Raw genomic sequence first — 57,671 nt, 5'->3', positions numbered from 1 at the left:
TATCGGGCCGCGTGGCCGCGAGCAGCTGGATTTGCTGATGCCGCGGTTGCTGGCGCAGGTCTGCACCTATAAAAATGCCGACGTCACGTTGCAGCGTCTGATGCAGTTGCTGCTGAATATCGTCACGCGCACCACCTATATCGAGCTGCTGGTGGAATATCCCGGCGCGCTCAAACAGCTCATTCGCCTCTGTGCGGCCTCGCCGATGGTCGCCAGTCAGCTTGCCCGGCATCCTTTATTGCTGGATGAATTACTGGATCCGCGCACGCTTTATCAGCCGGTTGAACTGACCGCCTACCGCGACGAACTGCGTCAGTATCTGATGCGGGTGCCGACGGAAGACGAAGAGCAGCAGCTGGAGGCCGTGCGTCAGTTCAAACAGGCGCAGCATCTGCGTATCGCCGCCGGGGATATTTCCGGGGCGCTGCCGGTGATGAAAGTCAGCGACCATTTAACCTATCTCGCGGAGGCCATTCTTGACGTGGTGGTACAGCAGGCGTGGGAACAGATGGTCGCGAAATACGGCCAGCCGACGCATCTTCAGCAGCGTGAAGGGCGGGGTTTTGCGGTGATTGGTTACGGCAAGCTCGGTGGCTGGGAACTGGGTTACAGTTCCGATCTGGATCTGGTGTTCCTGCTCGACTGTGCGCCGGAAGTCATGACCGACGGCGAGCGTGTCATCGACGGGCGTCAGTTCTACCTGCGGCTGGCGCAGCGCATTATGCATTTATTCAGCACCCGAACCGCGTCAGGCATCCTTTATGAAGTCGATCCGCGTCTGCGGCCTTCCGGTGCTTCCGGCATGCTGGTCAGCACCATCGAAGCCTTTGCCGATTATCAGGCCAATGAAGCCTGGACCTGGGAACATCAGGCGCTGGTGCGCGCGCGCGTGGTCTACGGCGATCCGCAACTGACGCAGCAATTTAACGCCACGCGGCGGGATATTCTCTGCCGCCAGCGCGACGGTGACGGGCTGCGTAAGGAAGTCCGCGAAATGCGCGAAAAAATGTATGCGCATCTGGGCAGTAAAAAAGCCGACGAGTTTGACCTGAAAGCCGATCCCGGTGGCATCACCGATATTGAATTCATTGCACAATATCTGGTCTTACGCTTCGCGCACGACGAGCCTAAGCTGACACGCTGGTCGGATAACGTGCGGATTTTCGAGCTGATGGCGCAATACGATATTATGCCGGAAGAGGAAGCACGCCATCTGACGCAGGCTTATGTGACGCTGCGCGATGAGATCCATCATCTGGCGTTGCAGGAACACAGCGGCAAAGTGGCCGCCGACAGTTTTGCCACCGAGCGTGCGCAAATCCGCGCCAGCTGGGCCAACTGGCTGGGCTGAGGGTTTTTATTCGGGTAACAGGCGCTTGTGATATCATCCGGCGCAATGTATTTACCCGATTTGATTGATCTGTTTTGGAGTCTTGGGATGAAAGTGACTTTGCCTGATTTTCACCGCGCCGGTGTGCTGGTGGTGGGTGACGTAATGTTAGACCGCTACTGGTATGGCCCGACCAACCGCATTTCGCCGGAAGCGCCGGTGCCAGTCGTGAAGGTCAACACCATCGAGGAACGTCCTGGCGGTGCCGCTAACGTGGCGATGAACATTTCGTCTCTCGGTGCTTCTTCGCGTCTGATTGGTCTGACCGGTGTGGACGATGCCGCCCGCGCCCTGAGCGAGCGTCTGGCGGAAGTGAAAGTAAACTGCGATTTCGTGGCCTTATCCACGCATCCGACCATCACCAAACTGCGTATTTTGTCCCGCAACCAGCAACTGATCCGCCTCGACTTTGAAGAAGGTTTTGAAGGCGTCGATCTCCAGCCGATGCTGACTAAAATCGAGCAGGCGTTGCCGCAAAGTGGCGCGCTGGTGCTGTCTGACTACGCCAAAGGCGCGCTGACAGAAGTACAGAAAATGATCCAGCTGGCGAGAAAAGCCGGTGTGCCGGTGCTGGTCGATCCGAAAGGCTCGGATTTCGAACGTTATCGTGGTGCGACCTTACTGACGCCGAACCTGTCCGAATTTGAAGCCGTTGTGGGCCGTTGCAAAAACGAAGAAGAAATCGTGACGCGCGGTATGCAGCTGATTGCTGATTTTGAGCTTTCCGCCTTGCTGGTGACCCGTTCCGAACACGGTATGACCTTGTTGCAGCCGGGCAAAGCGCCATTCCATATGCCGACGCAGGCGCAGGAAGTGTATGACGTCACCGGGGCCGGTGACACCGTGATCGGTACGCTGGCCGCCGCGCTGGCTGCCGGTAATACGCTGGAAGAGTCTTGTTTCCTGGCCAACGCCGCCGCCGGTGTGGTGGTCGGTAAACTCGGGACTTCTACCGTTTCTCCGGTTGAACTGGAAAATGCCATCGGCGGGCGTTCAGACGTCGGTTTTGGCGTGATGAATGAAGAACAGTTGAAAGCCGCTGTGGCGATGGCACGTCAGCGCGGCGAGAAAGTCGTGATGACCAACGGCATCTTCGACATTTTGCATGCGGGACACGTCTCGTATCTGGCGAATGCGCGCAAACTCGGCGACCGTCTGATCGTGGCCGTTAACAGTGATGCGTCAACCAAACGTCTGAAAGGCGAAACCCGCCCGGTGAATGCGCTGCAAAACCGCATGATCGTGCTGGGCGCGCTGGGCGCGGTCGACTGGGTGGTCTCCTTTGAAGAAGATACCCCGCAGCGTCTGATCGCCGGGATCTTGCCGGATCTGCTGGTGAAAGGCGGCGACTACAAGCCTGAACAGATTGCCGGTTGTCAGGAAGTCTGGGCGAATGGCGGCGAAGTGCGTGTGCTGAATTTTGAAGATGGCTTATCCACCACCAAAATCATCAATCAGATTAAATCGCAGGACTGATTTCCTCCGGGTGAATCATGTCATTTGTACCGAAGGGCTTATCTGATAAGCCCTTTTCTTTTTGATTTTTCTAACATTAACGCTAAATGGACATGACGCCCTCGTGAGCGGATTAAAACAGGAACTGAGTCTGGCGCAGGGCGTCGGGCTGCTTTCAACCTCATTACTGGGGACCGGTGTTTTCGCGGTGCCTGCACTGGCGGCGCAACTGGCGCAAAACGACAGTCTGTGGGCGTGGCCGGTGCTGATCCTGCTGGTGTTTCCTATCGCCATCGGTTTTGCCGCGCTTGGACGGCACTTCCCGAGTGCGGGCGGTGCGGCGCATTTCGTGGGTAAAGCGTTCGGGCCGCATATGGCGCGGGTCACCGGCTGGTTATTTCTGTCGGTGATCCCGGTCGGCTTGCCCGCCGCGTTGCATATCGCTGCCGGTTTCTGGCAGGCGGCTTTCGGCTGGAGCAGTGAAAACCTGCTGCTGGTGCAACTCGGTACGTTGTTTGTCATCTGGTTCCTTGGCACGCGCAGTGCCGGTTCCAGCGCCAATATTCAGACAGTCATTGCCTTGCTGGTGGTCGCGCTGGTGGTGGCGATCTGGTGGAAAGGCGATATTTCTCTGCCGGAAATTCCGCTGCCTGCCGTGCGTGACGTTTCGCCCTCGAACCTGTTTGACGCACTGGCGGTGATGTTCTGGTGTTTTGTCGGGCTGGAAGCCTTTGCGCATCTGGCGACAGAATTCCGTAATCCGGAACGTGATTTTCCGCGTGCCTTGCTGATCGGCATGCTGGTGGCGGGGGCGGTGTACTGGGGCTGTACCGTGGCGGTGCTGAAATTCCACGCGTGGGGAGAAGGGCGCGAAGCCGGGGCGTCACTGCCGGGGATCGTCGTGCAGCTTTTCGGGCAAAAAGCACTGTGGGTTGCCTGCATCATTGGTTATCTGGCGTGTTTTGCCAGCGTCAATATTTACACCCAGAGTTTCGCCCGCCTGGTGTGGTCGCAGGCTCAGTTGAAACCAAAAAGTAAACTGGCGCAACTTTCGGCCCAGCAGGTGCCGGTGGCGGCGCTGAATCTGGTGGTGGGGTGCTGTGCCTTGTTTACGTTGCTGATTTACTGGCTGCATTTACCGCTCGGTGCATTGATCACTTATGCCAACGGCATTTTCATTCTGATCTACCTGCTGTGCATGCTGGCAGGGACGAGGATCCTGACGGGACGGGCTAAATGGATGGCGATGCTGGGCGCAGTATTGTGCTGTGGATTGCTGGCCATGGTCGGCTGGAAGGCTCTGTACGCGGTGCTGGTGTTTGCCGGATTGTGGCTGTTACTGCCGCGCACCAGAACGGTACTGCGCGCGCAATAACGCGGGCCGTATACAGGATCACAGACAGCAAAAAGGCCTGCTCAGCAGGCCTTTTCTGTATCCGCTGCCAGGAGAACTCAGGCCGGATCTTGCGGTTTTTCCGCGTCAGCCGGTTTGGCTTCCAGCGCGGCCAGACGTTGTTCCAGCACAGCCAGTTTTTCACGGGTACGCAGTAAAACCTGGGTCTGAACGTCAAACTCTTCGCGATTGACTAAATCCATACGGCTGAACTGCGCCTGCAATACCTGACGGATTTTCTTTTCGGCATCTTCACCAAACTCACGGATCCCTTTAGGCATAGACTCGTGAACCTGGCGGGCAATTTGTTCAATTTTTTTCGGGTCAATCATGTTATTTCCTTTTCTCGAAGGAGGTGCTTTTCCTTAGTGTAATCGCTGACGCGCTTTCTATAAACCTTCAGGGGCACTAATTGGCCAAACCACAGGATTGCTCTGCTCATTTATTGGCGCTATAGTTGCTTTGCTTATTCTCAGGGCGGGGTGAAAGTCCCCACCGGCGGTAAACCACGGAATATCGGAAGGATCACAATCCCTTCTATGTGGAAGCCCGCGAGCGCTCAATCCTTCGGGGTTAGAGGTCAGCAGATCCGGTGTAATTCCGGGGCCGACGGTTAAAGTCCGGATGGGAGAGAGTAACGATTCAAGCCGGGCATAGATTGCCCGCTGCGTTATTTTTTATAACTGTAGCACGCCGTCTGGCTGCCGCAGCTAGCCTCCTCAAGACGCCCTGATTCTGGTAATCCACATACAGAACATGAGGTTATTTTTACCATGAATCAGACCCTACTTTCCGAATTCGGTACATCTGCTGAACGTGTTGAGCGTGCGCTTGACGCCATGCGTAACGGCGTGGGTGTGTTGGTGCTGGATGACGAAGATCGTGAAAACGAAGGCGATTTAATCTTTGCCGCAGAAAACATGACCGTTGAGCAAATGGCGCTGACCATTCGCCACGGCAGCGGCATTGTGTGCCTGACCATGAACGAAGACAGCCGTAAACAGCTGGATCTGCCGATGATGGTAGAGAACAACTCCAGCCCGTTCCAGACACCATTCACCGTGACCATTGAAGCGGTAGAAGGCGTGACCACCGGCGTATCTGCCGCTGATCGTATCACCACCATCCGCGCGGCAATCAAAGAGGGTGCAAAACCTTCCGATCTGAACCGTCCGGGGCATATTTTCCCGCTGCGTGCGCAGGCTGGTGGCGTGCTGACCCGTGGCGGTCACACAGAAGCTTCCGTTGATCTGGCAACACTGGCGGGCCTGCGGCCTTTCGGTGTGCTGTGCGAACTGACCAATGACGATGGCACCATGGCACATGCGCCGGAAGTGGTCGTTTTTGCCCGTGAGCATAAGATGCCGGTCGTGACCATCGCCGATCTGGTGGCATACCGTCAGGCGCAAACCCGTCAGGCTAGCTGAATGACCGGTTGGGCATAACAGAAAGGTCGCTGATGCGGCCTTTTTGCTTTTTATCGCCTGTTATTGCCGGAATTTGTCTTTGCAAAAAAAACCTCTCCCGCCTTCATTGATTTGCTTCATCAAATTTACTGAACATCTCCTTCACGGTTATCCGGCTGTCACCGCCCGTCAAAAAGAGTACCGTAATCACATCACGCGGCCGGTGGTTAACCGGCACGCTCATTTTTATTTTGCGGTAAGGAATTCATGATGACGACTCAACGTATGCCCGCACTTTTCTTAGGCCACGGCAGCCCGATGAACGTGCTGGAAGACAATATTTACACCCGTGCCTGGCATACGCTGGGCGAAACATTGCCACGGCCAAAAGCGATTCTGGCAGTATCCGCGCACTGGTTTACCCGCGGTACGGCGGTCACGGCGATGGAAAATCCGCGCACCATTCATGACTTTGGTGGCTTCCCGCAGGCGCTGTTTGATAAACGTTATCCGGCACCGGGTTCCCCGGCTCTGGCCAAACGGGTTCAGGAATTGCTCAGCCCGGTGAATGTGATGGCTGACACCGGCGAGTGGGGTTTTGATCACGGGACCTGGGGTGTGTTGATCAAGATGTATCCGGATGCCGATATTCCGGTGATCCAGCTGAGTATTGATGGCACACAGCCGCCGGAATACCACTATGAATTAGGCCGGAAACTCGCGGCCCTGCGTGACGAAGGCGTGATGATTGTCGCCAGCGGTAACGTGGTGCATAACCTGCGTATGGTGAAATGGGGCGGCGACGCGGATGCTTATCCGTGGGCGACATCTTTCGAGACATTTGTGAAAGAGAATCTGACCTGGAAGGGTGAGGCGAAAGACCATCCGCTGGTGAAATTCATGGAACATGACGGCGGCGCGTTATCGAATCCGTCGCCGGATCACTATCTGCCCTTGTTGTATGTTTTAGGTGCGTGGGATGGTGCCGAGCCGGTCATACAGCCAACGGACGGGATCGTGATGGGATCGCTGTCGATGCTGTCGGTTCAGGTAGGGTAATCCGGAAATAAAAAGGATAATGAAAGCTCTCATTATCCTTTTTTAGTTTTTTTATCCGACAATAGTATGCGGATAGAAACGTGACAGATCCTGCGTGATCAGCGCCTTATCTTCACGGATGCCGATGCCGCAAGGCTGATCGTTGACCAGCCAGCTGCCGATCAGGGTGTAACTGCCTTCAAACACCGGCAGCGGGTGGAACTGCTGCACGATCATGCCTTCCGCGCCATACGGGCCATCCACACGGGCCACTTCCTGACCTTTTTCGATGACCTTAATGTTCGCGCCTTCGCGTGAGAACAACGGCTTCACGACGTAGTGATCCAGCTCCGGATGCGGATCTTCGGCGAAATATGCCGGTAACAGATTCGGATGATCCGGGAACATTTCCCACAACAGCGGCAGCAAGGCTTTGTTCGACAGAATGGCTTTCCAGGCTGGTTCCAGCCAGCGAACACCGGCATCTTCCAGCTTGGTGGCGAACACTTCGCGGAACATGAATTCCCACGGATAGAGTTTGAACAGATTCGAAATCACCTGATCCTGCGTATCGGTGAATTGTCCGCGCTCGCCCAGCCCGATTTCCTCGATAAACAGGAATTCGCTGGCCAGTTCCGCTTCCAGGGCGCAGTCCTGCAAATATTGCACGGTACCGCGATCTTCTTCGGTGTCCTGACAGCAGGCGATATGCAGTAACGAGAAACCGTGCTGATTTTTCAGTTCAGCAAAACGCTCGATCAGTTTTTCCTGCAGACTGTTGTACTGATCCGCATCCTGAGGCAAATTGCCCGCCGCGATTTGATCTTCCAGCCACAGCCACTGGAAGAAAGCGGCTTCGTACAAGGACGTCGGCGTATCGGCGTTATTTTCCAGCAACTTAGGCGGGTTAACCCCGTCATAGGCCAGATCCAGACGCGAATACAGGGAAGGCTGTTGCGTGCGCCATGAACTGCGGACAAATTCCCAGACGTGTTTCGGGATCTGGAATTTCGCCATCAGTTTGTCGTCATTCACCACACGTTCCACGACCTTCAGGCACATCTGATGAATATCCGCTGTCGCGTCTTCAATCTCTTCAATCTGCGCCAGCGTGAACTGGTAATGCGCATCTTCACACCAGTAAGGTTCGCCATACATGGTGTGAAAATTGAAGCCAAACTCCGTGGCTTTTTCGCGCCAGTCCGGGCGCTCATTAATGGCTAAACGTTTCATCGGTGTCTCTTAGCCACCCATGCTGCGGCCAGGGCTGCGGGTAGCCGCTGACGAGGTGCGTTGCATTGAGGTTTGTTTTGCCACGCTGTCGCCAAAGCCGCCACGGGTGATGGTGTTGGTCACAGCCGGTTTCGGGGCCATCGCGGTTTTCGGCACGTTCATGGTGCGGCCGCCCGCGGTTGCCGGACCGTAGTTTTTACCGGTCGCATCGACAAATTTACCGTTCGCCGGGCTGGCTGGATTTTTTGAGCTGAACAACGGCTGTTGCGCGTAAGCACCGCCGCTCATCATACGGCCCATCATGTAACCTGCCATCAGCGGCATCCACATGCTGCCACCGCTGCTCTGGTTTTCGGCCGTCGCAACGCCTGACTGAGCAGGAGCCTGCGTACACTGACCTTCGCCGAATTCTGCGACACAGTCTTCGCGGCTGGCATATTTAGGCGCGGTTTTCGCCGCTTCCTGTTTCGCTGCATCATAGGCGGCGACACATTGTGCGCTGCCGGAAGGGTTGGCTTTTGAGCAATCATCCGCATTCTGATACAGAGAAACGGTTTCGTCGGTTTTCTCGCAGCCCGCCAGCATAAAGACGGCGCTGACGGCCAGAGCGACAGGAGTAATTCGAGAGCTACGCCATGATTTACGGAAGGTAGCTAAGTTAACGTGTTGTGTCCGTTTCATCGTTCTTATCCCATGTGTAGGGCTTTTTTGCCCTTTCCCAGTAGGGCCTAAGAATAGGGGAAAGTGGGTGATTGTTAAAGCAGCGACGGGCAATTGTTACGAGACTTTACAGTGGGGCGTGACGGAGGCAAAAAAAAGCAGCCTTTGCAGGCTGCCTTCGTGGAAATTCGGGGACTTTTCAGGATCAGTTCTGGAAAGGATTGCCGTTTTTCTTGGTGGTTGTGGTCGTTGCACTGGCTTGTTGCGCGCGTGGTGCTGGCGCTGCTGCCGTTTTGTTGCCGTAACCGTCTGCTGCTGCATCCTGATCAGGCGTTTCTGGCGCGACCTGATCCGGTGCGGTTGGCACAGGTTTACCCAGTGCGCCATTCAGAGCCAGCAGATCACTTTCGTTCAGTGTCCCCAGCGCTGATTTGATGTTCAGCTGGTTAATCAGATAGGTGTAACGTGCGCTGGAAAGCTGTTGTTTGGCGTTATACAGCGTGGTAGTCGCATCCAGCACATCAACGATGGTACGGGTACCCACCTGATAACCGGCTTCCATGGCATCTAAAGAACTCTGAGCAGAAACAACGGCTTGTTTGTAAGCGTTGATGCTGCTGATAGAGGCAGAGATGTTATTGAAGGAAGAACGCACGGTTTGCACGACGCTGCGGTGCGCGCTTTCAAGCTGTTCGCTGGAACCGACAAAGTTGTACTGCGCCTGTTTCACCTGTGAGGTGACAGAACCGCCGCTGTACAGTGGCAGTGAGAAGCTCAGCCCCACTTTGTTCTGACCGGCGTCAGCATCCTGATAGCTTGACGCACCGCCGGTTTTGTCGCCGTGGTATTTGGTGTTGCTGATGCCGGTAGAGGCGGTCAGATCCACGGTTGGCATATGGCCGGTTTCCGCATAACGGATTTGCTCACGGGCCAGATCCTGTGACAGGCGGGCAGACAGCAAGCTCAGGTTGCGGCTTTCAGCTTCTTTCAGCAAGGTCGCCACAGGCTGCGGACGCGTGGTGTTGAAGTTATCAACGTTCAGGGAAGAGAGCTGCGGATAATAAACACCGGTCACCTGACGCAGGGATTCCAGCGCGTTATCCAGATTGTTACGGGCAGTCACTTCGTTAGCCAATACGGTGTCGTATTGTGAACGGGCGTTCTGCACATCGGTAATGGCAACCAGACCGACATTAAAACGCTGAGTGGTTTGATCTAACTGACGGTAAATGGCCTGTTTTTGCGCTTCGGTATAAGAGAGTGAATCGATCGCACTCAAAACGTTGAAATAAGCCGTCGCGGAATTCAGGATTAACGCCTGCTGATCGGTCTGATAAGACACATCCTGAATACCGGCAGTTTTTTCCTGCAGTGTCAGGGCGCGCCATTTTGACATATCAAAGATGGTCTGCGTTAATTGCAGGCTGGCGCTGCCAACATCGCTGTTAACGCCGTTCGCATCACGGTAGCCATTGGTATAATTGTAGTCCGCACCCAATCCGAGTTGCGGTAATAAAGGACTGCGGCTTTCGTTGATTTTTTCGAATGCGGCATCCCGGTCAGCAGCAGATTTGCGCAGGTCCGGGTTACTTGTCCTGGCTTGCTGATAGACCTGCATCAGGTTTTCGGCCTGGCTTATCGTACTAAAGCCGCCCAGGCTGAGTCCGATGAGAAGGGGGAGCAGTTTCTTCATTTGCATTCCTTGTTGTGCAGCAATGTTGTTATGTATGGTGGCGCAGTCAAATTAACCAATAGACGCGGATTCTAGCAGAGTCAGGCTAACGGGGCGGTTGGCTTAACGTGCCTTACCGATGGAATGAGCCTAAATCTATCACAAACAACCTTGATTATTATTAACGCATTTTCATCAAATTGACCTCAAAGGGCGATAAATTACCTTTATGAGGGATAAGGAAACATTCCATGTCTTCATTTAAACGGTCACCGGTTACTTTCGGCAAAGATGATGTAGAAATTATTGCACGTGAGACACGATATAAAGGTTTTTTTTCTATTATTGCATATCGGTTTCGCCATCGGCTGTTTAATGGAGAAATGAGCGCAGAAGTGGTGCGTGAGGTTTTTGAGCGCGGCCATGCTGCCGTCCTGCTACCTTATGATCCGTTACGGGATGAAGTGGTGCTGATCGAACAGATCCGCATCCCGGCATTGGATTCCAGTGATACCCCTTGGCTTCTGGAGATGGTCGCCGGTATCATTGAAGAGGGCGAAACGGTCGAAGAGGTCGCCCGCCGCGAAGCACTCGAAGAAGCGAACATTGTGGTGAAACGCTGCAAACCGGTGGTGAATTATCTGGCCAGTCCGGGTGGCACCAGCGAGCGTCTTTCTATTATGGTCGGTGAAGTCGATGCCACGACGGCAGAAGGAATTCACGGTCTGGAAGCAGAGAATGAAGACATCCGGGTACATGTGGTCAGCCGCGAACAGGCTTACCGCTGGGTGGAAGAAGGAGCGATAGACAATGCGGCGTCAGTGATTGCCTTGCAATGGCTGCAGCTGCACCATGAATCCCTGAGAAAAGAGTGGGCTAACTAATGATTAAGCGCTATACCCCTGATTTCCCCGAAATGATGAGATTGTGCGAAACCAATTTCGCCCAATTGCGCCGTTTGATGCCACGCACCGATGAGCCTGGTGAAACCGTGACATATCAGGTGAGTAGCGCGACGTATTGCCTGACAATTCTCGAATCAACGCGTTATACCTCCCTGGTAGAAATCAAACAGACCGCACCGGCCGTCAGTTACTGGAGTCTGCCTTCACTCACCGTCCGCCTGTATCACGACGCGATGGTGGCTGAAGTGTGTGCGAGTCAGCAGATCTTTCGTTTCAAAGCACGCTATGATTACCCGAATAAAAAGTTGCATCAGCGTGATGAAAAGCATCAAATTAACCAGTTCCTTGCGGATTGGCTGCGTTATTGCCTTGCGCACGGAGCGATGGCAATTCCGGTTTGTTAGACAGACTTCAACAACAAAGGAAACGATTTGGAAAGCCTGTTTACACTGCCTTTGGTGAATGGGGCCAAAGTCAGGATTCTACAGATAACTGATACCCATCTTTTTGCCGGTGAAGATGAAACGTTGTTAGGCGTGAATACGTTTAGCAGCTATCGCGCAGTGCTGGACGCCATAAAAGCGCAGCAGCGCGACGTCGATATTATCGCGGCAACAGGTGATCTGGCTCAGGATCAGTCGGTGGAAGCCTACCACCAGTTTGCCCGCGGCATCGGCGAACTGACTGCGCCTTGTGTCTGGCTGCCCGGTAATCATGATTTCCAGCCTGCGATGGTCAATGCCTTGCAGGACGCGGGTATCAGCCCTTCCAAGCACGTTCTTCTCGGTGATCACTGGCAGATTATTCTGCTGGATACGCAGGTGTTTGGCGTGCCGCACGGTGAATTGAGCGAGTATCAGCTGGAATGGATGGAACGCTGCCTGAATGCGTACCCCGATCGTTTCACCTTGCTGATGCTGCATCACCATCCGCTGCCTTCCGGTTGTACCTGGCTCGATCAGCACAGCCTGCGCAACGCCCATATGCTGGCGAACACCTTGGTGAATTACCCGAAAGTGAACACGCTGTTGTGCGGGCATATTCATCAGGAACTGGATCTGGACTGGTATGGCCGTCGTCTTTACGCCACGCCATCGACCTGCGTGCAGTTCAAACCCCATTGCACCAATTTCACCATTGATACCGTTGCGCCGGGCTGGCGCTACCTCGATTTGTATCCGGATGGCCGCGTGGAGACGGAAGTCTTCCGTCTGGAAACCAGCGAGTTTCATCCTGACACGGAGTCGGACGGGTACGAATGAACACCTTACTTTACCTGCATGGATTCAACAGTTCGCCGAATTCAGCAAAAGCCACCTTGTTAAAAAACTGGCTGGCCGTGAATCATCCGCATATTGATATGGTTGTCCCCCAGTTGCCACCTTACCCGGCCGATGCGGCGGAAGAACTCGAAAGTCTGGTGATCAGTCATGCAGGTAAAAAACTGGGCATTGTCGGATCCTCTCTCGGCGGCTATTACGCCACCTGGCTGTCGCAATGTTTCTCGGTCCCGGCTGTGGTGGTGAATCCCGCCGTGAAGCCTTACGAGCTGCTGATTGACTTCCTCGGGCAAAACGAGAACCCCTACACCGGCCAGCAATATGTGTTAGAGTCACGCCACGTTTACGATCTGAAAGTCATGCAGGTCGAACCGCTGGAGTCGCCGGATTTACTCTGGTTACTGCAGCAAACGGGCGATGAAATTCTCGATTACCGTCAGGCTGTGGCGTATTACACCACCTGTCGCCAGACGGTCGAACCCGAGGGGAATCATGCATTTGTCGGCTTTGAACGCTATTTTTCGCCGATTGTCGATTTCCTGGAACTGGCCGCAGACTAACATCGTCAGGGTGACGTTTTCCCCCGGATTTATAACGTCTGCTTGCTGCCAGTGCTTCCACCCGCCCACATACTGTATCGTTAGCCCACAAACCTATGAGCCACGAATAATCAACGATGAGCCAATCAACTTATAACGCGGATTCCATAGAGGTCCTCAGCGGACTCGAACCGGTGCGCCGCCGTCCGGGCATGTACACCGATACCACCCGTCCAAACCATCTCGGTCAGGAAGTCATTGATAACAGCGTGGATGAGGCATTAGCCGGTCACGCCAAACGTATCGAAGTGATCCTGCACGAAGACCAGTCCCTCGAAGTCATCGATGACGGTCGCGGCATGCCGGTGGATATCCACGCGGAAGAAGGCGTTCCGGCAGTTGAACTGATCTTTTGCCGTCTGCATGCGGGCGGTAAATTCTCCAACAAAAACTACCAGTTCTCCGGCGGCCTGCACGGCGTGGGGATTTCAGTAGTGAACGCCTTATCCAAACGTGTCGAAGTGGCGGTAAAACGCGGCGGCGAAGTGTATGAAATGGCGTTTGAAAACGGCGATAAAGTGCAGGATTTGCACGTGACCGGAACGTGCGGCAAACGCAACACCGGGACCAGCGTGCATTTCTGGCCCGATGGCAGCTTCTTCGACAGCCCGCGTTTTTCAGTCAGCCGCCTCAGCCATTTGCTGAAAGCCAAAGCGGTACTCTGTCCGGGCGTGGAAATCCTGTTCAAAGATAAAGTGAATAACACCGAGCAACGCTGGTGTTATGAAGACGGCCTGACCGATTACCTGATGGAAGCGGTTAACGGCCTGATCACCTTGCCGGAAAAAGCCTTTGTCGGCGCCTTCGCCGGGGATACCGAAGCGGTAGACTGGGCGCTGTTGTGGCTGCCGGAAGGTGGCGAACTGCTGACTGAAAGCTACGTCAACCTGATCCCGACCATGCAGGGCGGTACGCACGTTAACGGCCTGCGTCAGGGTCTGCTCGATGCCATGCGTGAGTTCTGTGAATTCCGCAATATCCTGCCGCGCGGCGTGAAGCTGTCTGCGGAAGATATCTGGGAACGCTGCGCCTATGTGCTGTCAGTGAAAATGCAGGATCCGCAATTCGCCGGTCAGACGAAAGAACGTCTGTCTTCGCGTCAGTGCGCGGCATTTGTTTCCGGCGTGGTGAAAGATGCCTTCAGCCTGTGGCTGAACCAGAACGTTCAGGCGGCAGAACAGCTGGCTGAACTGTGCATTTCCAGCGCCCAGCGTCGTCTGCGCGCGGCCAAAAAAGTCGTCCGTAAGAAACTGACCAGCGGACCTGCGCTGCCGGGCAAACTGGCGGATTGTACGTCTCAGGATCTGAACATGACGGAACTGTTCCTGGTGGAAGGGGATTCCGCAGGCGGTTCTGCCAAACAGGCGCGCGATCGTGAATATCAGGCGATCATGCCGCTCAAAGGTAAGATCCTCAATACCTGGGAAGTCTCTTCCGACGAAGTGCTGGCCTCGCAGGAAGTGCATGACATTTCCGTGGCGATCGGTATCGATCCGGACAGCGAAGATCTGACCCAGCTGCGTTACGGCAAAATCTGTATCCTCGCGGATGCGGACTCCGACGGCTTACACATTGCCACGTTGTTATGCGCGTTGTTTGTCCGTCATTTCCGGTCGCTGGTGCGGGGCGGTCATGTGTATGTGGCGATGCCGCCGTTATACCGTATCGACCTGGGCAAGGAAGTGTTCTATGCGCTGGACGAGCAGGAAAAAGAAGGCGTGCTGGAGCAGCTGAAACGCAAGAAAGGCAAACCGAACGTACAGCGCTTTAAAGGGCTGGGTGAAATGAACCCGCTGCAACTGCGCGAAACCACGCTGGATCCGAATACCCGTCGTCTGGTGCAGCTGACCATCGACGAAGACGATATCGATCAGACATTGCGTATGATGGATATGTTGCTGGCGAAGAAACGTTCTGAAGATCGCCGTAACTGGTTGCAGGAAAAAGGCGACACTGCCGAACTGGACGTCTGATCCTTTCGCCGTCGCCATAAAAAATGCCGGACGCTTTGCAGCGCCGGCATTTTTGTTTTCTGATCCGCGCAGACCTTACGGTTACGCTTTCTCAATAATATGGATCACCACATCCAGCACGTCGGCTTTGATGTTTTCGCGGTGCTTATCCATATGTTCCGCCTGCTGATGCGCTTCGAGATGCGCGAGGCTTTCCCAGTCTTCCAGCATGAAAATGGAATCAGGCACCGTTTTGCGCCACGGGATCTGACCGTTGAAATCCACGTATGGCTCATAACGGTGACAGCCTTTCTCAGCGAGAACGCTCGGCAGCAGTGCTGTAATTTTTTCCATGACCGAATCGCGACGGCCTGGTTTTACTTTGATTTCAGCAATAACAGTGATCATAAAAACCTCTTTCCCGGGTGACCTTCAACCTTAGGCCTGACCGAATACATTTTCAAGGTGAGCGCGGTAGCGGGCGAAATCCCCTTCCACATCAGGCTGTTTGATCACGTCGTTACACATAAAGGTTGGCAGCGTATCAAGGCCGATAAACTGGTTGGCTTTGTGCTGTGCCATATAAACGCCGTCGACGCCGACGCCGTGGAAGAACTGTTCTTTATCTTCGAACGCTTCTAAAGGCGCGTTCCAGGTGACGGACAACATGTAGCATTTACCCTGCAACAGGCCGCCGGAACCGTATTTTTTCGTGTCATCGGAACGGGTACGGCCATCGCTGGCGTACAGTTTGCCGTGGCCTTCGGTGAACACTTCATCGATGTATTTTTTCAGCGTCCATGGCATACCCATCCACCAGCCCGGTTGCTGATAAATGATGGCATCGGCCCACAGATAGCTTTCGATCTCGGTCTGCACGTCATAACCGTCTTCCAGCACGGTCACGCGCACGTCGTGGCCTTTGTCGCGCAGGAAACTGGTCGCGACCTCGGTCAGGCTGTTATTCAGCGCGCCTTTGGAATGGGCAAAGGTCTTACCGGCATTGATAATCAGGATGTTACTCATGGTTTTTTTCCTTATCGGGAATTCTTAAATTCTGGGGGTCAGGCTGTTATCACGTAGTGTACTCAACTCTGCTGCACAGAAAAATGTGAGTTTGCGCACAAGACTATTGACTCAGATGCAATAATTGCAGAAACAGAGCGGCAAATTAACCATTCAGACGATGAATAACTGTTTAAAAATAAGGCAGAAACACAGCAACTGTGACAGTCATACGGCAGATGATGTACTATCGCGAACATCATTGCCTCGTGTAAGCCGCCTTAATGCGCCAGCGGGTGCAAGCTTCCTAAATTTCCAAAACGATAACGCCACGGGTCTGAGGATTAAACATCAATGAGCGAAATGACTCATGACGGAACAGAGCGTTTAGCTCTGCACACGTTTACTGAGAACGCCTATCTCAACTATTCCATGTACGTCATCATGGACCGCGCGCTGCCGTTTATCGGTGACGGGCTCAAACCGGTGCAGCGCCGTATTATTTATGCGATGTCCGAGCTGGGCCTGAGTAATAACGCCAAATTCAAAAAATCCGCGCGTACCGTCGGTGACGTGCTGGGTAAATACCATCCGCACGGCGACAGCGCCTGCTACGAAGCCATGGTGCTGATGGCACAGCCATTCTCATACCGTTATCCGCTGGTTGACGGGCAGGGGAACTGGGGTGCGCCGGATGATCCGAAATCCTTCGCCGCGATGCGTTATACCGAATCGCGTCTGTCAAAATATGCCGAAGTGCTGTTACGCGAATTAGGTCAGGGAACGGTGGATTACGTGCCGAACTTTGACGGCACCATGCAGGAGCCGAAAATGCTGCCTGCGCGTCTGCCGAATATTCTGCTCAACGGCACCACCGGTATCGCCGTCGGTATGGCGACGGATATTCCGCCGCATAACGTCCGCGAAGTGGCTGCTGCTGCGGTCGCCTTGCTGGAGAAGCCAAACAGCTCGCTCGAAGATTTGCTGGAATTCGTTCAGGGGCCGGATTTCCCGACGGAAGCCGAGATCATCACGCCGCGCCACGAAATCCGCAAAATGTACGAATCGGGCAAAGGCTCGGTGCGCATGCGTGCGGTGTGGCATAAAGAAGACGGCAGCGCGGTGATCACCGCCTTACCGCATCAGGTGTCCGGTGCGAAAGTGCTGGAGCAAATCGCCAGCCAGATGCGTGCCAAAAAGCTGCCGATGGTCGAAGATCTGCGCGACGAATCCGATCACGAAAACCCGACCCGTCTGGTGGTGGTGCCGCGATCTAACCGTATCGATCTGGATCAGGTGATGAACCACCTGTTCGCGACCACCGATCTGGAACGCAGCTACCGCATCAACATGAACATGATCGGGCTCGATCACCGTCCGCAGGTTAAAGGACTGGTGGAGATCCTGAAAGAATGGCTGGATTACCGTCGCGAAACGGTACGCCGCCGTCTGAACTACCGTCTCGATAAAGTCCTGAAACGCCTGCATATCCTCGAAGGTTTGCTGACCGCGTTCCTCAATATCGACGAAGTTATCCACATCATCCGTACCGAAGATGAGCCGAAGCCGGTGCTGATGCAGCGTTTCGAACTGTCGGACACGCAGGCGGAAGCGATCCTCGAGTTGAAATTACGTCATTTGGCGAAACTCGAAGAAACCAAAATCCGCGGTGAGCAGGATGAACTGGCAAAAGAGCGCGATCAGTTGCAGGCGCTGCTGGCGTCAGAACGCAAACTGGGCACGCTGATCCGCAAAGAAATTCAGGCTGACGCGGAAGCCTTTGGTGACGATCGCCGTTCGCCGATCACTGAACGCGAAGAAGCCAAAGCGATGAGCGAGCACGACTTCATTCCGTCCGAGCCGGTCACGATTGTGCTGTCAGAATCCGGCTGGGTGCGCAGCGCCAAAGGCCACGACATTGATGCCTCCGGCCTGAGCTACAAAGCGGGCGACAGCTTCCGTGCGGCGGCGAAAGGCAAGAGCAATCAGCCTGTGGTGTTTATGGACTCCACCGGCCGCAGCTATGCGCTTGATCCGACCACGTTGCCGTCGGCGCGCGGTCAGGGTGAACCGCTGACCGGTAAGCTGACACCGCCGCCGGGCGCGACCATTGAACATGTGCTGATGGCGGCAGACGACCAGAAACTGCTGATGGCCTCCGATGCGGGTTATGGCTTTGTTTGTACCTTCAATGATTTAGTGGCGCGTAACCGTGCCGGTAAAGCGATGATCACCTTGCCGGAGAATGCGAAAGCCTTCCCGCCAATGGAGCTGCATGGCGATGATGACATGCTGCTGTCGATCACTGCCGCAGGCCGTATGCTGATGTTCCCGGTCGCCGATCTGCCGCAGTTGTCGAAAGGCAAAGGTAATAAAATTGTTTCAATTCCGTCTGCACAGGCGGCCAGCGGCGAAGATAAACTGCAATGGCTGCTGGTGCTGCCACCGCAAACGTCGATCACTTTGCATGTCGGTAAACGTAAACTGGTTCTCCGTCCGGAAGACCTGCAGAAATTCCGCGCCGAACGTGGCCGTAAAGGAACCCTTCTGCCACGCGGTCTGCAACGTATCGATCGTGTTGAAGTCGATGCGCCTGTCCGCACCGGTGGCGGTGACAGCGAAGAATAAGACCGCTGTTAACCGGTAAAAGTCAGGGCACATTTGTGCCCTGAACTCTTTTCAGGGAATTCAGTGGCCTGAGACTGTTGTGCAGTGCAAAGATTTTACATTTGTAGTAATAAAACCGTTGTGCCGTGTTGAATGAGGCTTGAGAATAGTTCACCGCACAGGGAGCGAAACTGCACAGGTTTCTTACCGGCTTCGGCTGTAGTTTTAAGAGGATGTTATGTTATTTATTTTGCGTCTGATTATCGTGGTGGTTTACTCGATTCTGGTCAGTGTTTTTGGTTGCATCTATTGTCTTTTCAGTCCGCGAAACCCGAAACATGTGTCGACTTTCGGTAAGCTGTTTGGTCGTCTGGCACCGGTATTTGGCCTTCGCGTCGAAAAACGTATTCCGGCAGAAGCCGTGAATAACGGCAACTGTATTTATATTGCCAACCATCAGAACAATTACGACATGGTGACGGCCTCTTCCGTCGTCATGCCCGGAACAGTGACGGTGGGCAAAAAAAGCCTGGCCTGGATCCCATTTTTTGGTCAGCTGTACTGGTTAACCGGTAACCTGCTGATTGACCGTGATAACCGCGCCAAAGCGCACGGTACTATCGCGCAAGTGGTCAGCCAGATTAAGAAAAAGAATCTGTCGATCTGGATGTTCCCGGAAGGCACCCGCAGCCGTGGCCGCGGTCTGATGCCGTTCAAAACCGGGGCGTTCCATGCGGCGATTGCCGCCGGCGTGCCGATCGTGCCGATTTGCGTGTCGAACACCAGCAATAAGGTGAAGCTGAACCGCTGGTCAAACGGGCTGGTGATTGTCGAAATGCTGCCCCCGATCGACACCAGCGGATACACCAAAGAGCGCCTGCGTGAATTGTCGGAGCATTGTCGTCAGATCATGGCGGATAAAATCGCTGAGCTGGATGCCGAAGTCGCACAACGCGAAGCTGCCGCAAAAAAATAAAAGTTATCACACGTCATTTAATGCCCGTTGCCATTGATGGCGACGGGTCATCACTTTTGTTTTCATGGAGAAGATATGTCACTCAGTCGTCGCTCGTTCCTGCAAGCCTCCGGCGTGGCTCTTGCCGCAGGTGCTCTGCCTTTAAAAGCAGAAGCGAGTGGTTCGCAACCGGCATTACCTGTTCCCCCGCTGCTGGAATCCCGTCGCGGGCAACCGCTGTTTCTGACGTTGCAGGCCGCGCACTGGTCATTCCTCGGCGGCGCGAAAGCACCGGTCTGGGGCATCAACGGCATGTACCTCGGCCCGACCGTCAAAGTACACAGCGGTGATGACGTAAAACTGATCTACAGCAACCGTCTGGCTGAACCGGTTTCCATGACCGTCAGTGGTTTGCTCGAGCCGGGCACCCTGACCGGCGGCGGCGCGCGCATGATGCAGCCGGGTGTCGACTGGTCGCCGGTATTACCTATCCGTCAGGCTGCCGCCACCTGCTGGTACCACGCGAATACGCCGAACCGCATGGCACCGCACGTCTATAACGGGCTGGCGGGCATGTGGATCGTGGAAGATGAAGTCAGCAAGAATCTGCCGTTACCGAATCACTACGGCGTGGATGACTTCCCGATCATCATTCAGGACAAGCGTCTGGACGGTTTCGGTGTACCGCAATATGACACGCCCGCGTCCGGCGGTTTCTTTGGCGACACCATGCTGGTCAACGGCGTACAAAGCCCGTTCGTCGAGGTTTCACGCGGCTGGGTGCGCCTGCGTTTACTGAATGCGTCGAATGCCCGTCGTTACGAACTGAGCATGACCGACAACCGCGCGTTCCACGTCGTGGCCTCTGATCTCGGTTTCCTGCCTGCGCCAATGACGGTAAAACGTCTGTCGCTCGGGCCGGGTGAACGCCGTGAAGTGCTGGTGGATATGTCGCAGGGCGAAGAAGTGTCGATTACGGCCGGTGAAGCCGCAGGCGTGATGGACAGACTGCGCGGCCTGTTTGAACCGTCGAGTATTCTGGTGTCGACCATTGTGCTGACCCTGAAACCGACCGGCCTGTTGCCGCTGGTGACCGACAATCTGCCGATGCGTTTGCTGGCCGATCAGATCCTCTCCGGCAATGTTGTCCGCACCCGTGACATCCGTTTAGGCGACAGTGATCCGGGGATTAACGGCGCGCTGTGGGACATCAACCGCATTGACCTGACTGCGCAGCAAGGCACCTGGGAACGCTGGACGATCCACGCGGATATGCCGCAGACCTTCCATGCCGAAGGCGTGTCCTTCCTGGTGAAAAGCGTCAACGGCGCCGCGCCACTGGTGGAAGATGCCGGATTCAAAGACACGGTCTGGGTCGATGGTGATGTCGAACTGCTGGTGTATTTCAATCAGCCGTCGTACGACCATTTCCCGTTTGTCTATCGCAGCGGCGCGCTGGAACTGGCTGACCGCGGTTCTGCGGCGAACATGCTGGTTCAGCCGTCGATGTAAGCCCAAAGTCCCCATAAAAAACCCGCTCCGGCGGGTTTTTGTTTTATGGCTTACCGTGCGTAAAAGCCTACAGGCCTTTTTCCGGATCCGGCCCCAGACGGTGTTCTTTGTCCAGTTTGGTGACTTCCGCCAGTTCTTCCTTCTCCAGTTTAAAATCAAACACGTCGAAGTTTTCACGGATGCGTTTTGGCGTCACCGATTTCGGGATCACGATCAGCCCGTTATCTAAATGCCAGCGGATGACAATCTGTGCAGGCGTTTTGTCGTATTTCTCCGCCAGCTTCTGGATCAGCGGCTGATCAAATACGCCTTCGCCACCCTGTGCCAGCGGGCTCCAGGATTCGGTGGCGATGGTGTGTGTGGCATTCCAGGCATGAAGCTGGCGCTGCTGCATCAGCGGGTGTAACTCAATCTGATTCACGACAGGGAAAATGCCGGTCTCATCTTTCAGCTTCTGCAAATGCTGCAGCGGGAAATTACACACGCCGACACTCTTCGCCAGACCTTGCTCTTTCAGCTTCAGCAGGGCTTTCCAGGCCTCGACATAATGGCCCTGCGCCGGTTGTGGCCAGTGGATCAGGTACAGATCGACATAATCGGTCCGCAGCTTTTTCAGGCTGGTTTCCAGCGCCTGTGGGGCATTCAGCTGATCGTCATTCCACAGTTTGGTGGTGATAAACAGCTCTTCGCGTGGCACGAGGTTAGCGGCAATGGCTTCGCCGACGCCTTCCTCATTTTTGTAGATGGCGGCGGTATCAATATGGCGATAACCGGTTTCAATCGCCGTTTTTACCGCGCTGGTGGCTTCCTGATTACTGGCTTTCCATACGCCAAGTCCTAACTGAGGCATCAGATTGCCATCGTGAAGTTTAATGATGGGTTGCGTTGCCATGAGTTTCTCCTTTCAGGGCAGAGTGCCCGCCGGAATGCACGGGCGCTATGTTGGGATTGACGTTAAGTCTAGTTAACGAAACGGCATCTTGCTGAGCAGGCTACCTATTTATAGACCCGGAAGATCCTTATGCGTTCATATCGAGTATCACGCGGTAGCGCGCTTTGCCGTCGTGCAGGTGTTCTACCGCCTCGTTGATTTTGCTCAGCGGGAAGTGCTCCACCTGCGGCGCAATCTGATGACGGGCGCAGAACGCCAGCATGTCGGCCAGACGTGAAGGGGAACCGGTAGGTGAACCGGACACCTGAGCCTGTTTGCTGATCAGCGCCATCACATGCAGCGGCACGGCTTCCGGCACCACGCCGACAAAGTGCAGGCGGCCTTTCGGTGCCAGCGTGGCGATGAAGGCGTCCCAGTCCAGCGATGCATTGGCGGTGACCATGATGAAATCCAGCTCACCAGCAATGTCCTTCAGCGCCTCACTGTCACGGGTGGCGACCACGCGGTGCGCGCCCAGAGACAAGGCTTCATCACGTTTCGCCAGTGAGGAGGTAAACGCGGTGACCTCGCAGCCCCACGCATTCAGAAAGCGCAGCGCCATGTGGCCTAAACCGCCGATACCGACCACGCCGACGCGGTGCGTGGGCAGTACGCCGAATTGCAGCAGCGGGTTGAAGACGGTGATGCCGCCACAGAACAGCGGACCGGCGCTGGTGATATCCACGCCTTCCGGCAGCGGGATCGCCCACGCCCAGTGGCTGCGGATGCGGTCAGCGAAACCGCCGTGATGACCGATAATGGTGGCTTCCACATCGTGGCACAGATGCTGATCGCCGGACATACAAGGGTGACAGTGCATACAACTGCCACGGTTCCAGCCCACGCCGACAATCTGGCCGACCTTCAGCCCTTTGTTTTGCGCGTGATGACCGATTTTGACGATTTTACCCACCACTTCATGGCCCGGTACAAACGGATATTGCGTGATGCCCCAGTCGTTATTGAGCATCGACAGATCCGAATGGCAGACGCCGCAGTAATCAATGGCCACTTCGATTTCTTCATCACCGATCGGACCGGCATCAAACGGGAAAGCTTCCAGCGGCTGTTTCGGGCCAGCAGCGGCCCAGGCATTAAACGTATTTTCAGCAGCAACGGGTGCGGACATACAATCCTCCAGATTGGGATGTGAGGCGAAACATGAATTGAAATAAGGCGTTATCAGGAAATTGAATCGTTGACCGAAGCACGGTCAGGATCTGCGAATGAAAAGTGCGTTCATACAGACTAGCAGTTCATCGCATTTATGCAGGTGTGTCCCCCTGCGGAAGGCAACACCACTGTAAGAGAAAACGGACAGCAGGATGATGCACAATTCTGCCTGAGTCTTGCCTGATTCTGCTTGTCTCTGTAGGAAAGTACGGGGTTATGGCAGAATCAGTGCCAGTTTATTGAATGTGTGGAGCGGAATGATGGAAAACGTGAACAGCCTGTGCGCCCGCATGGCAAACCGGGTCGCGCAACTCAGCGGTGATAAAAACCTCACGCCGTCGGCGGTGCCGCAGGTCACGCTGATGTACACCACGCGCTATCATCCTCGTCAGCCGGTTTTGTACAATCCCGGCGTGGTCATCCTCTTTCAGGGGCGCAAAGTGGGTTATCTGGGCAAGAAAACCTTCTCCTATGATCCGCATAATTATCTGATGCTGACCGTGCCGCTGCCGTTTGAATGTGAGACGTTCAGCAGCCCGGAAGAGCCGCTGGCCGGTATCCAGATCAGCATTGATAACCTGATGTTGCAGGATCTGCTGATGGATATGGGGGATGAAAGTGTGGTGCGTCAGAAAGAGCCGTCAACCGGCATCAACTCCGGCGTGCTGGACGGCGATATTCTCTGTGCCACCGAGCGCCTGCTGGATGTGATGGATAAGCCGCTGCATGCCCGCATTCTGGGGCCGAAAATTATCCGCGAGATCCTGTTCTTTATTCTGACCAGTGAGAACGGCGGGGCGTTGCAGGCGCTGGTAAACCGTCATACCCATTTCAGCCAGATTGCCAAATCCCTGCGCCGCATTGAAGCGCAGTACGCCGACAACCTCAGCGTGGAAGCGCTGGCCAGCGAAGTGAACATGAGCATTTCGGCGTTTCACCATAACTTCAAAGCAGTGACCAGCACCTCGCCGTTGCAGTACCTGAAAACTTACCGTCTGCACCGGGCGCGGACGCTGATGATTTTTGACGGCGTGAAAGCCAGCGTGGCGGCATTACAGGTCGGCTACGAAAGCGCGTCACAATTCAGCCGTGAATTTAAACGCTATTTTGGCGTGACGCCGAGTGATGAGATGGCGCGTCTGCGCGAAGGGAGTTCCGGTGTGCTGGCGCTGGCGGATGTGGCGTTTAAAGCCTGAGTCCGCGGCTCAGAAGCGGCATTTGCGTTTCTTCCAGATCACCACCAACCCGCCAGCCAGACCGATGACCAGCAGCAGAACCGGTAAAATCATCAGCCCCGCCATGACCTGATCTTCATGGCGTTTGACCAGCGGAATGTGGCTCAGCGCGAAACCGATGGAGATCACCACGCCAACCCACAGGATGGCGCTCAGCCAGTTAAAGAACTGGAAGCGGGCGTTGTTCAACCCGGAGATGCCTGCCATGGTCGGCAACAGGGTGCGGATAAAGGCCAGAAAACGGCCAACCAGCAGCGCCATCAGTCCGTGTTGGGTAAACATATGATGCGCCCGCTGATGATAATGCGCCGGTAGCTGTAACAGCCAGCCTTTGACCAGACGGGTATGGCCGAGCCATCGCCCCTGAATATAACTCAGCCAGCAGCCGAGGCTGGCGGCGGTAACCAGAATAATCAGGGTGGGGACGAAGCTCATCACGCCTTTGGCGATAAGCGCGCCGGTCAGCAGCAGCAGGCTGTCACCGGGCAGGAAAGAGGCGGGAAGCAACCCGTTTTCGAGAAACAGCGTGGCAAACAGGACGGCGTAAATCACCCAGAGAAGTTTCGGGTCGGCGAGCATACTGAAATCATGCTGCCAGAGCGCATGAAAAATGTCGCAAATAACTGCCATATTCTGTCCTGTTTCTGTTCATGAAAAACTGTCACTGAGCAGTGTACCGCGATTTGCGTCTGAAGACGTTGATCTGAGGCTACTGCGAAAAAGACAGAGTGCCCCGGCAACATTCACCGGAGCTAAAGATAGCTTACAGATTATTCTCATTCTGCGGATGAAAATCCGACAGATACCTTACCGATCTGCGCGGCGTGTCGCAATCTCAGCGGTCAGGAGGCGGCAATCCGTTCAAATGCCGTTGAAAGATCGGCAATCAGGTCGTCACAGTTTTCCAGCCCGATGTGTAACCGCACCAGCGTGCCGGTGAAATCGACGGTTTCTGCCGGGCGTATGGCCTGGATCTCTTCCGGCTGATTGGCCAGAACCAGTGATTCAAAGCCGCCCCAGGAATAGGCCATGCTGAAATGTTCAAAATGGTCGAGGTAGTCGGAAAGCTGTTGTTTGTTCAGACGCTGTTTCAGAACGAAAGAGAACAGACCGCAGCTGCCGGTGAAATCGCGTTTCCAGAATTCATGGCCCTTGCTGCCGGGTAATGCCGGATGATTGACCACTGCGACTTCCGGGCGCTCTGCCAGCCACTGTGCGATGCGGATACTGCTTTCTGCATGCTGTTTCAGCCGTACGCCCATGGTGCGTAATCCCCGGCTTGCCACGTAAGCGGTGTCGGCGTCGACCATTTGCCCCATCAGATACGAGTGTTCCCGCAGTTGCGGCCAGCAACGGGCGTTAGAGACGGCGGTGCCAATCATGGCGTCCGAATGGCCGACGATATATTTGGTGCCCGCCTGAATCGAAATATCGATATCGAATTCCAGCGCTTTGAACAAAATGCCCGCTGCCCAGGTGTTGTCGATCATGATAACGACATCAGGATTGACCGCACGCACGGCGCTCACCATCGCCGGAATATCCGGGACTTCCATGGTGATGGAACCCGGTGATTCGAGGAACACCACTTTGGTATTGGGCTGCATCAGCGCACCCAGTTCCGCGCCGAGGTGGGCCGGGAAATAGGTGGTGGATACACCGAGTTTTTTCAGCACTTTTTCGCAGAAATCCTGCGTCGGTTCGTAGGCTGAACCGGCCACCAGAATATGATCGCCGCTGCTGACAAACGACAGCACCGCATTACTGACCGCCGCCGCGCCGCAAGGGTACAGCGCGCAACCCGCGCCGCCTTCCAGCTCGACCATCGCTTCCTGCAAAGAGAAGTGCGTCAACGTGCCGCGACGTCCGTAAAATAACTCGCCGTTGGCGCGGTTGGCGGTGGCGTGTTTTTTATCTGCCACGGTTTCAAACACCAGCGATGAGGCGCGCTGGATCACGGCATTCACTGAACCCTGGGTGAATTTCTTATTCCGCCCGGCGCTGACCAGCGCGGTCTCAATTTTCTTCGACGACATAATCCGTATTTCATCCTGTTATGTGGCGCGGCACGCTCTGGCATCCGCTGATATGTCATTAACTTAACATGATGAATTTCAGGGATCAGGCTTTTGGCCGGTGGATGAGAAAATTTCAGCAGCCCGGCCAAAAAAAAGCCCGTCCTGACGACGGGCAAGGGAGAAATGCTTTACCGGTGTCAGCCGGTGTAGACGCCGAACAGTTTGGGCAGGAACAGTGAAATCGTCGGGATATACGTCACCAGCATCAGCACCACGAACAGCACGCAGTAAAACGGCATCATGGATTTGACGACGTTTTCGATGCTCTGTTTACTCACCGCACTGGCGACAAACAGCACCGAGCCGACCGGCGGCGTGATCAGGCCGATCCCCAGATTCACCAGCATGATCATGCCGAAATGCACCGGATCGATGCCCAGCGACAACACCACCGGCAGCAGCACCGGCGTCAGGATCAGAATGATCGGCGCCATGTCCATCAGCGTGCCGATCATCAGCAACATGATGTTGATCCACATGAGGATCACGTACTTGTTGTCCGAGATTGAGGTGAAGAATTCCGTGATGCGCATCGGCAACTGCATGTAGGTCATCACCGCGCCAAAGCTGGCGGCAAAGCCGATCAGAATCATCACGATACTGACGGTTTTCACCGTGCGGTACATCAGTTTCGGCAGTTCATTCCATTTGTAATCGCGGTAGATAAACATGGTGACGAAGAATGACCACAGACAGGCAATCGCCGCCGATTCCGTGGCGGTAAATATCCCGCTGAGAATACCGCCCATGATGATGACGACGGTCATCAGCCCCCACAGCGTGTCGATGAAAATCTTCAGCGCCTGGCGGAACGGCACGCGTTCACCTTTCGGGTATCCGCGTTTGTGCGCGAACATCACACACATCACCATCAGCGTCAGGCTGAGCAGCAGGCCGGGCAGAATACCGGCGATGAACAGCGCGGCGATCGACACCGTGCCGCCGGTTGCCAGCGAATAAATGACCGAGTTATGGCTGGGCGGTGTGAGGATCGCCTGTACCGAGCCGCTGGCGGTGACCGCCGCAGCAAAGTCTCGCGGGTAACCTTTTTTCTCCATTTCCGGGATCATCACCGAACCGATCGACGCCGTGTCGGCCACCGAGGATCCCGAAATCGCGCCAAAAAAGGTGGAGGCCACGATATTCACCAGTGACAGGCCGCCGCGGATAAACCCGACAAAGATGTAGGCAAAACTGACCAGCCGGCGGGCGATCCCTCCTTCGGCCATGATGGCGCCCGCCAGAATAAAGAACGGGATCGCCAGCAGTGAAAATTTGTTCACGCCGTTGGTCAGCTGGATCATCAGCGCTTCAAACGGCAAATCAATCCACCAGGCTCCTGCCAGCGCACTCAGCCCGACGGCATAGGCGACCGGCACGCCAATCGCCAGCATCACCGCCAGCGTTAACAACAAGATTAATGCATCCATAACAGGCTCCGGTCAGGCGTCAGAATTGCCCAGTATCACCACAGGCCGCTGATGTTGCGGGCCGGCAATGATCTGCTCGATGATGAATAACAGCGTCAGCGCAGAACCTACAGGCAGCGGCAGATAGGTTTGTCCGGCGGTCAGCAGCGGGAATTCCGCCACCGGCTGTTGCCAGAGCTCGCTGCACAATTGCAGGCTGTACCAGAAAATAAACACGCTGATCGCCAGCATCATCAGGTCAGCCAGCAGGGCGGAGAATTTTTTCAGCGCAGGCGGCAGACGGTCGGTAACCATGGCGACGACAATGTGCGACCCGGCGCGGTAACTGACGGCAGCGCCGGTAAAGGTGAACGTCACCATACACATGATCGCGATCGGTTCCGGCCACGACAGGGCGCTGTTCATGACGTAGCGGGCAAAAATGCCGATCGGGATCACCGCCACCATCAGCAGCAGAGCGATCCCGGCCAGCCACATCGCGCAGCGGTAAAGAATGTCCATCAGGGTGTGATAACTCGAAACCATAAATCCCCCGGCGAAAGATCAAAAAGAGGCAGCCCGCAGGCTGCCGGTATCAGGCGTTATTTGACGTCAGCGATTTGCTGCATCAGTTCCTGATGGTCTTTGCCGAATTCATCGCGCACGGATTGCGTGGCTTTGACGTAAGTCGCCGGGTCGATTTCATAGAATTTCACGCCGCCCGCTTTCATGGTGGCGAGGGCTTTCTCGTTATAGGCTTTCCACAGTTCGCGCTGCTCGTCCTGCGCTTCTTTTGCCAGTTTGAGGATCAGTTGCTGGTCTTCCGGTTTCAGCTTGTCCCATTTCACTTTTGAGTACAGGAACAGCTCAGGAATGATGAAGTGACGGCTGTAGGTGTAGTTTTTCACCACCGGCAGATAGTTATGGGCGACGAAGGTTGGCGGATTGTTTTCGGTGCCGTCGATAACCCCGGTCTGCATGCCGCTGAACACTTCACTGACGCCCATCGCCACCGGGTTTGCGCCCATGGCTTTCAGCGTCGCCAGGGCGATCGGGCTGCCCTGCACACGGATTTTCATGCCGTGCAGATCTTCCGGTTTCACCACCGGCTGTTTGGTGATCAGGTTACGCGTGCCGCCATCCATCCAGCCGAGGAACACCAGACGGGAATTCGGGTTGTTAGTAATTTTGTCGCCGATTTCTTTACCGATCTGACCGTCCAACACTTTGTGCATGTGGTCTTCATCGCGGAAAATATAGGGCAGGGTGAAGACGTTAATTTCCGGCAAAATCGACGCCACTGGCGTCATCGAGACACGGATGATGTCCAGCGCACCGAGCTGCGCCTGTTCAATTTCCTGTTTTTCATCACCCAGCACGCCGCCGGGGAAGGTTTTGATTTCCAGTCTTCCGTCAGTTTGTTTTTGCAGTTTTTCGCCCATGTGCTGAACGGCGACCACATTCGGATAACCTTGCGGATGGACATCCGCGGCTTTCAGTGTCTGCGCTGACAGGCCATGGGTGAATAAAAGGGTCGCGGAACTCAGGCAAAGGCTGAGAAGTGCTTTTTGCATTTTCATCAGTTTGTCTCCAGGGTACTCGGTAAGGGAACGGAAAAATGACACCAAAAAATGAACCGTGCTGATGCGCAGGGCATCGGGTGCATGTAGTTATATCGGGCGAATTAACCTTTTAAATGAAATGGATAACAGACATGCCTTTGTAGGGTCTCCGCCTGTGAACTGCACTTTATCCTATTTATATCTGCGCGGTATTTGAGCATTATCACAAACTTATAACAGATGTAAAATGGTGTTACTTTTTATTTAAAATGTTGTTTTAACTTTAGTAATTGGGATTAGCTGATTGATTTACCGCCATATTTTTTAGAAAAGTGTGACGGGGATTAAATTGTTCACGCCGTGTTCAATCAGGAAAAACCTTGTCATCCGTCAACGACACACCGGCCTTCAGGTTGCACAATGTAAATAATAATGAGAACGACTATCAATTAGGGCTTTTTCTTTGATATCATTCGGCGTTATTCATTCCTTCTACACACTGATTCTGGCTGGAGGCGACGCGTGAAAACGGCTCGCAATAAGATGAAAGAGGCGACCTCATTACTGATGTCGTTAATGTTGGTTGCTGGCTTAAGCGGCAACGCGATGGCGGCACCTGCGACGCCGGCAGCACAAGCGGTCACGTCTGCGGCAACGCAACCGGCCCCGGCGGCAGAGACTCCGGCTCCGGCGACAGCCGATGCCACCCCAGCCCCGGTGATGCAACCTGCTCCAACGGAAGCGACCCCAGTGATCCCTACCGATTTGTCTGTGTTGGGCATGTACCATCACGCTGATGTGGTGGTGAAAACGGTGATGATCGGTTTGCTGCTGGCCTCTGTCGTCACTTGGGCATTGTTGTTCAGTAAAGGTGCTGAAGTGTTCACCGGCAAACGCCGCATGCGCCGCGAGTTTGATGCGCTGTCTTCCGTCCGCACGCTGGACGAAGCCGCTGAGCAGGCTGAAAGCTTCGCCGCCAGCAGCATCAGCGCCCAGATGATCCGCGATGCGCAGAACGAACTTGAATTGTCTGCCGGTTCGACCGACAACAACGGCATTAAAGAACGTACCGGTTTCCGCCTTGAGCGTCGCGTCAGCGCCGCAGGCCGTTACATGGGACGTGGCAACGGTATTCTGGCGACCATCGGGGCCATCTCGCCATTCGTCGGTCTGTTCGGTACGGTGTGGGGCATCATGAACAGCTTCATCGGTATCGCCCAGACACAAACCACTAACCTGGCGGTTGTGGCACCGGGTATCGCCGAAGCCTTGCTGGCGACGGCAGTAGGTCTGGTGGCAGCCATCCCTGCGGTGGTGATCTACAACATTTTCGCCCGTACCATTACTTCTTACCGTCATCAGGTAGGCGATGTGGCGGCGCAGATTATCCTGTTACAGGGCCGTGATTTGGATCTGGCTGCCAGCGAAGGCGATGCGCCACGCGGTCAGACAGGTCAGTTACGCGTAGGGTAAGAACAGATTATGGCTATTCGGTTAAACGACGATATCGACGAAAGCGGTGAAATGCATGACATCAACGTCACGCCTTTTATCGACGTCATGCTGGTGTTGCTGATCATCTTCATGGTGGCGGCACCGCTGGCTACTGTGGATGTGCGGGTGGATTTACCGGCTTCGACGGCGAAACAGCAGCCGCGTCCGGAGAAACCGATCTTCCTGTCGGTGAAAGCGGACAAGCAACTGTTCCTCGGCGATACGCCGGTCAACAGCAGCAACCTGACCGCCATGCTGGATCAGCGTACTCAGGGCAATAAACAGAGTACGATTTTCTTCCGCGCGGATAAGAGTGTCGACTACGAAACGCTGATGAGCGTGATGGATAACCTGCGGAAAGCCGGTTACCTGAAAGTCGGGCTGGTTGGTGCAGAACAAACCGGTGCCGCTGCGGCGCAGTAAGTTCTCGCTCAAATCCGAAATACCAAAAAGGCCAGCAATGCTGGCCTTTCGTTTATCGGTAAAACGGTCACTCAGGTCACCGGTGCCGGGTTAAATACCGCCAGCGCATTGTGGATGCCCCATGTGTCTGACCAGGTTTTCTTGCGGCCGCTGGCGATGTCCAGAATGAAGTGGAACAACTCCCAGCCCACATCCTCGATGGTCGCATCCCCGGTTGCAATCGTCCCGGCGTTGATGTCCATCAGATCGTGCCAGCGGTTTGCCAGCGTGGTGCGGGTCGCCATTTTAATCACCGGTACTGCCAGCAGGCCGTACGGCGTGCCGCGACCGGTGGTGAATACCTGCACGGTGATCCCGGAAGCCAGTTGCTGGGTTCCGCAGACAAAATCGCTGGCAGGCGTGGCGGCGTAAATCAGCCCTTTTTTCGTCGGGCGCTGGCCCGGAGACAACACTTCGGAAATCGCGCTGGTGCCGGATTTGGCAATCGAACCCAGTGCCTTTTCAACCACGTTAGCCAGACCGCCTTTTTTGTTGCCCGGCGACGGATTGGCGCTGCGGTCGGTTTGTCCCATCGACAGATAATCATCGTACCAGGCCATTTCTTCCAGCAGACGTTTGCCCACTTCGACATCCGCGGCGCGCGGGGTCAGCAGATGGATGGCATCGCGGACTTCCGTCACTTCAGAGAACATCACGGTGGCACCGCAGCGCACCAGCAAATCAGAGGCATAACCGACTGCCGGATTGGCCGTGACGCCGGAGAAGGCATCGCTGCCGCCACACTGCGTACCGACCACCAGATCGGAAGCCGGGCAGGTTTCGCGCTGGCGACGGTTCAGGCGCTCAAGATGGAATTGTGCGACGGTCAGGATATCGTCCACCATCGACTGGAAGCCGACATGCTGCTCATCCTGCAAACGCACAATGTGCGTGTCATCGAGCGAAATCGCCTGCACATCCGGCGTGCCTTCCAGCAGGCGCTCCGGTTGTAATTTCTCACAACCCAGGCCGACCACCATCACCTCGCCGCCAAAGTTCGGGTTCAGCGCCAGATTGTGGATGGTGCGGATCGGCACGATCGCCGCCGGGGCGTTAATCGCCACACCGCAGCCGTACAGGTGATTCAGCGCCACGACGCCATCGACATTGGGGAATTTGGGCAGTAAATCACGTTCAATGATTTTCACCACGTAATCCACCACGCCTGCCACACAGTGCACGCTGGTGGTGATCCCCAGCAGATTTTTAGTGCCAACGCTGCCGTCGGCATTGCGGTAACCTTCGAAGGTATAACCTTCCAGCGGGGGTAATTCTGGCGGTACGCGGGTCGCCAGCGGCAGGCTGTTCAGCTCAGGCGCAACCGGTAATTCCACCAGCGATTCGTCAATCCAGCCGCCCTGCGCGATATCCCTTACGGCATAACCAATCACTTCACCATAACGAATAATATCGCCGCCTTTGGCAATTGGATCTAAAGCGACTTTATGGCCTTGCGGAATATGCTCAATTAATTCCAGACCATTGGCAAATCGGGTGCCGGCTTTTAAGCCGTTGTCATTCACAATAATGGCCACGTTATCGCTTTCATGCACTTTAATAAAAAGAGCTTCGGTGGCGTGTTCTTTATCTTTATTACGTGACATAACTGTCTCCGCGTTTATTAAACATCCCGGAAAAAATTCCGGTTAATTCTCTGAAGTTGACGCTCAATAATGCTCTTGTCAAACATGCTCTGGTGATACAGGGTATGGCGTCCATTATAAGGCAGTCTTCCGGGAACCTCATTGTGCAACTGACCAGCTTTTTGCCTGATGAACGTCATTCTGTGTGGCAGGTGACAGAATAAATGTGATGCAAATCACCCTTTGATTTGCGCGGTTATCGCCACCGCACAATCTGTGATTCTCCTCCCACAGCGATGTGTGGATGCAAAAGAATAGTCATCATCCGTGGGACGATTCTTGGGCGAATGCACAGTGTTATTTCGGGACCTCTTTTTTATACTGTATTGGCCCTCTGAAGGTGACGTTAAAAGTAATACAGGTAAATTTCAGGCAATCATAAACAGAGTGTTAATTGCCTGCTTCGTATAAAGGAACTGAACGGTGAATAACCACAGGTGAATAAAACAACGTTATTTCGCCAGCGGTAAGTTCCCTGAAAAAGTTTCGTATTATGACAATGAGGGTCACCATGAACATTCAATCCGAGTCACGGGCAATCGCGCAAAGTAAGGTGCGGACCCATATCCGTTACTATATTTTGCTGATTATCTTTCTCATCACGGCGGTGAATTACGCCGACCGTGCAACGCTTTCTATCGCTGGTACCGAGGTCGCGCGTGAGCTGGGCCTGGATGCTGCCGACATGGGACAAATTTTTGCCGCGTTCGGCTGGGCTTATCTGATTATGCAGCTGCCCGGCGGCTGGTTACTGGACCGGTTTGGTTCCAAAAAAGTGTACACCTACAGTCTGTTCTTCTGGTCGCTGTTCACCCTGTTACAGGGCTTTGTCGGCTGGTTCCCGCTGGCATACGGCGCTTTGACGCTGTTTATGCTGCGCTTTATGCTCGGCTTCTCTGAAGCGCCTTCTTTCCCGGCCAACGCCCGTATCGTGGCGGCCTGGTTTCCGACCACGGAGCGCGGCACGGCTTCGGCAATATTTAACTCCGCGCAGTATTTCTCGCTGGCGCTGTTCTCACCGTTGCTCGGCTGGCTGACCTACGCCTGGGGCTGGGAACATGTCTTTATCGTCATGGGCGTGATTGGCTTTGTGCTGACGCTGGTGTGGATCAAATTCATCCATAACCCGCCGGAGCATCCGAATATCTCCAAAAGCGAACTGGAATTCCTGAAAGACGGCGGCGCGGTGGTTGATATCGACCACAAGAAAACGGACACGGCGAAAAGTGGCCCGAAATGGAGTTACGTTCGCCAGATGTTGAGCAGCCGCATGATGCTGGGGATCTTCTTCGGGCAGTATTTCATCAACAGTATTACGTGGTTCTTCCTGACCTGGTTCCCGATTTATCTGGTTCAGGAAAAAGGCATGTCTATTCTTAAAGTCGGGATGATTGCGGCTATCCCGGCACTGTGTGGTTTTGCCGGTGGCGTACTGGGCGGCGTGTTCTCAGATTACCTGATCCGACGCGGTTACTCGCTGACCGTGGCACGTAAAATTCCTATCGTGCTGGGCATGTTGTTAGCCACCAGCATCATCTTGTGTAACTACACCGACAACAACGCCCTGGTGGTGACCCTGATGGCGCTGGCGTTCTTCGGTAAAGGCTTCGGGGCGCTGGGCTGGCCGGTGATTGCCGATACCGCGCCGAAAGAAGTCATCGGCCTGTGCGGCGGCATTTTCAACGTATTCGGCAACGTGGCTTCTATCGTCACGCCACTGGTGATCGGCTACATGGTGAAAGGCCTGCATTCATTCAACATGGCATTAATTTTTGTGGGCTGTTCAGCACTGATGGCGATGCTTTGCTATCTGCTGGTGGTCGGCGATATCAAACGTCTGGAACTTAAGAAACAGTAAATTGTGATGCGGGGCATTCCGGGCTTCCGGCTCTGCCCCCTTTAATGAGGTCAGATATCAGATATGAGTAATCAAATGATTCCCAACCGTTTTCGCCAGGATTTGTTGCAAGGGAAAACCCTGATTGGTTGCTGGTCAGCATTGTGCAGCCCGATTACCACTGAAGTGCTGGGCGTGGCGGGTTTTGACTGGCTGCTGCTCGATGGCGAACATGCGCCGAATGATGTCACGACGTTTGTGCCGCAACTGATGGCGCTGAAAGGCAGCCGCAGTGCGCCGGTCGTTCGTCCGCAGTTCAATGATCCGGTGGTGATTAAGCGCCTGCTGGATATCGGTTTCTACAATTTCCTGATCCCGTTTGTCGAAACGCAGCAACAGGCTGAACTGGCCGTGGCATCAACGCGCTATCCGCCAGCAGGCATCCGTGGTGTCTCCGTTTCGCATCGCAGCAACATGTTCGGCACCGTGCCGGATTACTTCAACAGCATTAACGACAACATCGCGGTGATGGTGCAAATCGAAAGCCAGCAGGGCGTCGATAATCTGGATGCAATTGCTGCCGTTGACGGCATCGACGGCATTTTTGTTGGCCCGAGCGATCTGGCTGCGGGCATGGGGCATCTCGGCAACGCCGGGCACTCTGACGTGCAGGCCGCCATCCGTCACATCTTCGCGCGTGCAAAAGCACACGGCAAAGCCAGCGGCATTCTGGCACCGGTGGAAGCCGATGCGCGCCGTTATCTGGAATGGGGCGCGACCTTCGTGGCGGTCGGCAGTGATTTAGGCGTTTTCCGCGCCGGGACTCAGGCGCTGTGCGATCGCTTCACCCAGTGATCCGCTCTCAAACATCAATATAAAGAGGATACCCGAATGAAAATTGGCTTTATTGGTTTAGGCATCATGGGCAAGCCTATGAGCAAAAACCTGCTGAAAGCAGGTTACGAGCTGGTGGTGATGGACCGCAATCTGGATACCGTGGGCGAAATTGTAAAACTCGGCGCGACCGCCGCAGACACGCCAAAAGCGGTAGCCGCCGTCTCTGACGTGATCATCACTATGTTGCCGAACTCGCCGCAGGTGAAAGAGGTGGCGCTGGGCGAAAACGGCCTGATCGAAGGTGCGCGTCCGGGCACCATTTTCATCGACATGAGTTCCATTGCCCCGCTGGCAAGCCGTGAAATCAGCGAAGCGCTGGCCGCTAAACAAATCGCCATGCTCGATGCGCCGGTTTCCGGCGGCGAACCGAAAGCCATCGACGGCACCATGTCAGTGATGGTCGGCGGCGATAAAGCGGTGTTCGATAAATGCTATGAAATCATGAAGTCCATGGCGGGTTCGGTGGTGCATACCGGTGATATCGGCGCAGGCAACGTCACCAAACTGGCGAATCAGGTCATTGTGGCGCTGAACATTGCCGCGATGTCAGAAGCGCTGGTGCTGGCGACCAAAGCGGGCGTCGATCCTGATTTAGTTTTCCAGGCCATTCGCGGCGGTCTGGCGGGCAGCACCGTACTGGAAGCGAAAGCGCCAATGGTGATGGATCGCAATTTCAAACCGGGCTTCCGTATTGATCTGCACATCAAAGATTTAGCGAACGCGCTGGACACCTCACACGGCGTCGGTGCACAACTGCCTCTGACCTCGCTGGTCATGGAAATGATGCAGGCTCTGAAAGCGGATGGTCACGGGCAATCTGACCATAGCGCCATTGCACGCTATTATGAAACCTTAGCGAAGGTTGAAGTTACCCGTTAGTCTGCGGCGGCAACGTGGCCCTGAGTTGAGACTCGTTTCGCGTTGCCCTTCAGGCAGGATGCAAAACTGACAGGACGCTTTTCCACATCGGCGCGTGCAGTTTATGAAGGTAATGACTTTATGAAAATAGTGATCGCACCGGATTCATACAAAGAAAGTTTGTCTGCTTTGGATGTGGCAAAAGCCATCGAAAGTGGTTTCCGTGAGATTTTCCCCGAGGCGGAATACGTCAAGCTGCCGGTTGCCGATGGCGGCGAAGGCACGGTCGAAGCGATGGTGGCGGCGACCGGCGGACGTGTGGTGAAGGTGAACGTCACCGGCCCGCTGGGCACGCCGCTGGAGGCTTTCTTCGGGCTTTCCGGCGATGAGAAAATCGCGTTCATCGAGATGGCGGCGGCCAGCGGACTGGAAAGCGTCCCGGTGGCGCAACGTAATCCGCTGAAAACCACGTCCTACGGCACGGGTGAGCTGATCCATTCGGCCCTCGATCATGGCGTGAAACACTGCATCATCGGGATTGGCGGCAGCGCCACCAACGATGGCGGCGCAGGCATGATGCAGGCACTGGGCGCGAAGCTGCTGACCAAACAAGGCGAGTCGATTGGTCAGGGCGGCGGCGAACTGGAAAAACTGCATCACATTGATATCAGCGGGCTGGATCCGAGGATCAAAAAATGCCGTTTTGAAGTGGCCTGTGACGTGACAAATCCGCTGACCGGCAAGGACGGCGCGTCTGCCATCTTCGGCCCGCAAAAAGGCGCAACGCCGGAGATGATCGAACAGCTCGACGGGTATCTGCATCATTACGCCCGGGTGATCAAACAGGATCTGGGCATTGACGTGGAGAATGTTCCCGGTGCCGGTGCGGCCGGTGGCATGGGCGCGGCGCTTTACGGCTTCTGCCATGCCGAACTGCGTCAGGGGATTGAGATTGTCACCGACGCGCTGGGGCTGGATGCACTGGTGAAAGATGCGACGCTGGTGATCACCGGTGAAGGGCGGATTGACAGCCAGAGCATCAACGGCAAAGTGCCGATTGGTGTGGCGCGGGTGGCCAAGCGTTACAACAAGCCGGTGATTGGCATTGCAGGCAGTCTGACAAAAGATGTTGATGTCGTTTACGACCACGGTCTGGACGCCGTTTTCAGTGTGCTTTACAGCATTTGTACGCTGGACGATGCCCTGAAAAACGCTGCGGACAACCTGCGTAAATCAGCACGAAATATTGCCGCGACCATTAAGTTATCGCAAAAACTTTAACCACAGCAGTCAGGATAAAAAACCGGTGTTCAGGCCCAGCCTGCGCCGGTTTTTGTATTTTATTTGTGGCGGTTTTACGTTAGGTTTTAAAGACCTTCGCCAATGAGAATCCCCGTATGTCAGAGACAGATTTTTCACAGCAACCGGTTAACACACACACCAAAGGGCTGGGGCCGCTGAGCGCCGGTGCGCGCATGGGCGATATCCGTGAACAGGGCTGGAATATTCTGCGTGAAGACGTGAGCCTGCCGGTTGCCGTGCTGCTCGAAGAGCGAATCGAACACAATCTTTCCTGGATGCGTGAGTTTATCCAGCGGTATCAGCTGAAACTGGCCCCGCACGGCAAAACCACCATGAGCCCCGAGCTGTATCAGATGCAGCTGGAATTCGGTGCATGGGGCATTACGCTGGCTACCGCGCCGCAGGTCAATGCCGCGTTTGCGCATGGCGTGCGTAAAGTGATCATGGCGAATCAGCTGATCGGCAAAGGCAATATGGCGATCATTGCCTGGCTGCTGCGCGAAGACCCGACGTTTGATTTCACCTGTATCGTGGATTCCGCTGAGAACGCCGATGCGCTCGGCCATTACTTCGCCAGCCAGCAACTGAAACTGCGCGTGATGTTTGAGTATGGCATGGCGGGCGGGCGTACCGGCATTCGTACGGACCAGCAGGAAGCCGATGTGCTGGCCGCAGTGAAACGCTGGCCGCAGTCACTGGCGCTGGTCGGCGTCGAGCTGTATGAAGGCGTGAGTAACGATGAAGCGGTGATCCGCCGTTTCCTGCGTCATGTGATGGCGCGCACCGAAGCGCTGGCGCAGGCACGGGAGTTTGCCGAGCCACGGGTGATATTAACCGGTGCCGGTTCCGCCTGGTTTGATGTGGTGGCCGAGGAACTGACGCGGGAAGAAACCCATCTCGACCCGGAAAAACGCTACGTGCTGGATATCATTTTGCGCTCAGGGTGTTACGTCACGCATGACGTGGGTGCGTATCAGGCGGCGCTGGAGCGGATGCAAACCTGCAATCCGGTGGCACGGGAAATGAACAGCAGCTTACAGCCGGCGTTGCAGGTGTGGGCGGCGGTGCAGTCGTTGCCGGAGCCGGGCAGGGCGATCATTGCCTTCGGCAAACGCGATGCCGGTTATGACGCCGGATACCCGAAAGCCGCCGGACATTTTCGTCCGCGCAGCGCGACACAGGCGGGTTACACCACCGTGGTGCCCGCGCCGGAAGACTGGAAAGTGTTCTCGATGATGGATCAGCATGCGTTTATGTCGATCCCGGAAGAGGCGGATCTGCAAGTCGGCGACATGCTGGTGTTTGATATTTGCCATCCGTGCCTGACGTTCGACAAATGGCGGCAGTTGTTGCTGGTGAATGAACAGTGGGATGTGACCGGTGCGGTGACGACCTGGTTCTGACAGAAACAAAACGCCCGGCGGATACCGGGCGTTACTCTTTTGGTATGACCCCGTCAGGGATCACCTTGGTAAATAAGCCACCGCCGCCCGTTTCACGTTGTCGATTTCATCCAGTAACTCAAACCATTCCGGTTCCAGCGTGTCGGCGTTGACACCCTGACGCAACTGCTGCTCGATGTAGAAACACAGCTGTTTCAGGCGCGGCACGCCACTGTAGCTGCAACTGCCATGAAGTTTGTGGATCAGCGCCAGAATATCGTCATCCGGCTCGCCGCGCGTGACCGCTTCCACCCGCTCCGCCACCTGCGGCAGGAATTCCACCAGCATTTGCAGTAAATCCTGCGCCAGCGCGACTTTATTGGCCGACTGGCTCAGCGCCAGTTGCCAGTCGAGCGTGCTGATTGGCGCGAGCGCCTCGCTGCCCTGTAACGGCGAATCTAGCTGCGTCTGGTGCTGATGATGTCGTGACAGCACATTTTTCAGCATGCTTTCATCAATCGGTTTTGACAGATAATCATCCATGCCCAGTTTCAGTAACTGTTCGCGCTCGCCGCTCAGTGAGTGAGCGGTGACCGCCACCACCGGCGTTTTGGCATGACGCGCCATCTGATGAATGATTTCGCTGGCGCGGATGCCGTCGATATCCGGCATCTGAATATCCATCAGAATAATGTCGAGATCGGTATGACGGGCGACCTCGATGGCTTCCTCGCCGCTGTGACACAGCACGGTGGTTTCCACCAGCTCTTCCAGCAAGGCGCCGATCAGTTTGAGGTTCGCCGGGTTGTCATCCACCGCCATGGCGGTCAGCGGCAGGCGCGAGGTTTTGTCGTCGTTATTGCCGATCACCCGGACGGATGCCTGTTGTTCCTGTAATAACAACGGCAGCAGACGGATGCTCGACATCGGTTTAATCAGACAGGCCTGCACGCCGCGTTTTTTCAGCTCTTCGGCATCCACCTGGAACTGACTCGGCAGCGCCAGCAGCAGGTGCCGCGTCATGCCCAGCACTTTCTGTAATTTACCGTCGTACTCGGAGAGGATCTGATCCGGTTTTACCGGAATGCTGCACAGCATGATGTCGTACCACGTGTCTGGCAGCGCGGCCAGCGTGGTGCGGTGAGTGACATCCAGCGGGGTGGCCTGCAGGATTTCCATCGTGGCTTTCGCCGCCGCCGGGTTCGCTTCGACATACGCCAGTCGTTTGCCTTCCAGATGGCTCATGGACACCGGCGTGACGTGGCGGTTTTCATTCAGCTCCAGCGTGACGTGGAACCAGAAGGTGGAGCCGCGGTTAATCTGGCTGTAGAAGCTGATGTCGCCGCCCATTTCCTTCACCAGACGCTGGGTGATCACCAGTCCCAGACCGGTGCCGCCATGACGGCGTGAAATGCTGGCGTCTGCCTGACGGAACGCCTGGAACAACTGCGACTGCTGGCGCTCAGAAATACCGATGCCGGTATCGTGGATCTGCACTTCCAGTTCGACCTGCAAGTTGTTCTGCGAACGCAGTTCGACATTGATATCGATATTGCCCGCTTCGGTGAACTTAATCGCATTTCCCAGCAAGTTAGTGACAACTTGCTGCATACGCATCGGATCGCCTAACACGTTTTCCGGCACGTTGTTGTGGACGTTCAGCGTCAGTTCCAGACCCTTGTCATGCGCGGTATGCGCCAGCAGGATCACCACTTCATCGAGCATTTCACGCAGCGAGAACGGAATATGTTCCAGCACCAGTTTGCCCGCTTCCAGCTTGGAGAAGTCCAGCACGTCGTTAATGATGGTTAGCAGATGATTGGCGGAACGTTCAATGGTTTGCAGATAGTCGGCCTGCGTCGGCGACAGCGGGGTTTTCAGCGTCTGGCGGGTAAAGCCAATCACGCCATTGAGCGGCGTACGCAGCTCGTGGGACATGTTCGCCAGGAATTCAGACTTGATACGTGCTGCTTCCTGCGCGCGCTTTTTCGCCAGATCCAGTTCAACGTTCTGGATTTCCATCTGCTCCAGCGTTTCGCGCAGGTCTGAGGTGGCCTGATCGATATTCTGCTGCACTTCTTCGTGATAGGCCGTCAGCGACATCGCCATTGAGTTGATGCCGTTTTTCAGCATGCTCAGTTCGCCCGGCATATTGCCTTCCACACGGCTGTCGAGCTGCCCGCGACGGATGCGGTCAACGGTATTGACCATATTGCGGATTGGCCCCGTCACGTCGCGCATCAGGCGGTAAGCGAACAAGGTGGCAATCCCCAGACACAGCAACAACAGCATGGTGGAAACAAAGGCTTCCTGATATTGCGCCAGTTTGACCGAGCGTAAATCCAGCTCGATGGCGATATACCCCAGCCTGTTGTCCGGCGATGCACTGAACGTTTCGTCATCCGCTTCTGTATGGTTTTCGGCCTGGATCGGCGTGCGCAGGATTAACACATCACCGGAACGGATTTTGGTCAGCTCACGGGGAATGTCTTCGACACGTTTGACCTGCAACGGACTGCCGTCATGCTGGCTGGTGGAACTGGCGAACAGTTTATTGTCGCCATCAAAAACACTGATGCTGCGCACAATGTCAGAGTGATTGCGGTGCAGGCGGCTGATCAGCCGTTTCACCGGTTCGCGTTCACGGAACGTCATGCCATATTCGCTCGCGACCGCCAGAGGCTCGATAATACTGGCTCCGGCTTCTGTCAACTGATTCTGCAACTCGTTGTAGCGGTGCACCACAAAGAAGGTGCTGAGCAGCAAACCGATCATTAATGTCGGTGCCAGAATCAGGATCATCATCCGTGCGCGAAGGCTATATTTGGTCATGAGGTTCCAATGTGGGAGAATTGACTAAAGTAAGCTTAATAAACCAGCGTGTAATCGACAATAATGGCTCAATTCTACTCTCCGAACCGTCGCGTGACGACCCGGCAAACGATAACTGTGACCGCCACCGACCTGGATGCTTTCGGGCAGGGCGTGGCGCGCCATAACGGCAAAGCCGTATTTGTCAGTGGCTTACTGCCCGGCGAACAGGCAGACGTCACTTTAACAGAAGATAAAAGCAAGTACGCCAAAGGCCGTCTGAAACGTTTGCTGACCACCAGCGACGATCGCGTCAAACCGGCGTGTCCGCATTATTCCACCTGCGGCGGATGTCAGCAGCAACACGCCAGCGAGGCTCTGCAACAGCGCAGTAAATCGGCGGCATTATTACGGCTGATTTCGCGTGAAACCGGCGTGCAGGCGGATCCTCAGCCGGTGATTGCCGGGCCGCAATATGGCTATCGCCGTCGCGCGCGTCTGGGGCTGCAAATCGCGGGCGTTAAACCGGGGCGTAAAACCGGGACGGCGAACGGTCCGCTGGTGATGGGATTCCGTCAGGAAGGCTCGAACGATCTGGTGGCGATTACCCGCTGTCCGGTACTGCGACCTGAGCTGGAGCAACTGCTGGTGCCTGTGCAGGAATGCCTGTCCTCCCTGTCTGCGGTGAAGCGCCTCGGGCATCTGGAACTGGTGCTGGCGGATAACGGTCCGCTGCTGGTGCTGCGCCATCTGGATCCGCTCAGCGAGGCCGACCGGGCGCGTCTGACGGCGTTTGCTGCGCAACATCAGTTAACGATGTACCTGGCACCTGACAGCGAGACGCTGGAGCCTTTGTGCGGCGAAACCCCTTATTATCAGATTGAGGGACTGAATCTGAAATTTGGTCCGCGCGACTTTATTCAGGTCAACGACGCCGTTAACCAGCAAATGGTGGCGCAGGCACTGGAATGGCTGGAACTGACGCCGGAAGATCGCGTGCTGGATCTGTTCTGCGGAATGGGGAATTTCACCCTGCCGCTGGCAAAAAGAGCTAAGCAGGTTGTCGGCGTCGAAGGTGTTGCTACACTGGTGGCGAATGGGCAAGATAATGCCCGCAATAATGGATTAGATAATGTGTCCTTCTACCATGAGAATCTGGAGGACGACGTCAGTAAACAACCCTGGGCGGCGCAAGGTTTCAATAAAATCTTGCTGGATCCGGCCCGGGGCGGCGCTGCTGGCGTGATGGCGCATATCGTTAAACTTGCCCCGGCGCGTGTGGTGTATGTCTCATGCAACCCCACAACCTTAGCGCGGGACAGTAAAATTTTGTTGGAGGCGGGTTATCGTTTGGCTCAGGTACGTATGCTGGATATGTTCCCGCACACCGGGCACCTTGAATCGATGGCTCTGTTTATCAACCCGTCTGACACAGGCGTTGTGTCAGAAACGTAGGGAGAGGGTATGGTTGCGGTAAGAAGTGCACATCTGAACACGGCTGGCGAGTTCGCGCTCGACGACTGGATCAACAGCTTAGGACTGTCCAGCCAGCAATCATGTGAGCGTTTAGCCGAAACCTGGCGCTACTGCGAGCAACAAACGCAGGGCCATCCTGACGCCTCGCTGCTTCTGTGGCGCGGTCTGGAGATGGTTGAAATCCTCTCGACCCTCAGCATGGATAACGACAGTATGCGCGCCGCGCTGCTGTTCCCGCTGGTTGATGACGGCATTATCGACGAAGACACGCTGACGCAGCAGTTCGGTAAAGGCATTACCGATCTGGTGCATGGCGTGCGTGATATGGATGCCATCCGCCAGCTGAAAGCCACGCAAAACGATTCCATGGCTTCCGAGCAGGTGGACAACGTCCGCCGTATGCTGCTGGCGATGGTGGAAGATTTCCGCTGCGTGGTGCTGAAACTGGCCGAACGTATCGCGCACCTGCGCGAAGTAAAAGATGCGCCGGAAGAAGAACGCGTTCTGGCGGCGAAAGAATGTACCAACATCTACGCACCGCTGGCCAACCGTCTGGGTATCGGCCAGCTGAAATGGGAGCTGGAAGATTTCTGCTTCCGTTATCTGCATCCTGACGAATACAAACGCATCGCCAAACTGCTGCACGAACGTCGTATCGACCGTGAGCAGTACATCGACGATTTTGTCTCGACGGTTAAAAATGCGATGGCGGAAGAGGGCATCAAAGTTGATGTCTATGGCCGCCCGAAACATATCTACAGCATCTGGCGCAAGATGCAGAAAAAATCCCTGTCCTTTGACGAACTCTTCGACGTGCGCGCCGTGCGTATCGTGGTGGAGCGTTTACAGGATTGCTACGCCGCGTTAGGGATTGTACACACCCATTTCCGCCATCTGCCGGACGAATTCGACGATTACGTCGCCAACCCGAAACCAAACGGTTATCAGTCGATTCACACCGTGGTGTTAGGGCCGCGCGGTAAAACGCTGGAAGTGCAGATCCGTACCCGCCAGATGCACGAAGATGCCGAGCTGGGCGTGGCCGCGCACTGGAAATACAAAGAAGGCACGGCAGTGGTCGGTGGCCGCAGCGGTGGCTACGAAGGGCGTATCGCCTGGCTGCGTAAACTTATCGCGTGGCAGGAAGAGATGGCCGATTCGGGCGAAATGCTCGACGAAGTGCGCAGCCAGGTCTTCGACGATCGCGTCTACGTGTTTACGCCAAAAGGCGATGTGATCGACCTGCCGATGGGCTCCACGCCGCTCGACTTTGCGTATCACATCCACAGCGATGTCGGTCACCGCTGTATCGGCGCGAAAATCGGCGGGCGCATCGTGCCGTTTACCTATCAGCTGCAAATGGGCGATCAGATTGAAATCATCACCCAGAAGCATGCGAACCCAAGCCGCGACTGGCTGAACCCAAGCCTCGGTTACGTCACAACCAGCCGTGGCCGCTCGAAAATTCAAAACTGGTTCCGTAAACAGGATCGCGATAAGAACATTATTGCCGGTAAGCAAATCCTCGATGACGAGCTGGACAGACTGGATATCAGCATCAAAGATGCCGAAAAACTGCTGCTGCCACGCTATAACGTCAACTCGCTGGATGAAGTGCTCGCCGCCATCGGTAACGGCGATATCCGTCTGAATCAGATGGTGAACTTCCTGCAATCGCAGCTGAAAAAGCCGAGTGCGGAAGAGCTGGATAAAGAAGCGCTGCGCCAGCTGACGCAGAAAACCACGCCGCCACCGACCCGCACCAAAGACAATGGTCGCGTCGTCGTCGAAGGCGTCGGTAATCTGATGCACCACATTGCGCGTTGCTGCCAGCCGATCCCGGGCGACGAAATCGTCGGCTACATCACTCAGGGGCGTGGGATCTCCATCCACCGTGCCGACTGTGATCAGCTGGAAGATTTACGCTCGAATGCGCCGGAACGTGTGGTCGATGCCGTGTGGGGCGAAAGCTATTCCAGCGGGTATTCACTGGTGGTGCGTGTGGTGGCCAACGACCGCAGCGGCCTGCTGCGTGATATCACCACCATCCTTGCCAACGAAAAAGTGAACGTGCTCGGCGTCGCCAGCCGCAGCGACACAAGGCAGCAACTGGCAACCATCGACATGGATATCGAAATCTACAACCCGCAGGTGCTGGGGCGCGTGATTGCCAAACTGAATCAGTTGCCGGATGTGATTGAAGCCAAGCGACTTCACGGCAGTTGATCAAACGCTTATAAGGCCCGCCAGTCGGGCCTTTTCTTTTATGTTTTTGACTCCTCTATTTTAAAACGGACAGATCCTATGACCGATTCTTCTTTGCAACGCCTGCTCACCATCATGAAAACCCTGCGCGATCCCGAGGCCGGTTGCCCGTGGGATAAAGAGCAAACTTTCGAGACCATCGCTCCGTACACGCTGGAAGAAACCTACGAAGTGCTGGATGCCATCACCCGTAAAGATTACGACGATGTACGCGACGAGCTGGGCGATCTGCTGTTTCAGGTGGTGTTTTACGCCCAGATGGGCAGCGAGCAGGGGCTGTTTGAGTTTGACGATATCTGCGATGCCATCTCCGACAAGTTAGAACGCCGCCATCCGCAAATCTTTGGTCAGGAAGCAGCCTGGTCGAAAGACGCCAGCAGTAAAGACGTGCTGGTCAAATGGGAAGCCCGCAAGGCGCAGGAGCGCGCGGAAAAATCCCTGCACTCGGCGCTGGATGATATTCCTTCCGCACTGCCTGCGCTGATGAAAGCGCACAAAATTCAGAAACGTTGTTCAAATGTCGGCTTCGACTGGACGACGCTCGGACCGGTGCTCGACAAGGTGTACGAAGAAATTGACGAAGTGATGTTTGAGGCGCGTCAGGCGGTCATTGATGAAGAAAAGCTCGGCGAGGAAATCGGCGACCTGTTGTTCGCGACCGTTAATTTGTCCCGCCATTTAGGCCATAAAGCCGAAGATGCGTTGCAGGCGGCCAACCGCAAGTTTGAACGCCGTTTCAGGCAGGTCGAGGAAATTATCCGCGGGAAGGGCTTAAACATGGAAGAGGCTACACTTGAGCAAATGGAAGACGCCTGGCAGCAGGTGAAAAAGCAGGAAGGCTGAGATCCGCGATGCGACTTTGATCGGAAACAAGATCTGCTGATGCTGAAACGGTTAAGCTCAGTGTCATTCAGTGCTTAACCGGCTGATCTGAGAGCAGTAAAGTCCAACAAATTGAAATCTAAGATGTTTTAGAGTGTCATGCGAACAACTCAGCACTTTTTATATGCTAACTGGTTGTTTTTGAAAGAATGAAAGAATAGGGCTGGCAGGGTTAACCCTTCTGAACTGACGGTAAGGAAAACGATGATGGACAGCAAAACGTTTATTTGTGGCGCACACAAGGTTCCGGTATACTGTTTTCCCGTCTTGGTTACTCCATCATCTTTAAACCTAACCTCTCAGGTTCAGCATGACAACTAATTATATTTTTGTGACCGGCGGGGTCGTATCCTCTCTGGGTAAAGGCATTGCCGCAGCCTCTCTGGCGGCTATTCTCGAAGCCCGTGGCCTCAACGTGACCATCATGAAACTGGACCCGTATATCAACGTGGATCCGGGTACGATGAGCCCGACTCAACACGGCGAAGTCTTCGTGACCGAAGATGGCGCTGAAACCGATCTCGATCTGGGCCACTACGAGCGTTTCATCCGCACCAAGATGACTCGCCGCAACAACTTCACCACCGGCCGTATTTATTCCGACGTGCTGCGCAAAGAGCGCCGTGGCGATTATCTCGGTGCCACCATTCAGGTTATCCCGCACATCACCAACAACATCAAAGAACGCATCATTGAAGGCGGCGAAGGCCACGATGTCGTGCTGGTGGAAATTGGCGGTACGGTCGGTGATATCGAATCCCTGCCGTTCCTGGAAGCAATTCGTCAGATGGCCGTTGAAGTGGGCCGCGAACACACGCTGTATATGCACCTGACGCTGGTGCCTTACATGGCGGCTGCCGGTGAAGTGAAAACCAAACCGACCCAGCACTCCGTGAAAGAACTGCTGTCTATCGGTATCCAGCCAGACGTGCTGATCTGCCGTTCTGACCGCGCCGTACCGGCTAACGAACGTGCGAAAATCGCCTTGTTCTGTAATGTGCCGGAAAAAGCGGTTATCTCCCTTAAAGACGTTGATTCTATTTATAAAATCCCGGCCCTATTGAAATCTCAGGGTCTGGACGATTATATTTGTAAACGTTTCAGCATCAACGCGCCGGAAGCCAACTTGTCCGAATGGGAACAGGTTGTGTATGAAGAAGCCAATCCGGGCGGTGAAGTCACCATCGGTATGGTCGGTAAGTACATTGAGCTGCCAGATGCGTATAAATCTGTGATTGAAGCGCTCAAACACGGCGGCCTGAAAAATCGTCTGACCGTGAACATTAAACTTATCGATTCACAGGATGTCGAAACCCGTGGCGTGGAAGTGCTGAAAGGTCTGGATGCTATCCTGATCCCAGGCGGCTTCGGCTACCGTGGTGTGGAAGGCAAAGTGGCCACGGCGCGTTATGCACGTGAAAACAACATCCCTTATCTGGGCATTTGTCTGGGTATGCAGGTTGCACTGATTGAATTCGCCCGTAACGTGGCGGGTATGGAGAACGCCAACTCCACAGAATTTGTGCCAGACTGTAAGTTCCCGGTGGTTGCACTCATCACCGAATGGCGCGATGAAGAAGGTAACGTCGAAGTCCGTTCCGAAGACAGTGATTTAGGCGGCACCATGCGTGTGGGCGGACAGCAATGTCACCTGAACGACGGTAGCCTGGTTCGTGAGATGTACGGCGAGCCAACAATAGTTGAACGCCATCGTCACCGTTACGAAGTGAACAACATGCTGCTCAAACAAATCGAAGCCGCAGGTTTACGCGTAGCCGGTCGCTCTGGCGATAAGCAACTGGTGGAAATCATCGAGCTGCCTAACCATCCGTGGTTTGTGGCTTGTCAGTTCCATCCAGAATTTACGTCAACGCCGCGTGATGGTCATCCGTTGTTTGCAGGCTTCGTGAAGGCTGCCGGTGAGTATCAGAAGCGTCAGGTAAAATAAAATACCGGCGAAACGACGTGTTTCAGACACGTCGTTTAACCGAAGCTTTAGTTAACTTGTACTGAGGAAATCCTAATGTCCAAAATCGTTAAAGTCATCGGTCGTGAAATCATCGACTCCCGTGGTAACCCGACCGTAGAAGCTGAAGTTCATCTGGAAGGCGGTTTTGTAGGTCTGGCTGCTGCGCCATCTGGTGCTTCTACCGGTTCCCGCGAAGCGCTGGAACTGCGTGACGGTGACAAATCCCGTTACCTGGGCAAAGGCGTCACCAAAGCCGTTGCTGCTGTTAATGGTCCAATCGCTCAGGCTGTAACCGGTAAAGACGCGAAAGATCAGGCTAACATCGACAAGATCATGATCGATCTGGACGGTACTGAGAACAAATCTAAGTTCGGTGCTAACGCGATTCTGGCTGTTTCCCTGGCTGCTGCTAAAGCGGCTGCCGCTTCTAAAGGTCTGCCACTGTACGCACACATCGCAGAACTGAACGGCACCCCGGGCAAATACTCTATGCCACTGCCTATGATGAACATCATCAACGGCGGCGAACACGCTGATAACAACGTTGATATTCAAGAGTTCATGATCCAGCCTGTTGGCGCTAAAACGCTGAAAGAAGCCATCCGTATGGGTTCTGAAGTGTTCCACACCCTGGCTAAAGTGCTGAAATCTAAAGGCATGGGTACTGCTGTTGGTGACGAAGGTGGCTACGCGCCAAACCTGGGTTCTAACGCAGAAGCTCTGGCTGTTATCGCTGAAGCGGTTAAAGCTGCTGGCTATGAACTGGGTAAAGACATCACTCTGGCGATGGACTGTGCGGCATCTGAGTTCTACAAAGATGGCAAATACGTTCTGGCTGGCGAAGGCAACAAAGCGTTCACTTCTGAAGAGTTCACTCACTTCCTGGAAGACCTGACCAAACAGTATCCAATCGTTTCTATCGAAGACGGTCTGGACGAGTCTGACTGGACTGGCTTTGCTTACCAGACTAAAGTTCTGGGCGACAAAATCCAGCTGGTAGGTGACGATCTGTTCGTTACCAACACCAAGATCCTGAAAGAAGGTATCGACAAAGGCATCGTTAACTCCATCCTGATCAAATTCAACCAGATCGGTTCTCTGACCGAAACCCTGGCTGCGATCAAAATGGCGAAAGATGCTGGCTACACTGCCGTTATCTCTCACCGTTCAGGCGAAACTGAAGATGCTACCATTGCTGACCTGGCGGTCGGTACTGCTGCAGGCCAGATCAAAACCGGTTCTATGAGCCGTTCTGACCGTGTTGCTAAATACAACCAGCTGATTCGTATCGAAGAAGCGCTGGGTGATGCAGCACCGTTCAACGGTCTGAAAGAAGTGAAAGGTCAGTAATTACTGCCCCGTCATACTTTCTTAAAAACCCGCTCCGGCGGGTTTTTTTACGCCCTGATTTTGCTCACAGAGAAATCTGCCATACTCATTTACAGCACAAGTTTGGTCTCAACGGCCATATCTGTGATAATGCGCGCTGATTTTTTTAGAGATGACTGAGAAACCGATGCAGTACCCGATTAATGAGATGTTCGAAACCCTGCAAGGGGAAGGCTATTTTACCGGCGTGCCGGCGATTTTCGTTCGCCTGCAAGGCTGTCCTGTGGGTTGCAGCTGGTGCGATACCAAACACACCTGGGATAAAATTGCCGATCGGGAAGTCGATATGCAGCGCATTCTGGTCAAAACCGAAGAAAGTGACGCCTGGGGCAATGCCACGTCAGAACAACTGCTCGAGGTGATCGCGCAGCAAGGTTACACCGCCCGTCATGTGGTGATCACCGGCGGCGAGCCGTGCATTTATGATCTGACCGAACTGACCTCATTGCTGGAAAAGAACGGCTTCAGTTGCCAGATTGAAACCAGCGGCACGCATGAAGTGCGTTGCTCAGTGAATACCTGGGTGACCGTTTCCCCGAAAGTGAATATGCGTGGCGGATACGACATTCTGCCGCAGGCACTGAAACGTGCTGATGAAGTGAAGCATCCGGTGGCGCGTCAGCGTGATATCGACGCGCTGGATGTTCTGCTGGAAACACTGACGGACAGCAAAGCGCGAATTATCGCCCTGCAGCCCATCAGCCAAAAAGAAGAAGCCACCAGACTGTGCATTGCGACCTGCATTGCAAGGAACTGGCGGCTTTCAATGCAGACACATAAGTATCTCAACATTGCATAATACCCTGCATCCTTCGTGCTGTCTCTGCGTTGGCTGCTTTCATTCACCCCAGTCACTGACTATTGTCAGCTCCGGGGGATTCATTCAATTGCCGCCTGGATAAAGCACGAATGATTTTGGGTATTTTGCGTTAACCTTTATACACGCAACCCGCTGTGCAGGTTTCTTTGACGCGCACGGCGCTGAGCAGTGGCAGCTTAGGTTTCATCTCGTTCCAGATCCACGCGGCCAGCACTTCGCTGGTCGGGTTTTCTAAACCCGGAATATCGTTCAGATTATAGTGGTCGAGACGATCTAAAGTCGGATTGAACGCGGCTTTCAGTTCGGCGAAATCCATCACCCAGCCGGTATGCGGATCCACTTCACCAGTGATTTCTAAGCGGACGGTGAAAGAGTGGCCGTGCAACCGGCCGCATTTATGCCCGGCAGGCACATGCGGTAAATGGTGGGCGGCTTCGAACTGAAAATCTTTAAATAATGTGGTGGTCATGAGGCAGTCTCGTTGCTCGAAAAAACGCGGCATAGTACCGGAATACGGGCTTTCGTGCCATGACTTCGCTGCGCTTTTCTTCACCAAATCCTGACTTTTCCTCTCTTTACTCCGCCTGCATTGCTGGCTTACAGTGAGCCGGTAGAAACTAACCTGTTGAGATAGTGAATGATTACTGTGCTTCGTTGCGCTGTTCTGGCGCTGTTGTTCTCTGCCAGCGCGCAGGCAGAAACGGCCTCTCCCGCGAAAGAACCTGCGCCCGCTCAGGCGAAAGCCGCCAAAACTGCACTGGTTTTTCCGGCGGGATCCGGCGTAATGCATATCGCGCTGGCAGCGGGTAAAAAGCCGCTGGACGTTTTCACTTATCAACCCGTTGGCGCCGATGCGACCACCCCGGTGGTCATGGTAATGACCGGTGTTGACCGTAACGCAATGACTTACCGTAATGACTGGATGACCGTCGCCGATCAGTACCATCTGCGGGTGATCGTCCCGCATTTCAGTGAGCAGGATTTCCCCGGGGCGGCAGGGTATAACCTCGGCAACCTGACGGACAGCAAAACCCATCACCGCCTGCCGAAATCGCAGTGGGCATTCAGCATCGTCGACACCCTGTTTACCACCTTGCAGAAGCAGGGCGTGACCAGCCAGAAACAATACTATTTATTCGGCAACAGCGCGGGCTGCCAGTTTGTCCACCGTATGCTGACGTTGTTGCCGGAGCCGAACGTCAAAGCCGCGGTGTGTGCGGCGGCGGGCTGGTGGACATTGCCGGATACCGACCAACGCTGGCCCTACGGATTGCGGGAAGCACCGGTGGTGGTCAGTCAGCAGCAACTGAATGATTACTTCGCCAAACCGGTATTGATTGCCGTCGGTGCGCAGGATGATGATCCGGAAAACCGTTTGCTGCGTAAATCCAAACAGGCGATGGCCCAGGGGACAAACCGTCTTGAGCGCGCGGAAAGCTATTTCACCACGTCCCAGCAGCGCGCCGAGCAGAACAACACGCCGTTTAACTGGCACTTTATGGATCTGTCTGACGTCGGTCACAGCGGCAGTAAAATGTCGGTGTTTGCCGCCGGACAATTCGCCTGGTTCGAGCAGCACAACGCTTTTCACCTCTGAAAGTGTCAGCGTAAAACTCAATCCTGAAAAAAATTCATTACCCCGCTCCGGCGGGGTTTTTCTTTATCTATCCGGCACTTTGCAGAGGGCCTGCTGACAGTGAGTGAAATTTTTTAGCGATTTCAGTACGATAAAAATCATCCCTTACCACTTTTTCAGATAGACCTTACCTCTAAATCCTCTTAGTCATTTTGGTTATTTATTATTTCCATCACTTCTTTAATTGTTATTATCCGGCTCGTTAACCTACATCCTCTGAAAGGTCTTTCCCGCGCGCGAATCTTTGTGAAAAAGCGCCGGAGGCCGGATTGATGACTTGCTTTTGCATAAGGGAATTCGTACCGCGATGACGACTCAGGCTCCTCCAACTTCACTGCTCCCGCTGACCCCCGAGCAAATGGCCCGCCTTCAATCGGCGATTGGTGATTACTCACCGACTCAGATGGCCTGGCTGTCCGGGTATTTCTGGGGAAGGGTTAACCAGCAACCGGGTGAGGTCGCTGCCCCCGCGCCGGTGCAGGCCGCCGCATCGGTGACCCTGATTTCTGCGTCGCAAACCGGTAACGCCCGTCGTGTCGCCGAGCAACTGCGTGATGACCTGATCGCCGCGAAAATTAACGTCAATCTGGTGAATGCCGGTGACTACAAATTCAAGCAAATTGGTCAGGAAAAGCTGCTGCTGATCGTGGCCTCCACACAGGGCGAAGGCGAGCAGGCGGAAGAAGCCGTCGCATTGCACAAATTCCTGCAATCCAAAAAAGCGCCGAACATGAAAGACACCGCTTTTGCGGTGTTTGCGCTGGGTGATACCTCTTACGAATTCTTCTGTCAGGCGGGTAAAGACTTCGATACCCGTCTGGGCGAACTGGGTGCAGAACGTCTCTTAGACCGCGTGGATGCGGACGTTGAATATAAAGAAGCCGCTGAAAGCTGGCGTAAGCGCATCGTGGATGTGCTGAAACAGCGCGTGCCAGCTGATACCGGTGCGCAGGCTGCGCCGACGCTGGCGGGCAGTGTCAATCAGGTCGACAGCAGCCCGTACAGTAAAGAAGCGCCGCTGACCGCGACACTTTCTGTTAACCAGAAAATCACCGGCCGCGATTCTGACAAAGACGTGCGTCATCTGGAAATCGAACTCGGCGATTCCGGCCTGCGTTACCAGCCGGGCGATGCACTGGGGATCTGGTTCGAAAACGATCCGCAACTGGTGCAGGAAATCGTGGAGCTGTTGTGGCTCAAAGGCGATGAAATCGTCGAAGTGAATGATAAAAAACTCTCGCTTTCAGAAGCCCTGCAACATCACATCGAACTGACTCAGAACACCACGCCGATCATCGAGAAATACGCCGCGCTGTGCCGCGACGAACACCTGACCGGCCTGCTGGCAGATAAACCGGCATTGCAACAATATGCGCAGACCGTGCCGTTCGCTGACATGGTACGCCGCGCGCCGACGGAGCTGGATGCCCAGCAACTGGTAGATTTACTGCGACCGCTGACACCACGCCTGTATTCGATTGCCTCCTCACAGGCGGAAACCGAAACAGAAGTGCATATCACCGTCGGCGTGGTGCGTTACGACATCGACGGGCGTCCGCGTTCCGGTGGCGCCTCCGGCTTCCTGGCCGATCGTCTGGAAGAAGACGGCGAGGTGAAAGTCTTCATCGAGCATAACGACAATTTCCGCCTGCCAGCCAGTCCGGAAACGCCGGTCATTATGATCGGACCTGGCACCGGCATCGCGCCGTTCCGCGCCTTTATTCAGCAGCGTGATAACGACGGCGCCACCGGCAAAAACTGGCTGTTCTTCGGCAACCCGCACTTTACCGATGATTTCCTGTATCAGGTCGAATGGCAGCGTTACGTGAAAGACGGCCTGCTGACGAATATCTCCCTGGCATGGTCACGGGATCAGGCTGAAAAAGTGTATGTACAGGACAAACTGCGCGAGCAGGGTGCTGAAGTCTGGCAATGGTTGCAGGAAGGCGCACATGTCTATGTCTGCGGCGATGCCAACCGTATGGCGAAAGACGTAGAGCAGGCGTTACTGGAAATCATCGCCAAATACGGCGTGATGGATCTGGAAACTGCCGACGAATATCTCAGTGAATTACGTCTTGATCGCCGTTACCAGCGCGACGTCTACTAATGCCCTGCATCCTTCTAATTGCAGGGGCGTTGGCTTCCTTCAGTCACCCGAATCACTGACTTGAGTCAGCTCATCGGGATTCCTTCAGTTGCCGCCTGCCTGCAACTCGAATGATTTTGGGCATAAAGTTATGAGTGAAAAAATTATGAGCAATAAGTTGTGGAGTGAACTCAATCCCGGTCCGGGCCCGCTGATCGTCGATGCCCCGCTGGCTGACGCCGAACGCCTGAAGAAGGAAAGCAATTTCCTGCGCGGCACCATCACAGAAGATTTAAAAGACGGCCTGACCGGCGGCTTCAACGGTGACAACTTCCTGTTGATCCGCTTCCACGGCATGTATCAGCAGGACGACCGTGATATCCGTGCTGAACGTGCGGAACAAAAGCTGGAGCCGCGTCACGCCATGATGCTGCGTTGCCGTTTGCCGGGCGGGGTGATGACACCTGCGCAGTGGCTGGGCATCGACAAATTTGCCGAAGACAGCACCCTGTACGGCAGCATCCGTATTACTAACCGTCAGACATTCCAGTTCCACGGCATTCTGAAACCGAACGTAAAACCAGTGCATCAGTTGCTGAATAAACTCGGTCTGGATGCGCTGGCGACCGCCAACGACGTTAACCGTAACGTGTTGTGTACCTCGAATCCGGTGGAATCAGAGCTGCATCAGGAAGCCTATCAGTGGGCGAAAAAAATCTCCGAGCACCTGCTGCCGCGCACCCGCGCTTACGCCGAAGTTTGGCTGGATCAGGAAAAAGTCGAAACCACCGACGAAGAACCGATTCTGGGCGCGACCTATCTGCCGCGTAAATTCAAAACGACGGTGGTTATTCCTCCGCAAAACGATGTGGATCTGCACGCCAACGACCTGAACTTCGTGGCGATTGCCGATAATGGCAAACTCGTCGGCTTCAACGTGCTGGTCGGCGGCGGGCTTTCTATCGCACACGGCGATAAAGCCACCTACGCACGTACTGCCAGCGAGCTGGGCTTTATTCCGCTGGAGAACACGCTGGCGGTGGCGGAAGCCGTGGTGACCACCCAGCGCGACTGGGGTAACCGTACCAACCGTAAAAACGCCAAAACCAAATACACGCTGGAACGGGTCGGTGTGCCGGTATTCAAAGCCGAAGTTGAAAAACGCGCAGGCATTCAGTTTGGCGATGTGCGTCCTTACGAATTCACCGGTCGCGGCGATCGCATCGGCTGGGTAAAAGGCATCGACAAACAATGGCACCTGACGCTGTTTATCGAAAATGGCCGTATTCTTGATTATCCGGGCAAGCCGCTGAAAACCGGTCTGGCAGAAATTGCTAAGATCCATAAAGGCGATTTCAGGCTTACTGCTAACCAGAACCTGATCGTGGCCGGAGTCTCAGAAAAAGACAAAGACGCGATCGAAACACTGGCGCGTAATCACGGCCTGATCGACGACGGCGTCACCGAGCAACGTAAAAACTCGATGGCCTGCGTGTCTTATCCGACCTGCCCGCTGGCGATGGCGGAAGCGGAACGTTTCCTGCCTGAGTTTGTGACCAAAGTGGAAGGCATCATGCACAGCCACGGCGTGGGCGATGAACATATCGTTCTGCGTGTGACCGGTTGTCCGAACGGCTGCGGCCGTGCGCTGCTGGCCGAAATTGGTCTGGTGGGTAAAGCGATGAACCGCTACAACCTGCACCTCGGCGGTAACCGCGCCGGAACACGTATTCCGCGCATGTACCGCGAAAATATTTCTGATGCTGAGATCCTGAGCATCATTGACGAACTGGTCGGACGCTGGTCAAAAGAGCGCGAAACCGGTGAAGGCTTTGGTGACTTCGTGATCCGCGCCGGGATCATCAGGCCGGTGCTGGACCCCGCACGCGACTTTTATGATTAAGCGCGATAACCGACTGGAGGCAATATGAGTTTGCTGAATCTGACTCTGGCTGAACTGAATGAACTGCCGAAGTCCGGACAATCTATGGCGCTGGCGGAAATTAACTTCAGCCTGGAAAAACTGTCCGCGCAGGAGCGTGTGCAATGGGCGCTGGAAAATATGCCCGGCGAATTCGCGCTGTCTTCCAGCTTCGGCATCCAGGCGGCGGTCTGTCTGCACTTAGTCACTCAGCAGAAACCGGACATTCCGGTGATCCTGACCGATACCGGCTATCTGTTCCCGGAAACCTATCAGTTCATCGATACGTTAACCGAACAGCTGAACCTGAATTTACAGGTATTCCGCGCGGAACATTCTGCGGCGTGGCAGGAAGCGCGTTACGGCAAACTGTGGGAGCAGGGCGTCGAAGGCATCGAGAAGTACAATCACATCAACAAAGTCGAGCCGATGAATCGTGCGATTCAGACGCTCGGCGTGCAGACCTGGTTCGCTGGTCTGCGGCGCGAGCAATCCGGCAGCCGTGCGCATCTGCCGGTGCTGGCGGTGCAACGTGGTGTGTTTAAAATCCTGCCGATCATCGACTGGGACAACCGTCAGATCTTCCGCTATCTGCAAGACAACGGCCTGAGCTATCACCCGCTGTGGGATCAGGGCTACCTTTCCGTCGGTGACACGCACACCACCAAGAAGTGGGAAGAAGGGATGAAAGAAGAAGATACGCGATTTTTTGGGCTCAAACGCGAGTGCGGCCTGCACGAATAAATCCCCGTCATACTTCGGGTTGCAGATGCGTTGGCTGCGCGCTCTTACCCCGGTCACATAGTAATCTATGCTCCCGGGGATGCGTTTACTTGCCGCCTTCCTGCAAACCGAATTATTTAGGGGATTCCTGTTATTAGCGTCTCAACTCCCCCTATTCGGGTTGCAGATGCGTTGGCTGCGCGCTCTTACCCCGGTCACATAGTAATCTATGCTCCCGGGGATGCGTTTACTTGCCGCCTTCCTGCAATCCGAATTATTTAGGGGATTCCTGTTATTAGCGTCTCAACTCCCCCTATTCGGGTTGCAGATGCGTTGGCTGCGCGCTCTTACCCCGGTCACATAGT

Annotated in this window: 46 protein-coding genes, 1 pseudogene and 1 riboswitch (1 of these 48 only partly in view); of the genes and pseudogenes, 31 read left to right on the top strand and 16 right to left on the bottom strand. The window is 54.9% G+C overall.

What is annotated here, in order from left to right; genetic code table 11:
- The 3 genes from glnE to yjeH all read left to right on the top strand — a co-directional run.
- On the top strand, positions 1–1,351 hold the final stretch of the coding sequence (glnE, locus tag EDF78_RS14105) for a bifunctional [glutamate--ammonia ligase]-adenylyl-L-tyrosine phosphorylase/[glutamate--ammonia-ligase] adenylyltransferase (RefSeq protein ID WP_119823290.1). The gene continues 1,487 nt to the left of window position 1, outside the view; 1,351 of the gene's 2,838 nt are visible here — the last part of the coding sequence; its start codon lies beyond the left edge, outside the window; its stop codon occupies positions 1,349–1,351.
- Between the two features lie 87 nt (positions 1,352–1,438).
- A complete protein-coding gene (gene hldE, locus EDF78_RS14100) occupies positions 1,439–2,866 on the top strand; it encodes a bifunctional D-glycero-beta-D-manno-heptose-7-phosphate kinase/D-glycero-beta-D-manno-heptose 1-phosphate adenylyltransferase HldE (RefSeq protein ID WP_095925217.1) in 1,428 nt (475 codons plus the stop codon).
- 103 nt (positions 2,867–2,969) lie between these two features.
- Positions 2,970–4,220 carry an L-methionine/branched-chain amino acid transporter gene (gene yjeH, locus EDF78_RS14095; RefSeq protein ID WP_095923560.1) on the top strand — a complete coding sequence of 417 codons (1,251 nt, stop codon included), beginning with the start codon at positions 2,970–2,972 and terminating at the stop codon, positions 4,218–4,220.
- A 77-nt stretch (positions 4,221–4,297) separates the two neighbouring features.
- Here the strand turns inward: yjeH and EDF78_RS14090 are convergent, their stop codons facing one another.
- A complete protein-coding gene (locus tag EDF78_RS14090; protein WP_119823288.1) occupies positions 4,298–4,570 on the bottom strand; it encodes an accessory factor UbiK family protein in 273 nt (90 codons plus the stop codon).
- Positions 4,571–4,702: 132 nt separating this feature from the next.
- A riboswitch (FMN riboswitch) is annotated at positions 4,703–4,878 on the top strand.
- 133 nt (positions 4,879–5,011) lie between these two features.
- Here EDF78_RS14090 and ribB point away from each other — a divergent pair.
- On the top strand, positions 5,012–5,665 hold the full coding sequence (ribB, locus tag EDF78_RS14085) for a 3,4-dihydroxy-2-butanone-4-phosphate synthase (protein ID WP_119823286.1): 654 nt from the start codon (positions 5,012–5,014) through the stop codon (positions 5,663–5,665).
- Positions 5,666–5,914: 249 nt separating this feature from the next.
- Complete coding sequence (gene ygiD, locus EDF78_RS14075; protein WP_133823323.1) at positions 5,915–6,703, top strand: 4,5-DOPA dioxygenase extradiol; 789 nt, start codon at positions 5,915–5,917, stop codon at positions 6,701–6,703.
- 51 nt (positions 6,704–6,754) lie between these two features.
- On the opposite strand, the gene EDF78_RS14070 is transcribed toward ygiD, so the two are convergent.
- The 3 genes from EDF78_RS14070 to tolC form a co-directional block, all read right to left on the bottom strand.
- Positions 6,755–7,915 carry a glutathionylspermidine synthase family protein gene (locus tag EDF78_RS14070; RefSeq protein WP_119823282.1) on the bottom strand — a complete coding sequence of 387 codons (1,161 nt, stop codon included), beginning with the start codon at positions 7,913–7,915 and terminating at the stop codon, positions 6,755–6,757.
- Positions 7,916–7,924: 9 nt separating this feature from the next.
- The gene (locus tag EDF78_RS14065) at positions 7,925–8,596 is read right to left on the bottom strand and encodes a DUF1190 family protein (protein WP_095923555.1); all 672 of its coding nucleotides are present in this window, start codon (positions 8,594–8,596) and stop codon (positions 7,925–7,927) included.
- A gap of 184 nt (positions 8,597–8,780) precedes the next feature.
- On the bottom strand, positions 8,781–10,268 hold the full coding sequence (tolC, locus tag EDF78_RS14060) for an outer membrane channel protein TolC (protein WP_095923554.1): 1,488 nt from the start codon (positions 10,266–10,268) through the stop codon (positions 8,781–8,783).
- Positions 10,269–10,498: 230 nt separating this feature from the next.
- Here tolC and nudF point away from each other — a divergent pair, with 230 nt between their 5' ends.
- The 5 genes from nudF (at position 10,499) to parE (ending at position 15,004) form a co-directional block, all read left to right on the top strand.
- On the top strand, positions 10,499–11,131 hold the full coding sequence (gene nudF / locus EDF78_RS14055) for an ADP-ribose diphosphatase (RefSeq protein WP_095923553.1): 633 nt from the start codon (positions 10,499–10,501) through the stop codon (positions 11,129–11,131).
- Positions 11,131–11,556 (top strand): DUF1249 family protein, encoded by a 426-nt coding sequence (locus tag EDF78_RS14050; protein WP_095923552.1) that lies wholly within the window; start codon positions 11,131–11,133, stop codon positions 11,554–11,556. Before nudF ends, EDF78_RS14050 begins: the two co-directional genes overlap by 1 nt.
- A 27-nt stretch (positions 11,557–11,583) precedes the next feature.
- A complete protein-coding gene (cpdA, locus tag EDF78_RS14045) occupies positions 11,584–12,414 on the top strand; it encodes a 3',5'-cyclic-AMP phosphodiesterase (protein WP_095923551.1) in 831 nt (276 codons plus the stop codon).
- Positions 12,411–12,992 carry an esterase YqiA gene (yqiA, locus tag EDF78_RS14040; RefSeq protein WP_095923550.1) on the top strand — a complete coding sequence of 194 codons (582 nt, stop codon included), beginning with the start codon at positions 12,411–12,413 and terminating at the stop codon, positions 12,990–12,992. Before cpdA ends, yqiA begins: the two co-directional genes overlap by 4 nt.
- A gap of 116 nt (positions 12,993–13,108) precedes the next feature.
- Positions 13,109–15,004, top strand: coding sequence for a DNA topoisomerase IV subunit B (gene parE, locus EDF78_RS14035; protein ID WP_095923549.1), 1,896 nt, complete (start codon positions 13,109–13,111; stop codon positions 15,002–15,004).
- Between the two features lie 81 nt (positions 15,005–15,085).
- Here the strand turns inward: parE and EDF78_RS14030 are convergent, their stop codons facing one another.
- Together EDF78_RS14030 and EDF78_RS14025 are read right to left on the bottom strand one after the other, a co-directional pair.
- The gene (locus tag EDF78_RS14030; RefSeq protein WP_095923548.1) at positions 15,086–15,391 is read right to left on the bottom strand and encodes a putative quinol monooxygenase; all 306 of its coding nucleotides are present in this window, start codon (positions 15,389–15,391) and stop codon (positions 15,086–15,088) included.
- A gap of 30 nt (positions 15,392–15,421) precedes the next feature.
- Entirely contained in the window at positions 15,422–16,009 is a 588-nt protein-coding gene (locus tag EDF78_RS14025) for an NAD(P)H-dependent oxidoreductase (protein WP_095923547.1), read from the bottom strand.
- A gap of 333 nt (positions 16,010–16,342) precedes the next feature.
- On the opposite strand from EDF78_RS14025, the gene parC reads away from it, so the two are divergent.
- The 3 genes from parC (at position 16,343) to ftsP (ending at position 21,062) form a co-directional block, all read left to right on the top strand.
- Positions 16,343–18,616, top strand: coding sequence for a DNA topoisomerase IV subunit A (gene parC, locus EDF78_RS14020; RefSeq protein ID WP_095923546.1), 2,274 nt, complete (start codon positions 16,343–16,345; stop codon positions 18,614–18,616).
- Positions 18,617–18,833: 217 nt separating this feature from the next.
- Positions 18,834–19,571, top strand: a complete 738-nt coding sequence (locus EDF78_RS14015; protein ID WP_095923545.1) for a 1-acylglycerol-3-phosphate O-acyltransferase — start codon at positions 18,834–18,836, stop codon at positions 19,569–19,571.
- A 75-nt stretch (positions 19,572–19,646) separates the two neighbouring features.
- Positions 19,647–21,062, top strand: a complete 1,416-nt coding sequence (ftsP, locus tag EDF78_RS14010) for a cell division protein FtsP (RefSeq protein ID WP_095923544.1) — start codon at positions 19,647–19,649, stop codon at positions 21,060–21,062.
- 67 nt (positions 21,063–21,129) lie between these two features.
- On the opposite strand, the gene dkgA is transcribed toward ftsP, so the two are convergent.
- Positions 21,130–21,954 carry a 2,5-didehydrogluconate reductase DkgA gene (gene dkgA, locus EDF78_RS14005; protein ID WP_131693268.1) on the bottom strand — a complete coding sequence of 275 codons (825 nt, stop codon included), beginning with the start codon at positions 21,952–21,954 and terminating at the stop codon, positions 21,130–21,132.
- Between the two features lie 127 nt (positions 21,955–22,081).
- Positions 22,082–23,122 (bottom strand): NAD(P)-dependent alcohol dehydrogenase, encoded by a 1,041-nt coding sequence (locus EDF78_RS14000; protein WP_131693267.1) that lies wholly within the window; start codon positions 23,120–23,122, stop codon positions 22,082–22,084.
- Between the two features lie 304 nt (positions 23,123–23,426).
- Between EDF78_RS14000 and EDF78_RS13995 the strand changes: the two genes are divergently transcribed.
- Positions 23,427–24,362, top strand: a complete 936-nt coding sequence (locus tag EDF78_RS13995; RefSeq protein ID WP_095923541.1) for an AraC family transcriptional regulator — start codon at positions 23,427–23,429, stop codon at positions 24,360–24,362.
- Positions 24,363–24,371: 9 nt separating this feature from the next.
- On the opposite strand, the gene EDF78_RS13990 is transcribed toward EDF78_RS13995, so the two are convergent.
- The 5 genes from EDF78_RS13990 to EDF78_RS13970 all read right to left on the bottom strand — a co-directional run bounded on the left by EDF78_RS13990 (position 24,372) and on the right by EDF78_RS13970 (position 29,468).
- Complete coding sequence (locus EDF78_RS13990) at positions 24,372–25,031, bottom strand: DedA family protein (protein WP_119823274.1); 660 nt, start codon at positions 25,029–25,031, stop codon at positions 24,372–24,374.
- Between the two features lie 212 nt (positions 25,032–25,243).
- The gene (gene metC, locus EDF78_RS13985) at positions 25,244–26,437 is read right to left on the bottom strand and encodes a cystathionine beta-lyase (protein WP_119823272.1); all 1,194 of its coding nucleotides are present in this window, start codon (positions 26,435–26,437) and stop codon (positions 25,244–25,246) included.
- Between the two features lie 179 nt (positions 26,438–26,616).
- Positions 26,617–27,909 carry a TRAP transporter large permease gene (locus EDF78_RS13980; protein WP_095923538.1) on the bottom strand — a complete coding sequence of 431 codons (1,293 nt, stop codon included), beginning with the start codon at positions 27,907–27,909 and terminating at the stop codon, positions 26,617–26,619.
- Positions 27,910–27,921: 12 nt separating this feature from the next.
- Entirely contained in the window at positions 27,922–28,434 is a 513-nt protein-coding gene (locus tag EDF78_RS13975; RefSeq protein ID WP_133823322.1) for a TRAP transporter small permease, read from the bottom strand.
- A gap of 56 nt (positions 28,435–28,490) precedes the next feature.
- Complete coding sequence (locus EDF78_RS13970) at positions 28,491–29,468, bottom strand: TRAP transporter substrate-binding protein (RefSeq protein ID WP_095923536.1); 978 nt, start codon at positions 29,466–29,468, stop codon at positions 28,491–28,493.
- A gap of 525 nt (positions 29,469–29,993) precedes the next feature.
- Between EDF78_RS13970 and exbB the strand changes: the two genes are divergently transcribed.
- Together exbB and exbD are read left to right on the top strand one after the other, a co-directional pair.
- Positions 29,994–30,923: a tol-pal system-associated acyl-CoA thioesterase gene (gene exbB, locus EDF78_RS13965; RefSeq protein ID WP_229921253.1), complete on the top strand. Its 930-nt coding sequence runs from the start codon at positions 29,994–29,996 to the stop codon at positions 30,921–30,923.
- Between the two features lie 9 nt (positions 30,924–30,932).
- Entirely contained in the window at positions 30,933–31,367 is a 435-nt protein-coding gene (gene exbD, locus EDF78_RS13960; protein WP_095923534.1) for a TonB system transport protein ExbD, read from the top strand.
- 71 nt (positions 31,368–31,438) lie between these two features.
- Here exbD and garD read toward each other — a convergent pair whose 3' ends face one another.
- Entirely contained in the window at positions 31,439–33,010 is a 1,572-nt protein-coding gene (gene garD / locus EDF78_RS13955; RefSeq protein WP_095923533.1) for a galactarate dehydratase, read from the bottom strand.
- 550 nt (positions 33,011–33,560) lie between these two features.
- Between garD and EDF78_RS13950 the strand changes: the two genes are divergently transcribed.
- The 5 genes and pseudogenes from EDF78_RS13950 to EDF78_RS13930 all read left to right on the top strand — a co-directional run bounded on the left by EDF78_RS13950 (position 33,561) and on the right by EDF78_RS13930 (position 39,346).
- On the top strand, positions 33,561–34,907 hold the full coding sequence (locus EDF78_RS13950) for an MFS transporter (protein ID WP_095923532.1): 1,347 nt from the start codon (positions 33,561–33,563) through the stop codon (positions 34,905–34,907).
- Between the two features lie 63 nt (positions 34,908–34,970).
- Positions 34,971–35,741 (top strand): 2-dehydro-3-deoxyglucarate aldolase, encoded by a 771-nt coding sequence (garL, locus tag EDF78_RS13945; RefSeq protein WP_133823321.1) that lies wholly within the window; start codon positions 34,971–34,973, stop codon positions 35,739–35,741.
- 27 nt (positions 35,742–35,768) lie between these two features.
- Positions 35,769–36,662 (top strand): annotated as a pseudogene (gene garR / locus EDF78_RS13940) (2-hydroxy-3-oxopropionate reductase); the annotation flags it as partial.
- A 120-nt stretch (positions 36,663–36,782) separates the two neighbouring features.
- Complete coding sequence (locus EDF78_RS13935) at positions 36,783–37,922, top strand: glycerate kinase (RefSeq protein WP_095923529.1); 1,140 nt, start codon at positions 36,783–36,785, stop codon at positions 37,920–37,922.
- A gap of 116 nt (positions 37,923–38,038) precedes the next feature.
- Positions 38,039–39,346, top strand: a complete 1,308-nt coding sequence (locus EDF78_RS13930) for an amino acid deaminase (RefSeq protein WP_133823320.1) — start codon at positions 38,039–38,041, stop codon at positions 39,344–39,346.
- A 60-nt stretch (positions 39,347–39,406) separates the two neighbouring features.
- Here EDF78_RS13930 and barA read toward each other — a convergent pair whose 3' ends face one another.
- On the bottom strand, positions 39,407–42,157 hold the full coding sequence (gene barA / locus EDF78_RS13925) for a two-component sensor histidine kinase BarA (RefSeq protein WP_133823319.1): 2,751 nt from the start codon (positions 42,155–42,157) through the stop codon (positions 39,407–39,409).
- Positions 42,158–42,220: 63 nt separating this feature from the next.
- Here barA and rlmD point away from each other — a divergent pair, with 63 nt between their 5' ends.
- The 6 genes from rlmD (at position 42,221) to queE (ending at position 50,916) form a co-directional block, all read left to right on the top strand.
- Positions 42,221–43,591, top strand: coding sequence for a 23S rRNA (uracil(1939)-C(5))-methyltransferase RlmD (gene rlmD / locus EDF78_RS13920; RefSeq protein WP_119823268.1), 1,371 nt, complete (start codon positions 42,221–42,223; stop codon positions 43,589–43,591).
- Positions 43,592–43,600: 9 nt separating this feature from the next.
- Entirely contained in the window at positions 43,601–45,838 is a 2,238-nt protein-coding gene (gene relA / locus EDF78_RS13915) for a GTP diphosphokinase (protein WP_015695888.1), read from the top strand.
- A gap of 78 nt (positions 45,839–45,916) precedes the next feature.
- Positions 45,917–46,720: a nucleoside triphosphate pyrophosphohydrolase gene (gene mazG / locus EDF78_RS13910; RefSeq protein ID WP_133823318.1), complete on the top strand. Its 804-nt coding sequence runs from the start codon at positions 45,917–45,919 to the stop codon at positions 46,718–46,720.
- A gap of 349 nt (positions 46,721–47,069) precedes the next feature.
- Positions 47,070–48,707, top strand: a complete 1,638-nt coding sequence (gene pyrG, locus EDF78_RS13905; protein ID WP_013573994.1) for a CTP synthase (glutamine hydrolyzing) — start codon at positions 47,070–47,072, stop codon at positions 48,705–48,707.
- A 75-nt stretch (positions 48,708–48,782) separates the two neighbouring features.
- Positions 48,783–50,078, top strand: a complete 1,296-nt coding sequence (gene eno / locus EDF78_RS13900; RefSeq protein WP_133823317.1) for a phosphopyruvate hydratase — start codon at positions 48,783–48,785, stop codon at positions 50,076–50,078.
- A 166-nt stretch (positions 50,079–50,244) separates the two neighbouring features.
- Positions 50,245–50,916: a 7-carboxy-7-deazaguanine synthase QueE gene (gene queE, locus EDF78_RS13895; protein WP_133823376.1), complete on the top strand. Its 672-nt coding sequence runs from the start codon at positions 50,245–50,247 to the stop codon at positions 50,914–50,916.
- Between the two features lie 130 nt (positions 50,917–51,046).
- Here the strand turns inward: queE and queD are convergent, their stop codons facing one another.
- Positions 51,047–51,406, bottom strand: a complete 360-nt coding sequence (gene queD, locus EDF78_RS13890; RefSeq protein ID WP_013574001.1) for a 6-carboxytetrahydropterin synthase QueD — start codon at positions 51,404–51,406, stop codon at positions 51,047–51,049.
- A gap of 168 nt (positions 51,407–51,574) precedes the next feature.
- Here queD and EDF78_RS13885 point away from each other — a divergent pair, with 168 nt between their 5' ends.
- From EDF78_RS13885 to EDF78_RS13870, 4 genes are all read left to right on the top strand, one after another.
- Positions 51,575–52,534 carry a hypothetical protein gene (locus EDF78_RS13885; RefSeq protein WP_133823316.1) on the top strand — a complete coding sequence of 320 codons (960 nt, stop codon included), beginning with the start codon at positions 51,575–51,577 and terminating at the stop codon, positions 52,532–52,534.
- 346 nt (positions 52,535–52,880) lie between these two features.
- Positions 52,881–54,683, top strand: a complete 1,803-nt coding sequence (cysJ, locus tag EDF78_RS13880; RefSeq protein WP_095923522.1) for an NADPH-dependent assimilatory sulfite reductase flavoprotein subunit — start codon at positions 52,881–52,883, stop codon at positions 54,681–54,683.
- Positions 54,684–54,813: 130 nt separating this feature from the next.
- On the top strand, positions 54,814–56,565 hold the full coding sequence (cysI, locus tag EDF78_RS13875) for an assimilatory sulfite reductase (NADPH) hemoprotein subunit (RefSeq protein WP_195818077.1): 1,752 nt from the start codon (positions 54,814–54,816) through the stop codon (positions 56,563–56,565).
- Between the two features lie 24 nt (positions 56,566–56,589).
- Positions 56,590–57,327 carry a phosphoadenylyl-sulfate reductase gene (locus EDF78_RS13870; RefSeq protein ID WP_133823315.1) on the top strand — a complete coding sequence of 246 codons (738 nt, stop codon included), beginning with the start codon at positions 56,590–56,592 and terminating at the stop codon, positions 57,325–57,327.
- Positions 57,328–57,671: the final 344 nt, after the last annotated feature.

Source organism: Rahnella sp. BIGb0236 (assembly GCF_004364755.1).
GTDB classification, from domain to species: Bacteria; Pseudomonadota; Gammaproteobacteria; order Enterobacterales; family Enterobacteriaceae; genus Rahnella; species Rahnella victoriana.
This window is presented reverse-complemented; position numbering and strand designations above follow the sequence as displayed.

Coding starts and splice junctions, on each gene's coding strand:
- exbD (WP_095923534.1), top strand. CDS start 30,933: ATGGCTATTCGGTTAAACGACGATATCGACGAAAGCGGTGAAATGCAT.
- EDF78_RS14065 (WP_095923555.1), bottom strand. CDS start 8,596: ATGAAACGGACACAACACGTTAACTTAGCTACCTTCCGTAAATCATGG.
- EDF78_RS14090 (WP_119823288.1), bottom strand. CDS start 4,570: ATGATTGACCCGAAAAAAATTGAACAAATTGCCCGCCAGGTTCACGAG.
- relA (WP_015695888.1), top strand. CDS start 43,601: ATGGTTGCGGTAAGAAGTGCACATCTGAACACGGCTGGCGAGTTCGCG.
- EDF78_RS13970 (WP_095923536.1), bottom strand. CDS start 29,468: ATGAAAATGCAAAAAGCACTTCTCAGCCTTTGCCTGAGTTCCGCGACC.
- pyrG (WP_013573994.1), top strand. CDS start 47,070: ATGACAACTAATTATATTTTTGTGACCGGCGGGGTCGTATCCTCTCTG.
- EDF78_RS14030 (WP_095923548.1), bottom strand. CDS start 15,391: ATGATCACTGTTATTGCTGAAATCAAAGTAAAACCAGGCCGTCGCGAT.
- yqiA (WP_095923550.1), top strand. CDS start 12,411: ATGAACACCTTACTTTACCTGCATGGATTCAACAGTTCGCCGAATTCA.
- mazG (WP_133823318.1), top strand. CDS start 45,917: ATGACCGATTCTTCTTTGCAACGCCTGCTCACCATCATGAAAACCCTG.
- cysI (WP_195818077.1), top strand. CDS start 54,814: ATGAGTGAAAAAATTATGAGCAATAAGTTGTGGAGTGAACTCAATCCC.
- EDF78_RS13990 (WP_119823274.1), bottom strand. CDS start 25,031: ATGGCAGTTATTTGCGACATTTTTCATGCGCTCTGGCAGCATGATTTC.
- cysJ (WP_095923522.1), top strand. CDS start 52,881: ATGACGACTCAGGCTCCTCCAACTTCACTGCTCCCGCTGACCCCCGAG.
- nudF (WP_095923553.1), top strand. CDS start 10,499: ATGTCTTCATTTAAACGGTCACCGGTTACTTTCGGCAAAGATGATGTA.
- eno (WP_133823317.1), top strand. CDS start 48,783: ATGTCCAAAATCGTTAAAGTCATCGGTCGTGAAATCATCGACTCCCGT.
- EDF78_RS13885 (WP_133823316.1), top strand. CDS start 51,575: ATGATTACTGTGCTTCGTTGCGCTGTTCTGGCGCTGTTGTTCTCTGCC.
- hldE (WP_095925217.1), top strand. CDS start 1,439: ATGAAAGTGACTTTGCCTGATTTTCACCGCGCCGGTGTGCTGGTGGTG.
- EDF78_RS13975 (WP_133823322.1), bottom strand. CDS start 28,434: ATGGTTTCGAGTTATCACACCCTGATGGACATTCTTTACCGCTGCGCG.
- ribB (WP_119823286.1), top strand. CDS start 5,012: ATGAATCAGACCCTACTTTCCGAATTCGGTACATCTGCTGAACGTGTT.
- barA (WP_133823319.1), bottom strand. CDS start 42,157: ATGACCAAATATAGCCTTCGCGCACGGATGATGATCCTGATTCTGGCA.
- metC (WP_119823272.1), bottom strand. CDS start 26,437: ATGTCGTCGAAGAAAATTGAGACCGCGCTGGTCAGCGCCGGGCGGAAT.
- EDF78_RS14050 (WP_095923552.1), top strand. CDS start 11,131: ATGATTAAGCGCTATACCCCTGATTTCCCCGAAATGATGAGATTGTGC.
- garD (WP_095923533.1), bottom strand. CDS start 33,010: ATGTCACGTAATAAAGATAAAGAACACGCCACCGAAGCTCTTTTTATT.
- EDF78_RS13935 (WP_095923529.1), top strand. CDS start 36,783: ATGAAAATAGTGATCGCACCGGATTCATACAAAGAAAGTTTGTCTGCT.
- EDF78_RS14070 (WP_119823282.1), bottom strand. CDS start 7,915: ATGAAACGTTTAGCCATTAATGAGCGCCCGGACTGGCGCGAAAAAGCC.
- EDF78_RS14000 (WP_131693267.1), bottom strand. CDS start 23,122: ATGTCCGCACCCGTTGCTGCTGAAAATACGTTTAATGCCTGGGCCGCT.
- EDF78_RS14025 (WP_095923547.1), bottom strand. CDS start 16,009: ATGAGTAACATCCTGATTATCAATGCCGGTAAGACCTTTGCCCATTCC.
- EDF78_RS13980 (WP_095923538.1), bottom strand. CDS start 27,909: ATGGATGCATTAATCTTGTTGTTAACGCTGGCGGTGATGCTGGCGATT.
- queD (WP_013574001.1), bottom strand. CDS start 51,406: ATGACCACCACATTATTTAAAGATTTTCAGTTCGAAGCCGCCCACCAT.
- exbB (WP_229921253.1), top strand. CDS start 29,994: ATGAAAGAGGCGACCTCATTACTGATGTCGTTAATGTTGGTTGCTGGC.
- EDF78_RS13950 (WP_095923532.1), top strand. CDS start 33,561: ATGAACATTCAATCCGAGTCACGGGCAATCGCGCAAAGTAAGGTGCGG.
- EDF78_RS13930 (WP_133823320.1), top strand. CDS start 38,039: ATGTCAGAGACAGATTTTTCACAGCAACCGGTTAACACACACACCAAA.
- queE (WP_133823376.1), top strand. CDS start 50,245: ATGCAGTACCCGATTAATGAGATGTTCGAAACCCTGCAAGGGGAAGGC.
- EDF78_RS14015 (WP_095923545.1), top strand. CDS start 18,834: ATGTTATTTATTTTGCGTCTGATTATCGTGGTGGTTTACTCGATTCTG.
- ftsP (WP_095923544.1), top strand. CDS start 19,647: ATGTCACTCAGTCGTCGCTCGTTCCTGCAAGCCTCCGGCGTGGCTCTT.
- tolC (WP_095923554.1), bottom strand. CDS start 10,268: ATGAAGAAACTGCTCCCCCTTCTCATCGGACTCAGCCTGGGCGGCTTT.
- parE (WP_095923549.1), top strand. CDS start 13,109: ATGAGCCAATCAACTTATAACGCGGATTCCATAGAGGTCCTCAGCGGA.
- parC (WP_095923546.1), top strand. CDS start 16,343: ATGAGCGAAATGACTCATGACGGAACAGAGCGTTTAGCTCTGCACACG.
- dkgA (WP_131693268.1), bottom strand. CDS start 21,954: ATGGCAACGCAACCCATCATTAAACTTCACGATGGCAATCTGATGCCT.
- EDF78_RS13870 (WP_133823315.1), top strand. CDS start 56,590: ATGAGTTTGCTGAATCTGACTCTGGCTGAACTGAATGAACTGCCGAAG.
- ygiD (WP_133823323.1), top strand. CDS start 5,915: ATGACGACTCAACGTATGCCCGCACTTTTCTTAGGCCACGGCAGCCCG.
- rlmD (WP_119823268.1), top strand. CDS start 42,221: ATGGCTCAATTCTACTCTCCGAACCGTCGCGTGACGACCCGGCAAACG.
- EDF78_RS13995 (WP_095923541.1), top strand. CDS start 23,427: ATGGAAAACGTGAACAGCCTGTGCGCCCGCATGGCAAACCGGGTCGCG.
- garL (WP_133823321.1), top strand. CDS start 34,971: ATGAGTAATCAAATGATTCCCAACCGTTTTCGCCAGGATTTGTTGCAA.